We start from the raw sequence: 54,501 nt of genomic DNA, 5'->3' as shown, positions 1-54,501 counted from the left end.
TTGCTCGAGGTCCCGCTGAACGTGGCGACGGGGAGCACGCTGCTGCGGCACCTGCTGGAGCACTCGGGTGCGTCCGTCGTGGTGTGCGACGCGGAGTTCGAGGCGCTGGTGCGCGAGTGCGCGCCGGACGCCGTGCGCCACCTCGTCGTGCACGGGCCCGCGGAGGAGCCGCCGCGGGGCGGGCCCGCCCGCCACGACCTGGCCGACCTGCTGGGCGCGGCGACGGGGCCGCTGCCCGAGGTCGATCCGTGCGCGCCCGCCGTCGTGCTCTACACCTCCGGCACCACCGGCCCGCCGAAGGGCGCGCTCCTGTCGCACCGGGCGAACGTCAACCTCGCCCGCCACACCGTCTCGCTGCTCGGCTACACGCCCGACGACCGGCTCTACAGCGTGTTCCCGCTGTTCCACTCGAACGCCCGGTACTGCAGCGTGATGGCCGCGGCCGAGGCGGGCGCCGACCTGGTGCTCGACCGCGGGTTCTCGGCCAGCCGGTTCTGGGACACCTGCCGGGCGCACGGCATCACGGCGTTCAACTACCAGGGCGCGATGCTGTCGATCCTGCACAAGCGCCCGCCGCGGCCCGACGACGCGGACAACCCGGTGCGGCTGGCGTTCGGCGCGCCGTGCCCGCCGGAGATCTTCACGTCGTTCGAGCGGCGGTTCGGGCTGCAGCTCACCGAGATCTACGGCAGCACCGAGGTCTCGATCGTCACCGAGATGCCGCCCCATCGGCGCCGGATCGGCTCGGCGGGCACCGAGTCGCCCAACTACCACGTCGCCGTCGTCGACGAGCGGGACGAGCCGCTGTCGGCGGGGACGCCCGGCGAGATCGTCGCCCGGCCGAAGGCGCCGGGCTGGATGTTCGACGGCTACCACGGCGACCCGGCCGCGACCGTGCGCGCCTGGCGCGGCCTGTGGTTCCACACCGGCGACCGCGGCTACCTCGACGCCGACGGCTACCTGCACTTCCTGGACCGGATGAAGGACACGATCCGCCGCCGTGGCGAGAACGTCTCCTCGTGGGAGGTCGAGCGGGTGCTCGCCGAGCACCCCGCCGTCGCGCAGGTGGCGGCGTACGGGGTGCCGTCGGAGCTGTCGGAGGAGGAGGTGGCGGTGACCGTCGTCGCGGCGCCGGGCGCGCACGTCGACCCGGCGGAGCTGGTCGAGCACTGCCGCGGCGCCCTCACGGCATTCGCGGTGCCCCGCTACGTCCGCGTGGTCGCCGCGCTGCCGCTCACCCCGAGCCAGCGCGTGGAGAAGTACAGGCTGCGCGCCGAGGGCCTGACCCCGGACACGTGGGACCGGGACGCCCACCGGTGACCCGCTTCGCCCGCAGCGAGCCCGCCCCCGGCGTCGTGCAGCTCGCGATGTGCCGCCCGGAGAAGCTGAACGCGATGGACCGGGCGTTCTTCGCCGAGCTCACCGAGCTGATGTCCGGGTTCGGCGGGGACGATCGCGTGCGCGCCGTGGTGCTCACCGGCGCGGGCCGCGCGTTCTCCGCGGGCGGGGACATCGACATGTTCGCCGACCTGGACGGCGACGTCGCCCGCGTCCGCCCGCACCTGCGGGCCGTCTACGACGCCTTCCACGCCGTCGAGCGCTGCGCCGTGCCGGTGATCGCCGCGGTCAACGGGCTCGCCTTCGGCGGCGGCACCGAGCTCGCCCTCGCCTGCGACGTCGTGCTGGCCGCGGAGTCGGCCCGGTTCGCGTTCAAGGAGCCGACCGTGGGACTCGCCCCCGGCTACGGGGTCGTGCGCGGGCCCGAGGTGCTCGGCAGGCACTGGACCCGCTACCTCGCCCTGAGCGGCCGGGAGATCGACGCCGCGCGGGCCGAACGGGCCGGCCTGGTGCAGGAGGTGCACCCCGACGCCGACCTGCTCCCCGCCGCCGTCGCGCTGGCCGCGGAGATCGCCGCCCTCCCACCGCTCGCCGTCCAGGTCGGCAAGGCCTTCGTCAACCGCGACGCGGTGGGAGGGTTCAACGAGTCGGTCGAGGCCACGGCGCTGCTCTTCGCGACCGAGGAGCACCGCGCGGCCGTGGCGGCGTTCCGCGCGCGCCGCGGCCGGGACCGGGGTTAGACGACCGTCTCCGCCTCGTAGGTGACGATCGAGACGCCGGCCTGGGCGAAGTTCGCGAGGTCCGCGGTGCCCTCCTGACCGGCCGGGGAGGCGAGCGCGGCCTGCGCGTCCTCCTTGGACGGCCAGTCGAGGGTCGCGGTGAGGAAGAACTCGGGCTTGGAGCCGTCGAGGCTCTCGCAGCGGCCGTAGGTGTAGGACACGAGACCCGGCATGCGCTTGGCCAGCGGCGCGTGCACCGACCGGTAGTGCTCCATGAACGCGTCGGGGTCGGCGGGGTGGTGGTAGTTGACGACGAGCCGGTACATGCGGATCTCCTTCAGGGGTGGTAGGTATCCCAGGTCGGGGCGGTCTCGGGGTGGTCGGCGGGTTCGGGTGGCGTGCGCGGCCAGCGGATCCGGTCGGTGCCGAGGACGTCGGTGGCGAACCGGTCGGCGGGCACGGCGTAGGTGAATGTGATGGATCGCCGGGCGAAGCGCCAGCGCCCGTCCACGTGGCGGTAGTCGTCCTCGTACCGGTAGGCGGCGAGCACCAGGCTGCTGCGGGTGGCGAGCTCGGCGTGGCCGTGCGACCAGCCGCTCGCCGTGCCGTCGCCGTGCAGCAGCACGACGCCGGGGTGCGGGGTGTGCAGCATCGTGCGGTAGGTGTCGAAGCTCGCGACGTACGCCGCGCGCACCGCGTCGGCCCCGACCGCGGCCACGCCTCGCCGCTCGAACACCCCGTCGTCGGTGAACATGGCGACCAGGGCGTCGATGTCGTGGTCGTCGACGGCGCGCGCGTAGAGCGCACACAGGTCGTGGATGGCCTGCCGGTCGGCCTGGGCGCGCACGGCCGCCGCGAGCGCCGAGGGGTCGCCGTCGGGCAGCGCGGGCACGGTGGTGAGCGCGGCAGCCACGGCGGGCAGGTCGAGCCTCACGCCGCCACCCGCTCCGGCAGCGTGCCCAGGAGATCGCGCAGCCGCTGCGGGATCTCGGCCTTGCCGGTGCCGTCCGGGGTGCGGCAGACGAACGTCATGGCGCCGTGCGTGACGACCTCCTCGCCCCGCACGAAGTCGAAGCCGACGGTGTAGGAGCTCGTGCCGATGCGGTCGAGCACGAGCCGGATCGCGAGCTCGTCGAACACCCGCACCATGCGCCGGTAGGTGCACTCGGAGTGCACCCCGACGGTCAGGACGCCGAGCGAGTCGACCAGCTCGCCCGAGCGCAGCCCGTGCTCGTAGAGCCAGCTCGAGTACGCCCGTTCCATCCAGGGGTAGTAGATGGCGAAGTAGGCGATGCCGACCGCGTCGCAGTCGCCGTAGGACAGGCGGAACGACAGCTGCTCGCTCACGGCAGCACCACCGTCGCCGTCCCGGTGACGGCCGGTTCGCCGCCGTCGACCTCGAGCGCGACGTCGCAGTCCGCGAGCCGCACCCCGTCCTCCTCCCGCACCGCGGTGACCGTGCCGCGCACCCGGACGCGGTCGCCCGCGAACACCGGGCCGCGGAAGCGGACCCGCAGCCTGCGCAGCCGGTCCGGCCCGCCCGCCCAGGCGGTGACCGCGTTCATGACGTAGCCCATGTTCAGCGGGCCCTGGTTGACCGGGCGGTCGCCCATGCCGAGCGCGCGCACCGCGTCGACGTCGAAGTGGATCGGGGTCGGGTCGGCGAGCAGGGCGGCGGTCGTCTTCATCTTCTCCGCGCTGACCGACCCCACCTCCCACACCGGCAGCTCGGTGCCCACCTTCATGTGGTCCTCCGCGGGAAGACGATCGAGTTCCAACACCTCGCGACGTGGGTGCCGTCCGGGTCGAGGTGCAGGTCGAGCTCGTAGCCGACGACGTCGAACGGGCCGGTGCGCCGGCCCACCTTGCGCTCGGCCGAGACGACCCGCCCGCTGACCCGGTAGGTCGCCCCGATCCGCAGCGGCCGGTGCAGCGTGGTCTCGTGCTCGCCGAACACCGGCCCGTCCGCCGCGGTCGCGCCGAACCAGGAGAACAGCTCGTCCCAGCCGATGCCCATCGCGCCGGTCGCGGCGATCCAGGCGAAGAGCGGGTGGGCCACCTCGCCCGCGGCCTTCTGCACGGGTGGTGGCTCGGCCAGGACCGCGTCGGCGACGAGCCACGCGCGCCACGGCTCGATCGTGTAGGTGCCGCCGGGGAACCGGCGGCCCACCTGGGCCGCCAGCTCCTCCTCCGAGAACGCCATTCAGACGTTCCGCTCCGCGTCCGCCCAGTACGGCGCGCGCAGCTCCCGCTTGAGGATCTTCCCGGTGGGCGCCTTGGGCAGGGCGGCGACGAAGTCGACCGACCGCGGCTTCTGGTAGCTCGCGAGGTGCTTGCGCGCCTCGTCGATGATCTCCTGCTCGGTGGCGGTCCGGCCGGGCTTGAGCACGACCACGGCCTTCACCGACTCGCCCCACTCCGGGTCGGGGACCCCGATCACCGCGCACTCCAGCACGGCGGGGTGCTGGTTGATCGCCTCCTCGACCTGGACGCTGTAGATGTTCTCGCCGCCCGAGATGATCATGTCCTTGGCGCGGTCGACGATGAACACGTAGCGGTCCTCGTCCCAGGTGGCGATGTCACCGGTCCACATCCAGCCGTCGCGCAGCGTCTGCGCGGTGAGCTCGGGCTGGTTGAGGTAGCCGAGCATGTTCGCCTCGGAGCGCACGACGATCTCCCCGGGCGTGCGTCCGTCGCGCGGGACGTCGTGGCCGTCGGGGTCGACCACCCGCACGGTGGTCACGAAGCCCTCCCGGCCGCACGAGCGGAGCCGGTGCGCGTCGATGCCGCGGACGGCCTTCGCGTGGTCCTCCTGGGACAGGAAGGTCATCGTGGTGCCCTCGGTCTGCCCGTAGCCCTGGATGAGCGTGCACGGGAACGAGTCGAGCGCCGCCCGCACCACCGAGGAGGGCATGGGGCCGCCGCCGTACTGGATGTTGCGCAGGCTGGACAGGTCGTAGGAGGAGAAGTTCGGCACGGCCATCATCCAGTTGAGCATCGTGGTGATGCCGAGGAACGCCGAGACCTTCTCGGCCTCGATGATCTCCAGCGCCTGCTTCGCCTCGAAGTTGACCAGCACGAGCGGGCAGCCGTGCTTCATGTAGTTCATCGCCAGCACGATCGGGATGTGGTACATCTGCCCGGTCAGCATGTACACATCCGTCGGCACGATCCGCTCGGCCACGGTCTGGTTGAGCATCCCGGCAGCCGCGCTGCGGTGCGAGTGCACGGCGCCCTTCGACCGGCCCGTGGTCCCGCCGGTGTAGAGGATGAAGAACGGGTCGTCGTCGCGGACCCGCTGCGCCCACCCGGGTTCCTCGTCCGACGACGACTCGAGCAGCCGCTCGAGGCTGCCGTCGCCCTTCTCGCCGAACTGCAGCCAGTGCGGCACGTCGACCGCGCGCTGCAGCTGCTCGACCGTGTCCGCCCACTCGGCGCTGCTGATCACCACGCGGGGCGCGGCGTCGGTCACGATGGCGGCGAGCTCCGGCTCGGCGAGGCGCCAGTTGAGCGGCTGCAGCACCAGCCCGGCGCGGCCGGCGGCGAAGTAGAGCGCCTGGTACTCCACGCAGTTGCGCGACAGCACGGCGAGCCGGTCGCCCGACTCCAGTCCGAGGCCGCGCAGCCCGTTGGCCGCCCTGCGCACCATGGCGTCGAAGTCCGCCCAGTTCACCCGGCGGTCGTTCGGCACGTCGTACACCGCCTGGGCGCGCGGGGTGAGCGCGGCCCACTTGGCGGGGATGAGGCCCTGGTTCATGTCAGTAGGGCAGGTCCAGCTGGATGTGGCGCTTGGTGAACCGCCACTCGCCGTCGTCGCAGCGGCGCAGCTCGTCGTCGTAGCGCGCGGTGGACAGCAGCTTCGCCGCGCCGTTCTCCACCGAGATCAGCGTGAGGTAGGAGCTCACGCTCGCGGTCTTGTCGTCGGCGTGGCGCACCGCCAGGTTCGTGGTGACGTGCCTGCGCTGGTCGGTCTGCGACGCGTGCGAGTCGACCATCAGCTTCATGATCGCTTCCTTGCCCTCGAACGGGCCGATGAGGTCGCCGTCGGCGATCCGCATCGTGAACACGGCGTCGTCGGTGAACGTGTCGGCCATCTCGGCCATGTCGTTCTCGTCGTAGGCGATGGAGTAGCGGTTCAGGGTGTTCTCGATGGCGCCGCGATCGAAGACGGCCTGGTCGGGCATGGGGACTCCTGGGGGTTACTTGACGTGGGCGCCCGCGTCGACCGGGAAGGTCACCCCGGTGACGTAGCGCGCCTCGTCGCTGGCGAGGAACAGCACCGCGTTGCTGATGTCGCGCGGCTCGACCCACGGCACCGGGAGCGCGTTCAGGGACATGAACCCGGGCATGGCCTTCTCGACCGTGGGCTCCGGGTCGCCGGGGGAGAACATCCCCCACGTGCCCGGGTTCTGGATCATGATCGTGTCGACGTTGGTGGGGTGGATCGTGTTGACCCGGATCGAGTACGGCGCGAGCTCGTTGGCCAGCGTGCGCATCAACCCGACGATGCCGTGCTTGGCGGTCACGTAGTGGGCGACGTGCTGGACGCCCTTGAGCCCGCCGATCGAGCTCGTGAACAGGATCGAGCCGCCCCGGCCGGCGTCGATCATCGTGGGGATCGCGACCTTGGCCGTGTGGAACACCCCCGTGAGGTTCACGTCGATCATGTCGCGCCACTGCTCGGCGGTGAGCTCCCAGGCCCGGCCGTAGGTGGCGATGCCGGCGTTGGCGACCACCGTGTCGACCCGGCCCAGCTCGGCGACGCCTTCGTCGAAGGCGGCCTGCAGGGCGTCGAGGTCGCGCACGTCGGCGCGGCGGGCGACGATCCGCCGGTCGAGCGCCTCCACCGCGCGCACCGTCTCGGCCAGCTCCTCCGCGGTGGCGAGCCGGTAGTACGGGGTGACGGTGTCGATGTCGGCGCAGATGTCGACCGCGATGATGTCGGCGCCCTCCTCGGCCAGGCGGACCGCGTGGCTGCGGCCCTGGCCCCTGGCGGCGCCGGTGATGAAGGCGACCTTGCCTTCCATCCGTCCGGACACGGGTGTGCTCCCTTTCAGACGTGGGATGCCGCGGTCACGCCCTCGGGGACGGCACCGGGCGGGAGCCTGCGCTCACCGGGGGTGAACGTGGCGGGGATGCGCTGCCAGCCCTTGTTGACGCCCTGGCGGGGGTAGCGCACGAGCGCGTCCAGGTCGACGACGTAGTCGGGCATGCGCTCGAGCACCTGGCCGAGCATGGTCAGGGCCATCCGCTTGCCCAGGTGCGAGCCGGCGCAGCGGTGGATGCCCACGCCGAAGGCCAGGTGCCGGTTGGGCCAGCGGTGGATGTCGATCTCGTCGGGGTTCTCGAAGGCCTCCTCGTCGCGGTTGGCCGACGCCCAGGCGAGCAGCGCCCGGTCGCCCACCCTGAACGGGCAGCCGTGGAACTCGGTCTCCTTGAGCACGGTGCGCGCGAGCGCCTGCGTGGGGGAGAAGTAACGCAGGAACTCCTCGAGGGCGCGCGGCAGCAGCGACGGGTCGTCGATCAGCTCCCGGCGCACGTCGGGGTGCTCGTAGAGCCACACCAGCGTCTGGCTCACCAGCGACGCGGTGGTGCCCACCCCGCCCGCGATGAGCAGCTCGACGATCGAGAAGACCTCCTCCTGCGTGATCGGCCGCCCGTCCACCTCCTGCTGGACGAGGTAGCTGATCACGTCGTCGCGCGGCTCCTCGGCGCGGGCGGCGATCACCTCCCGCATCTGCCGGCTGCACCACGGCAGGTCGACCTGCACGGCCCGCTGGTAGGCCGGGCTGCCGATCTCCTCGGCGAGGGTGGCGTGGTGGGCGCTCGAGTAGCGGTGCCAGTCCTGGACCGGCAGGCCGAGCCAGTCGATGGTGACGATCGAGGGCACCCCGATCACCTGGGCGAGGTCGGCCTGCCCGGACTCGATGATCTCGTCGATGAACCAGGTGGTCCACAGCTCGATCCGGGGCGCGACCTTCTCGACGGCGGCGGGTGACGCGATCGGGTTGATGATCTTGCGGTAGCTGCGGAACCGCGGCGGGTCGAGCTCGATCGGGATGTGCTCGTGCATCGGCGTCTTCGGGATGACGACCGACAGCCCCGGACCGCCGTACTGGTCGAGCCGCCGGGAGGAGAAGACGTCGTCGTCCCGGGCCGCTTCGAACACCGACTCGTAGTCCGACAGCAGCCAGAAGCCGCCGTGCGCCTCCGTCCACGCGACGGGGTGCTTCTTGCGCACCGCCCGGTAAGCGGCGACGGTGTCCTCGGCGTGCGCTTGCGAGTGGTGGTCGAAGTGGACGACGGGGCAACGCTGCTCCGCGCTCATGCGGTCTCCTCGACTTTCTCCCGTGCGGCCTAGATGTGATAATGCTGATCCTGGTTTGTGTCTGTCAATGGTGCCCGGAGGGAGAACGATGCGCGTCAACGTCGACCTGGGGGCGTGTCAGGGCCACGGGGTCTGCCACATGAGCGCCCCTGACGTGTTCGACCTCGCCGAGGAAGACGGGCACTCGATCGTCCGGACCGACCCGGTGCCGCCGGAGCTGGAGGCCGACGCGCGGCTCGGGGCGGACAGCTGCCCGGAACGCGCGATCACGGTGTCCCGGTAGCTGACCCGTTGGCCGTGCGTTCGGCGCCTGCGCCCGGCTCGGGGAGCGGCTCGGAGAAGCCGCCCGCCAGCGCGCGCAGCGCGGCGTCGAGGTAGACCGAGAGGTCGGCGTCGGCGCGGGCGGCCCAGCGCTCGTAGGCCGCGCGGCACGCGGCGAGCGTGGCGCGGCCGACCGCGTGCGGGAACAGCGCGTCCGGGGGCTGTCCCACGCGCCTGCCGACGAACTCGCTGATCGCCCGCTCCCACGCGTCGTAGCGGACGGTCGCGCTCGCGGCGATCTCGGGCACCGTGGCGACCAGGTTCATCCGCATCCGCAGCTCGGGCACGTCCGCGGCGCGGTAGTGGTTGGCCGCGAGCACCGCGTGGCGCACCGCGTCCATCAGGGGGAGGTCGTCCGGCGCCGAGGCCAGCGCCGAGCGGATCGCCTCGACCTCGTTGTCGAACGTGTGCCACAGGACGCTCGCCTTGGCGTCGAAGTAGCGGAAGAACGTCCGGGTGCTCACGCCCGCCGCGGCGGCGATCTGCTCGATCGTCGTCTCGTGGAACCCCTGCTCGGTGAACAGTCGCAGCGCGATCAGCTCGAGCTCGCGCGTGCTCGTGCCGCGGGGGCGTCCGCGCCGGGCGGGTCTTGTTCGCGTCACGGCCGCGACGCTATCGTCCCCCTATATTTGTCACAGCATGCCGAAAAGGCTGTGGAGGGCTGATCATGGGCGGCGGCTGGTTCGAGACGGTGGCGGAGGCGCAACGGCGGGCGCGCAAGCGGCTGCCCAAGTCGGTGTACGGCGCGCTGGTGGCGGGCTCGGAGAAGGGGCTGACCCTCCGCGACAACCAGGCCGCCTTCGACGAGATCGGCTTCGCGCCGCGCACCGCGGGCCAGTCGGCCAAGCGCGAGCTCGGCACCACCGTCCTGGGTCAGCACATCGCGCTGCCGGTGATCATCTCGCCGACGGGCGTGCAGGCCGTCCACCCCGACGGTGAGGTGGCCGTCGCGCGGGCGGCCGCCAACCGCGGCACCGCGATGGGCCTGTCGTCGTTCGCCAGCAAGCCGGTGGAGGAGGTCGTCGCGGCCAACCCGAAGACCTTCTTCCAGATGTACTGGTGCGGCACCCGCGACGACATGCTGCGCCGGATCGAGCGGGTCCGCGCGGCCGGCGTGGTGGGGCTGATCCTCACCCTCGACTGGTCGTTCTCGCACGGCCGCGACTGGGGCAGCCCGCACATCCCGGAGCGGCTCACCCTGCGCGAGTTGGTCCGCTTCGCGCCGGAGGGCATCACCCGTCCCGCCTGGCTGCTGGACTGGGTCCGCACCCGGCGGCTGCCCGACCTCACCGTGCCCAACATGGCCGACCCGGGCTCGCCCGCCCCGACGTTCTTCGGCGCCTACGGGCAGTGGATGCAGACCCCGCCCCCGAGCTGGGAGGACGTGCGCTGGCTGCGCGAGCAGTGGGGCGGTCCGTTCCTGCTCAAGGGCGTGTTCCGGGTGGACGAGGCCAAGCGGGCCGTCGACGCGGGGGTCAGCGCGATCTCGGTGTCCAACCACGGCGGCAACAACCTCGACGGCACCCCCGCCTCGATCCGCGCCCTGCCGCTCATCGCCGACGCGGTCGGCGACCAGGTCGAGGTGCTGCTCGACGGCGGCATCCGGCGCGGCAGCGACGTCGTCAAGGCGCTCGCGCTCGGCGCCCGCGCCGTGCTGATCGGCCGCGCCTACCTGTGGGGCCTCGCCGCGAACGGGCAGGCGGGGGTGGAGAACGTCCTCGACATCCTGCGCGGCGGCATCGACTCGGCCCTGCTCGGGCTCGGCCGCAGCTCGGTCGAGGAGCTCTCGCGCGAGGACGTGCTCGTCCCGGAGGACTTCTCCGCTCGCGTCGCGCCGCGTTCCCGAGTTCGCGGCGGCTGAGCTCAGGCGGTGCTGAGCAGCAGCACGCCCGCCAGCACCACGGCGGCCGCCGCGGCGCGCCGGTGGCCGAGCGGCTCGTGCAGGAACAGCGCGCCGATGAGCGCGCCGAACACGATGCTGCTCTCGCGCAGCGCCGCGACGGGGGCGAGTGCGCCGGAGGTCTGGGCCCACAGCACGATCGAGTAGGCCGCGAGCGAGATCGCCCCGCCGGTGAGCCCGGGCAGGGCGTGGCGGCGCAGGGCCGGGGTGAGGTGGCGACCGCGGCGCAGCACCGCCAGCGCAGGGAGCGCGGGCCCCTGCAACAGGAACATCCAGCCGATGTAGGCGAGCAGCGGTCCCCGGGTCACACCGACGCCGTCGATCACCGTGTACAGGGCGATCAGCAGGCCGGTGGCGACCGCCGCGGCCACCGCGGGGAGCTCCTCGCGCCCGGGCAGGCCGCCGGCGAGGACCAGCGCCACGAGGCCCGCCGAGACGGCGAGGACGCCCGCGAGCTCGTGGGCGGTCAGCGGCTTGTGCAGGACCAACACGGACGCGGGTGCGACGACGAGCGGCGCGGTCCCGCGCGCGAGGGGATAGGCCTGGCTGAACTCGCCGAGCTGGTAGCTGGCGAGCAGCAGCAGGTTGTAGCCGATGTGCGCCACGGCGGAGCCCACGATGTACGGCCACGCGCCGGGCGCGGGCCACCCCGCGACGGCGACGAGCGCACCGCCGCCGACCACGTCGGCGACCCCGATCATCCCGAACCCGACGAGGCGGTCGCCGATGCCGTGGGCGATGGAGTTCCAGGCGGCGTGCAGCAGCGCGGCGGCGAGCACCGCGGCGATCACGAGGGGACCGAACGAGGGGGCAGGCGCCAGGGGGTTCAAATCGATCCAGCACGTTACCGGTCTTGTTCCGGGCCCGCCGGGCGGCGTAGCGTGCGTCGTCGAATCGATTCGACGGCTCCGCCGGGGGAGGTGCCGGATGCAGACCCGTCCGGTCGTCGAGGGCCTGCTGCTCTACGCCGCGATCGCGCTCGCCCCCACCGTGGTCGTCTGGTTGGTCGTGCGGCTCGTGCCCGCGGCCGTCACCTCGTGGTGGGAGCGCAGGCGCCGCCCCGCCCCCGTCACCCCCACCTGCGCGCCCTTCGAGGAGGTGGTCGCGAACCTGCGCAGGCTGCACCGGCAGGTGCGCGACTGCCGCCCGCCCACCCGCGTGCGCACGGTGGCGCTGCTCGCCGCCTACGACGACACGCTGCTCGAGGCCTGCGCGATGGTCGGCGTCGACGCCCCGCTGGCCACCGCCCGCGGCAGCGACCGCGCCTTCGCCCGGATGCTCACCGAGGCCGCGCTGGAGAACGCGGGCATCGCCCTCGACCCGTAGGCCCGGCTCAGCGCGCGAGCCACCCGCCGTCGACCGCGAGGACGTGCCCGTGCACGTACGACGCGGCGGGGGAGGCGAGGAAGACCACCACGTTGCCCACGTCCTCCGGTGTGCCCCAGCGCCCGGCCGGGATGCGCACCGAGATCTGCTCGCGCCGCACCGGGTCGGCGAGCAGCGCGGCGTTCAGGTCGGTGTCCATGTAGCCCGGCGCGACCGCGTTGACGTTGACCCCGCGGCCCGCCCACTCGTTGCAGAGCGCCTTGGTCAGCTGGGCCACCCCGCCCTTGCTGGCGGCGTAGGCGGGCACGGTGATCCCGCCCTGGAACGACAGCAGGGACGCGACGTTGACGATCGCGCCCGAGCCGCGCTCGAGCATGGGCGTGCCGAACAGCCTGCAGAGCTGGAAGACCGCGCGCAGGTTGACCTCGACGACGCGGTCCCACGCCTCGAGCGGGAACTCGGCGGCCGGGTGCCGCTCCTGCACGCCCGCGTTGTTGACCAGGATGTCGACCCGGTGGTCGGCGAGCACCGCCTCCGCGGTCGCGGTGATCGCGGCGCTGTCGGCGAGGTCGAGCGTGCGGGCCGACAGGTGCCGGCCCAGCGCGGCGGCGGCGTCGGTGAGGTCGGCGGGCAGCGGCGAGCGGCCGAGCGACACGACGTCGGCGCCCGCCTCGAGGAGCGCGAGCGTGATCCCGCGGCCGAGGCCGCGGCCCCCGCCGGTGACGACCGCCGTCTTCCCGCTGAGGTCGAACGGGTGGGTTCTCCGATCACCAGGCACGCGCCGAGTATGGCCCGGGGGCAGACTGTGCCCGACCGTGATCGAAGGAGAGGGATGCGCATGCGCCACGACGCCGTGCTCGCCGAGACGATCGGCATCAGGGGAGCGGACGACGACGAGATCGAGGCCTACACCGCGCGCCCGATGGACGGTGGGCACCGCGGCGGGGTGGTGGTGATCCACCACATGCCCGGCTACGACTGGGCCACCAAGGAGATCGTCCGCCGGTTCGCGGTCTGGGGCTACAACGCGATCTGCATGAACCTCTACAGCCGGGAGGCGCCCGGCGCGGACCCCGACGACGCCGCCGCCACCGCCAGGGCGCGCGGCGGGGTGCCCGACGCCCGCTTCGTCGGCGACGCCGCGGGCGCGGCGCGGTGGCTGCGGTCGCTGCCCACGTCGAACGGGAAGGTCGGCACGATCGGCTTCTGCTCCGGCGGGCGGCAGGCCTTCCTGTCCGCCGTCGAGCTCGACATCCAGGCCGCCGTCGACTGCTACGGCGCGTTCGTCGTCGGCAGCCCGCCCGAGGGGTTCCCCCTGCAGGTGCAGCCGCTCGCCGACCGCGTGCCCGAGCTGCGCGCCCCGCTGCTCGGGCTGTTCGGCAACGAGGACGCCCACCCCTCGCCGGCCCAGGTCGACGAGCTGGAGAAGCTGCTGCAGGAGCACGGCAAGACCTACGAGTTCCATCGCTACGACGACGCGGGCCACGCCTTCTTCGCCGTCGACCGCCCCTCCTACCGGGTGGCGGCCGCCCAGGACGGGTGGCAGAAGGTCAAGGCCTTCTTCGCCAAGCACCTGGACGGGGAGGCCTGAGCGGCATGTGCACCTACAGCACCGAGACGATCGAGGTGACGGCGAGCAGCGGCAAGGGTCCGCAGGGCTGGTTCCCGCTGCGCACGGCCACGGTCTACTACGACCACCCGGTGCACGCGCCGCACGACCACACCGTCAACATCGACTTCCTGAACCCCGAGCAGGGCCCCGGCGCCCGGGTCGCGGTCGAGCTGTCCCTCGACTCCGCCCGCGCGCTGCTGGCGGCGCTGCAGACGACCGTCGAACGCGCCGCCCACCACTGATCGGCCGTTCGCAGCGAGGAGGCATCGTGGAACGGAAACCGATCAACCCGTGGGACTGGTCGCTGCGCTTCGGCTTCAACCAGGCCGAGCTCGTCGAGGGCGGGCGCAGGCAGCTGATCTGCTCCGGCCAGACGTCCGTGGACGCCGAGGGGCGCCCGCAGCACGCGGGGGACATGCGCGCGCAGGTCGCCCTCGCCATGGACAACCTCGAGGCCGTGCTCGCGGCCGCGGGCATGACGCTTCGCGACGTGGTGCGGCTCAACGTCTACACCACCGACGTCGATGCGTACCTGAGCTGCTTCGACGTCGTCTCCGAGCGGTGCAGCGCGGCGCGCGTGCGCCCCGCGAGCACGCTGCTCGGCGTGACCCGCCTGGCCGCCCCCGAGCTCATGGTGGAGCTGGAGGCGACCGCGATCGCGTGAGCGGACGGGGGCTCAGCGCCCGTCCTCGGGGAGCACGACCCCGGCGGCCGCGGTGAGCCCCCCGTCCACCCGCATCTCGCTGCCCGTGACGAACGACGACCGCGGGCTGGCGAGGAACGCGCACATCTCCGCCACCTCCTCCGGCCGCGCCGTGCGGCCCATCGGGTGGGAGCGGCCCCACTCGGCGAGCAGCTCGGCCGGGTCGCGGTCGCCCGCGAACCGCTGCGCGCTCGCGCGCAGCATCGGCGTGTCCACCGAGCCGGGGCACACGGCGTTGCAGCGGATCTGCTCGTGGGCGTGGTCGACGGCGATCGCGCGGGTGAGCGCGTTGATCGCGCCCTTGCTCGCGGCGTAGGCCACCACGTCGGTCTGCGTCACGAACGCCTGCACCGACGAGACGTTGACGATCGACCCGCCGCCCGCCTGGCGCATGAGCGGGACGAGGTGCTTGGCGAACAGGAAGATGCTGGTGACGTTCACCGCGAGCACCTCGTTCCACGTCGCCTCGTCGGTGGTCTCCACGGTGCCGTAACGCTGGATGCCCGCCGCGTTCACGAGGATCTCCGCACCCCCGAACTCCTCGCGGGCGACCTGCGCCGCGCGCTCGGCCGTCGCGGCGCTGCTGACGTCGCCCACCACCTCGGCGACCCGGGCGCCGTCCGCGCGCAGCCGCTCGGCGTGCTCGGTCAGGGCGTCGGCGTCGACGTCGCAGGCGACGATCGCGGCGCCCGCGCCGGCCAACCGCGCGGCGACGGCGGCCCCGATGCCCTTCGCCGCCCCCGTGACCACTGCCGTCCGGCCCGCGAACTCCGGCGTGTTGTTCATGGGCACACGGTGCGCCGAGCTCGTCTGATGAGCAAGATCTGGCGCGATGACCGCACCGGGGCCGACCCGCCGGCCGCGGTGGGGTCAGGTCGCCCAGCCGGTGGGGATGTCCCGCAGTTTCCGAGCGACGTACGCGACGTAGTACAGGGGGTCACCCCGGACCGACAGCCGGTGTCGGTAGTGCTCCTCGGCGATGACGCTGATCACCTCTTCGGCGAGCATCCGCCGGATCAAGCTGCTGAAGCCGGTGGTGTCGTGGTCGGTGACGAAGTCCTCCTTGATCGTGAAGGCGATCAGCCCCGAGGCCTCGACGAGGTTGAACGCGGCGGTGAACGCCGCCGGCGGGATGTCGCCGAACCCGAGCGCCGCGACCGTCGTCATCGCGTTGAACCGGCGGGCGGCGAGCTCCTCCCGTTGGTCGGGGGTGAGCGCCGTGAGGTCGGCGACCAGGTAGCCGTCGTAGACACCGGGCCGGTCGCGCGCGGCCGCCCGCGCCGCCTCCTCGATGATGTCGACGCCGTAGACGGTGCCCGCGCCGAGGGTGCGGAGCTCCTCACCGACCATCCCGTTGCCGGCGCCGACGTCGAGCACGCGCAGCTCGGCCGGGTCGATGCCCTGCTCCGCCACCGCGCGGCCGAGCAGGCGGCGGACCACCCGCGGGGACGTGCACCGGAGCAGATCGTAGAAGAGCTGCTCGTACAGGCCGGGGTGCTCGTAGATGACGTGGTAGTCGTGGAAACGGATCCGGATGTGCTCCCCGTCGAGCCGGGCATCGCACCACTCCTCGTCCTGGTCGAGAACCAGGTCGGCGGGGAGGGAGATCTCCCAGCGCCGGGGTGCCCGCACCGTGACCCGACCCGCATCGCACGCAGTGATGGTCGCTCACCTCCGCATCGGCGCACGCGGCGCGGCGGTGCCGGCCGCAATGATCATTTCGAGGGTAGGTGCCGGTATTTCCGCGTGGTACTGCCCTTTCCTCGAGGTGGACCGCGAATTTCGGTGAATCGGGTCACACGTGTGCGTATTGCGAGATGAATTGCGTCAACCGGAACAAATGGCGGTCGGTGCTCCCCGCGCACCTCGCGCCGCGACCCGGCACGTCGCCGAGGGGCGCGTTGCGCCGCTCTCGTCCGACACTGGAAGATCTGGCGCGATGACTGAGACCCGATCCGCCGTCGCCGACCTCCTGACCCGCCTGGGCTACCCGGCCACGGACGCCGGTGAGCTGCCCGACTCGCCACTGCGGTTCCCGGACGGCGCGCAGTACCGCACCGAGATCCCCAGCGTCGAGGGCCCGGCCGCGCTGGAGGCCGTGTTCGACGAGGCCGACAAGCGCGGCGTGCGCGTGCACCGCGTCTCGTCCGGCAGCGGGATCATGCTCGCCACCGACGCCGAGATCACCGACATGGTGCGGGCGTGCGCGGCCCGCCGCGTGGAGCTGTCGCTGTTCGTCGGCCCGCGGGCGGCGTGGGACATCGGCGCCCAGGCCCGCACCCCGGCGGGCGGGGCGATCGGCTGCCGCCACGAGGGCGCCGACCAGCTGGCCTACGCGATGGAGGACCTCGTGCGCGCCAACGCCCTCGGCGTGCGCGGGGCGCTCGTCGCCGACGAGGGCCTGCTGCTGATGACCAAGCACATGAAGGAGGCCGGCCTGATCGCGCCGGACTTCGTCGTGAAGGTCTCGGTGCAGATGATGGCGTCGAACCCGGTGAGCGTGCGGCTCATGCAGGACCTCGGCGCCGACACCTACAACGTGCCGCCCGGCCTGTCCCTGCCGCGGCTGGCCTCCATCCGCGCCGCCACGCAGATCCCGATCGACATGTACGTCGAGTCGCCCGACACGCTCGGCGGCTTCGTCCGCCACCACGAGATCGCCGAGCTGGTGCGGGTGCTCGCCCCGATCTACGTCAAGTTCGGGCTGCGCAACCACCCCGACGTCTACCCGAGCGGCGCCCAGCACGAGGCGCTGAACGTCGCGCTGTCGCGGGAGCGGGTGCGCCGCGCCGAGATCGGACTGGAGTTCCTCCGCCGGGCCGCCCCCGACCTGGTGACCTCGGAGCTGGGCGCCGAGGGACTGGCCGTCCCCGTGGCCTGAGCCCCTCCCGACGAGGCATGGGTACCGCGCTGCGGGTGGCCGTCGCCGTCGTCGTGGTGGCGGCGGTGGTGGTCGCCCTGGCGTGGGTGTTCCAGCGGCGGCTGATCTACCTGCCCTTCGGCGCCCCGGGCGCGCCCGCGAGCGCGTACCTCTCGGGCGGCCGCGACGTGGTGCTGCGCACCGAGGACGGGCTCGAGCTCACCGCGTGGTGGGCGCCCGCCACCGGGCCGGCGCGGGACCGCACGGTGCTGGTCGCGCCCGGCAACGGCGGCTCGCGCGTGCTGCGGGTGCCGCTCGTGCGGGCCCTCGCCGCGGAGGGGTTCGACGTGCTGCTGGTCGACTACCGCGGCTACGGCGGCAACCCCGGCTCGCCCAGCGAGGAGGGCCTCGCCGCGGACGTCGCCGCGGCGTACCGCCACCTCGTCGAGGACCGCGGCGTGCCGCCCGAGCGGATCGTCCTGTTCGGCGAGAGCCTCGGCGGGGCGCCGCTGACCCGGCTCGCCACCGAGCGCCCGGTCGGCGCGCTCGTGCTGCGCAGCCCGTTCACCTCGCTCGCCGACGTCGGGGCGCGCGCCTACCCGTTCCTGCCGGTACGGGCCCTGCTGCGGGACCGGTTCCCGCTGCTGGAGCAGGTGCGATCGGTGCGGGCGCCGGTCGCGGTGGTGGCGGGCGGGGCCGACGAGATCGTGCCGGTCGAGCAGAGCCGGGCGGTCGCCGACGCCGCGGGCGCGGCGTACGTCGAGGTGTCGGGGGCGGGGCACAACGACGAGGAGCTGACCAGCGGGCCGGTGGTCGTCGACACGGTGGTGCGGGTGGTCGGTGGGTAGCGGTCCGGGGTCTGTGAGGTCGAGGTGGTCGGCGTCCGGTCCGCCGCTGAGCGGTCGGGCTCTACGGTGGGGGCGTGATCAGACTCGACCGGCACCCGTGGCGTGAGGTGCGGGCCGCGGGGGAGCGCGGCGCGATCGCCGTGCTCCCCGTCGGCTCGCAGGAGCAGCACTCCGAGCACCTGCCGATGGGCACGGACACGATGCTCGCCGAGGCGGTCGTCGACGCGGCCTCCGACCTGATCGGCGACGACGGGCCGGAGCTGGTCCGGCTGCCCGCGCTGCCGTACGGGCACAGCCCGCACCACCTGTTCGCGGCCGCGGTGTCGCTGTCGGCCACGACGCTGCTCGCCGTCCTCGACGACGCGCTCGACTCGCTGGTGCGCAGCGGGTTCCGCCGCGTGCTGCTGGTCAACGGGCACGGGGGCAACGACGAGGTGGTGCGCCTCGCGGTGAAGACCTACGCCGAGCGCGCGGACGTCGCGCTGGGCGCCTGCTCGTACTGGACGATCGCCGGCCCGGAGGACCCGCCGCAGGCGCCGGGCCACGCCGGCTGGTTCGAGACCTCACTGCTGCTCGCCGTCCACCCGGATCTGGTCCGCCCCGCCGGTCCGTGGCGGGAGCCGGAGGCCCCGCCGCTGTTCCACCGCCCGCCCGCCCCCGGGCTGACGGTGGCGCGGCACGGGGAGTGGGCGCGGGTCGGCGGGGTGACCGACGACGCCGGCACCGCGGACCCCGAGGCCGGTGAGCGCCTGCTCGCCGGGCGGGCGCGGGCGCTCGCCGCCGCGATCCGGGCGTTCGACTCCGCTACCGCGACGAGCCACGGTCACCAGCGGTAGTCGAGGAACTTCCCGTCGAAGGTCACGACCACCCGGTCCCCCTCCGGGTCGGGCCGGCGGGAGATGTCGACCCGGAAGTTGATCGCGCTCATGATCCCGTCGCCGAACTCCTCGTGGATCAGCTCCTTCAGCGCCGGGCCGTAGACCGACAGCGCCTCGGTGAAGCGGTAGATCGTCGGGTCGGCCATCACGGCGGGGTCGGTGCCGCGGGTGGGCTGCAGCTGCAGGCTCTCGGCCACGGCCTCGTCGAGCCCGAGCAGCTCGCACGCCTTCGCGGCCTGCTCGGCCGTCATCGGGTGCTGGCCGAGCAGGGCCGCGGTCGTCCACACCAGCGGGGTGCCGAGCTCCTCGGCGATCCGCGCCCAGGTGAGGCCCTTGCGTTTCCGGGCGGCGACGACGAGGTCGGCCGCTTCGGACTTGCTCATGATGGGGTTGATCGTCGGCTCCTTCGCGTCGGTCGGTGGGCGGCCCCAGGCTCGCGGGCGCGTATTGCACCCGCGTTACGGCCGTGTGACGCCCACCTGCTGCGGCGGTGCGAGCGGGTGTGAGCCGAGCGTGACGCGATGATCCTCGCGCCGTAACGGCACGGAAAAGCCCGCTCCGAAGACTCGGTTCGCCCCGTCGACAACCGAGGAGTCCCCGCATGTCCTATCTGAACCCGTCGGAGTTCGTCGGAAAGATGATCGACGCGGGCGAGGCGAAGGTCTTCATGTCCACCCGCGACACCGTGATCCGGGCCTACATGGCCGGAGCGATCCTCGCCCTCGCCGCCGCGTTCGCCGTCACGATCAGCGTGCAGACCGGGTCGGCTCTGGTCGGAGCGCTGTTGTTCCCGGTGGGCTTCTGCATGCTCTACCTGCTGGGCTTCGACCTGCTCACCGGGGTGTTCACGCTGGTGCCGCTGGCCTGGATCGACCGGCGGCCGGGTGTGACGATGAAGGGCGTCCTGCGCAACTGGGCGCTGGTGTTCGTCGGCAACTTCGCCGGCGCCCTCACCGTCGCGCTCATGATGGCGGTGATCCTCACGTTCGCGTTCACCGTCGAGCCGAACGACGTCGGGCAGCGGCTCGGCGAGATCGGCGCGGCGCGGACCGTCGGGTACGCCGAACACGGCGCGGCCGGGATGCTGACGCTGTTCCTGCGCGGCGTGCTGTGCAACTGGATGGTCTCCACCGGCGTCGTCGCCGCGATGATCTCGACCTCGGTGTCCGGGAAGGTCATCGGGATGTGGATGCCCATCCTGGTGTTCTTCTACATGGGCTTCGAGCACTCGATCGTCAACATGTTCCTGTTCCCGTCCGGCCTGATGCTCGGCGGCGACTTCTCGATCGCCGACTACCTGCTGTGGAACGAGTTCCCGACGGTGGTCGGCAACCTCGTCGGCGGGCTGACGTTCGTCGGGCTCACGCTCTACGCCACGCACGCCCGGACCGGGACGGGCCGCACGCGCCCGGTGCACGAGACCGTGCGGCCGGCCGAGGTGGTCGCGCGCTGATCGCGGCGCGCGGCTTCACCAGTCGTGCACGGTCCCGTCGATGAGCCGGTTCACCGGCAGGTAGGCCGGGCGGTACTCGAACCTCGCCGCCGCCTCCTTGTCGACCGTGACGCCGATCCCGGGGGCCTCGCCCGGGTGCAGGTGGCCGTCGGTGAAGGTGTACGAGCGCCGGAACACCTCGTAGGTCTCGGGGGTGTGCGGCGCGAACTCCTGGATCCCGAAGTTGTGGATCGCGAGGTCGAGGTGCAGCCCGGCCGCCATGCCGACGGGGGAGATGTCGGTGGGGCCGTGGATACCGGACTTCACCTGGTACAGGGCGGCGTAGTCGAACAGCTTGCGCATCGCCGTGACCCCGCCGGTGTGGGTGACGGCGGAGCGGACGTAGTCGATGAGCTGCTCGCGGATCAGCGTCTGGTAGTCGAAGACGGTGTTGAACACCTCACCGATGGCGAGCGGGGTGGTGGTGTGGCTGCGCACCAGCCGCAGGCCCTCCTGGTTCTCGGCGGGTGTGCAGTCCTCCAGCCAGAACAGCCGGTACGGCTCGAGGGCCTTGCCCAGCTGCGCCGCCTGGATCGGGGTGAGCCGGTGGTGCACGTCGTGCAGCAGCGGCAGCTCGGGGCCGAACTCGGCGCGCACCGCCTCGAACACCGTCGGCAGGTGCCGCAGGTAGGCGGCGGTGTCCCAGACCTCCTCGGCGGGCAGGCCGGTCCGCTCCAGGGGGTTGCCGATGCCGTAGATGGTGCCGAGGCCGGGTACGCCGGTCTGCACGCGGATCGCGCGGAACCCCTCCTCGCGGCGGGCGCGGATCGAGTCGAACAGCTCCGGCAGGTCGCGCCCGCTCGCGTGCCCGTAGGCCAGGATCCCGGTACGGCTCGCGCCACCGAGCAGCTGGTAGAGCGGCATGCCCGCGGCCTTGGCCTTGATGTCCCACAGCGCCACGTCGACGGCGGCGATCGCGGCCATCGTCACCGGCCCGCGCCGCCAGTAGGCGCCGCGGTACAGGTACTGCCAGGTGTCCTCGATCCGGTGGGCATCGCGGCCGACGAGCAGCGGGACGACGTGGTCGCGCAGGTAGCTCGCCACCGCGAGCTCACGCCCGTTCAAGGTGGCGTCGCCGTAGCCGACGAGGCCGTCGTCGGTGGTGATCTCCAGCGTGACGAAGTTGCGTCCCGGGCAGGTGACGATGACGTCGGCGCCGGTGATCAGCACGGAGGTCCTCCCCGTCGAGTGGGCAGTCGCGATCTTCGGACCCTACGGCAGGGCCCGGTTCACCCGGCCCAGCGGTAGCGGCGCTCGGGGCGGCCGGTCCCGCCGTAGCGCAGTCGCACGGTCGCCGCCCCGGTGGCGACGAAGTGCTCGAGGTAGCGGCGGGCGCTCACCCGCGACAGCTGCGTGAGCTCGGCGCACTCGGCGGCGGACAGGTCGCCGTCGTGGCCGCGCAGCACCTGCTCCACCAGCCGGGCGGTGGGCTCGGTGAGGCCCTTGGGCAGCCGGGTCGTGGCGCCGTGGCCGCCGCCGAAGACGCTGTCGATGTCGTCCTGCGCCGCCCGCTGCAGCCCGGCGAGCCGCCCGCGCACCCGCATCACCCGCTCCACGTGCTCGCGCAGGGCGGCCGCGTCGAACGGCTTCACGAGGTAGTGGGTGGCGCCGCCGTGCAGGGCGGCGGTGACGGTCCGGGGGTCGTCGGCCGCGGTGATCACGAGCACGAACGGGTCGTCGGCCGATCCGGTGCGCAGCTCGCGCAGCACCTCGATCCCGGACCGGTCGGGCAGGTAGACGTCCAGCAGCACGAGGTCGGGGCGCAGCTCGCGGGCCAGCCGCACGGCGTCGGCCCCGCTGTGGGCGACGCCGACCACCTCACAGCCGGGGATCCGCGCGACGTAGCCGCTGTGCACGCGGGCGACCATGAAGTCGTCGTCGACGACGAGCACTCGCATGCTCATCGAGCGGGCCCCCGGGCCGGGGCGAGCGGGAGGTGGGCGGTGAACACGGCGCCGCCGTCGTTGTGCAGGGTGATCGTGCCGCCCCGGCGCAGGCAGGTCTGGCGGGCCAGCGCGAGCCCGAGCCCGCGGCCACCGGTGTCGTTCTCGGCTGCCTTGGTGCTGAAGCCGTGCCGGAACACCTCTTCGACCAGCTCGGAGGCCACACCGGGCCCGGAGTCGCGCACGGTCACGCGCACCGCGTCCGGTTCCGTGGCGAGCCCGATCTCCACCCAGCCGCGGCCCGCGGCGTCGAGCGCGTTGTCGACGAGGTTGCCCAGCACCGTGACCAGGTCGGCCGAGAGGGCCGGGTCGCGCGCCGGGTCGACCGCCTCGAGCCGGCTGCCGGGGGCGAGTCGCAGCTCGGCGCCCCGCTCGGTCGCGAGGCTCGCCTTGGCCACCAGCAGCGCGGCCACGGCGGCGTCCCCGACGCTCGCGGTGACCTCGCGGCGCCACTGGTCGGACCCGGCGACGATCCCCGCCACGAATCGGCGCACCTCCTCGTACTCGCCCAGCTCGGTGAGCCCGGCGATCGTATGCAGGCGGTTGGTGAACTCGTGCGCCTGCGCCCGCAGCGTGTCGGTGACGTTGCGGGAGGCGTCGAGGCGGTCCTCGAGGGCAGCGAGCTCCGTGCGGTCCCGCAGCGTGACGACGGCGCCGATGGTGGCCCCGTCCACCACCACCGGCATCCGGTTGAGCACCAGGACGCGGGTGCCGTGCAGCACCACCTGGTCGGCGCCGACCGCGGCGCCGGTGAGGACGTCGCGCAGCCGGTCGTCCAGGTCGAGCTCGTCCACGCGGGCGCCGACGGCGTCGAGCGAGAGCAGCTCCTTCGCCGCGGCGTTGAGCAGCGTGATCCGGTTGGCTCGGTCGAGGCCGAGCACGCCCTCCTTGACGCCGAGCAGCATGGCCTCGCGCCGCTGCACCAGCTCCACGATCTCGGCCGGCTCCAGCCCGAGGGTCTGGCGGCGCACCCGGCGGGCGAGCAGCAGCGAGCCGGCCACCCCGAGCACGACCGCGACCCCCACCAGCGCCACGGCCGGGCCGGGGGCGGCGAGCAGCCCGGTGAGCAGCGGCGGCGCCTCCACGCGGGCGGCGACCAGCCCGACGGTGCGCCCGTCGTCGTCGAGCACCGGCACGTGCGCCACGACCGTGCGCCCGTCCGGGTTGCCCACCCACGCCCGCCCGGCGAGCGCGGTGCTCTCCCCGATCGGGAACGGCTCACCGACCTCCGCGGGATCGGCGGCGCTGCGCACCACGAGGTCGGCGTCGACGATCACGATCTCGTCCGCGCCGGACAGGTTGCGCGCGCTGGTCCCGAGCGCGGGCAGCGGCCCGAAGTTGCGGGTGGCGAGGCTCTCCCGCACGCCGGCGGTGGCCGCCACGTCCTCGGCGACCGACAGCATCCGCCGCCCCTGCGTCTCGCGGAACGCGGCGTCGGACTGCACCACCGCGAGCGCGGTGACGGCGACCAGCAGCAGGCCGACGATCCCCAGCTGCCACCCCAGGAACTGCCGAGCGAGGGTCCGCGCCACGCCGGGGAGCGTCTCACGACCACGGCGCCCCATGACCACAACGACCACAACGACCGATGTGGAAGCAAGGCAGACAGGCTCCGGCGGGCGGCCCACGATGTGCGCCACACGAACCTCGACGAAGAGGAGGACGATGCGGACCCGAAGCGTGGTCGCGGTGCTCGTGGCGCTGGCCGCGGTGCTGTTGGTACCGCCCGTGGTCGGCGGGCTCACCGGCGGCGGCGACGGCACGCAGCTGCGCGGCCTGCGGTTCCTGGTGCCCAACGCGCCCGGTGGCGGGTACGACATCACCGCCCGCACCGCGGCCAAGGCGATGGAGGACGCCGGCATCACCGGCGCCGTGGAGGTGTTCAACCTCCCCGGGGCGGGCGGCACGGTCGGCCTCGGCCGCACCGTCAACGAGAGCGGCAACGATCGGCTCGTCATGTCGATGGGGCTCGGCGTGGTCGGCTCGGTCTACACCAACGAGTCGCCGGCGACGCTCACCGACACCACGCCGATCGCGCGGCTCACCCAGGAGACCGAGATCGTCGTCGTCGGCAAGGACTCGCCGCTGCGGACGTTCGACGACCTCGCCGCGGCGTGGCGCGCCGAGCCCGCCGCGGTGCCGGTCGGCGGCGGGTCGAGCCCCGGCGGGCCGGACCACCTCGCGCCGATGCTCATGGCCGAGGGCATGGGGATCGACCCGCGGACGGTCAACTACGTCTCCTACGACGGCGGCGGCGAGCTGCTCGCCGCGGTGCTGGGCGGCAAGGTCGCGTTCGGCGTCTCGGGCCTGTCGGAGTACGCCGACCAGATCGAGGCCGGCGAGCTGCGCGTGCTCGCGGTGACCGCGGCGCAGCGGGTGCCCGGCGTCGACGCGCCGACGCTCCAGGAGGTGGGCGTGGACGTGGAGTTCACCAACTGGCGCGGCATCGTCGCTCCGCCGGGGCTCGACGAGGACGGCCGCGCCGAGCTGGTGGCGGCGTTCACCGCGCTGCGCGGGTCGCCGGAGTGGGCGGCCGCGCTCGAGCGCAACGGCTGGCAGGACGCGTTCCTGCCGGGGGAGGAGTTCGGCGCGTTCCTGCGGTCGGAGAACGAGCGCGTCGCGGGTGTCCTGCGCAACCTGGGGCTGGTCGCATGAGCACCTGGCTTCGCGAACGCTCCGAGCTGGGAGTGGCCGCCCTGCTGCTCGCCACCGGGCTGCTCGTGCTCGCCGACGTGGCGCTCGCGCCGCGCGCGGGCAACGCCGCCGACCCGCTCGGCCCGAACGCCGTGCCGGTCCTCTTGGGCCTGTTGCTCCTGCTGCTGGCCGCGCTGCTGGCCGTCGACGTGCTGCGCGGCGGCCACGGGGAGGCCGAGGCAGGTGAGGACGTCGACCTCGCCGTGCCCGCCGACAAGCGCACCGTGCTGCTGCTCGCGGGCGTGATCGTCGCGACCGCGGCGCTGATCCCGCTGCTCGGGTGGCCGATCGCGGGCACCGTCCTGTTCTGGGGCGCGACCTACGCCCTCGGCTCACGCGCGTTCCCACGCGACCTGCTCATCGCCGCGGGCGTGTCGCTCGCGACCTGGATCGTGTTCGACGCGCTGCTCGGTGTGGACCTGCCCGGTGGACCGCTGATGGGGCTGATCTGACGTGCTGGACAACCTCACCCTCCTGTTCGAGGGCTTCGCGGGCGCGCTGACGCCGGCCAACCTGCTGTTCTCCGCGATCGGGGTGCTGCTCGGCACCGCGATCGGCGTGCTGCCCGGGATCGGCCCTGCCATGGCGGTCGCCCTGCTGCTGCCCGTCACGTACGCGCTGGACCCGACCGGGGCGTTCATCCTGTTCGCCGGTATCTACTTCGGGGCGATGTTCGGCGGGTCGACCACGTCGATCCTGCTCAATACCCCCGGCGAGAGCGCCTCGGTCATGGCGGCGGTCGAAGGCAACCCGATGGCGCGCTCCGGCCGGGGCGCCCAGGCGCTCGCCGCCGCCGCGATCGGCCACTTCATCGGCGGCGTCGCGGGCGCGATCGGGCTCGTGCTGCTGGCCCCGCTCGTGGCCTCGGTCGCCGTCGACATCGGCGCCCCGGACTACTTCGCGATCATGGTGCTGGCGTTCGTCGCCGTCACCGGCGTGCTGGGCCGCTCCCGGGTGCGCGGCTTCGCCGCGCTCGCCATCGGCCTCGTGATCGGGCTCGTCGGGCTCGACCCGCTCTCCGGGCAGCCCCGCCTGACGTTCGGCGTCCCGCAGCTCGCGGACGGCATCGACGTCGTGATCGTTGCCGTTGGGCTCTTCGCCGTCGGCGAGGCGCTGTGGGTCGCGGCGCACCTGCGCCGGACCGTGCAGCGGCCGATCCCGGTCGGCAGGCCCTGGCTCTCGCGCGACGACCTGCGCCGCACGTGGAAGCCGTGGCTGCGCGGCCCGGTCATCGGGTTCACGTTCGGCTCCATCCCGGCGGGCGGGGCGGAGATGAGCACGTTCATGTCGTACGTGACCGAGCGGCGGCTCTCCCGGCGGCGTGACGAGTTCGGGACCGGCGCGATCGAGGGCGTCGCGGGCCCGGAGGCGGCGGCGAGCGCGTCGTCGGCGGGCACGCTCGCCACGATGCTGACGCTCGGCCTGCCGACCACCGCGATCGCGGCGGTGATGCTCGCGGCGTTCCAGCAGTTCGGCATCCAGCCCGGGCCGCTGCTGTTCGAGAACGAGCCGGACCTGGTCTGGACGCTCATCGCGAGCTTGTTCATCGGCCTGGTGCTGCTGCTGGTGCTGAACCTGCCGCTCGCGCCGGTGTGGGCGAAGCTGCTGCGGATCCCGCGGCCGTACCTGTACGCGGGCATCCTGTTCTTCGCCTGCGTCGGCGCGTACGCGGTGAGCGGCCAGCCCGTCGACCTGCTGGTGCTGCTCGCGATCGGCGCCGTCGGGTTCCTGATGCGGCGCTACGGCCTCCCGGTGCTGCCGGCGATCATCGGCGTGATCCTCGGGCCGGACGCGGAGCTGCAGCTGCGCCGCGCCCTGCAGCTCGCCAACGGCGACGTGACGACGCTGGTCTCCACACCCCTGTCGGTGGTGGTGTACCTGCTGATCGCGGCGCTGCTTGCGTTCCCGCTGGTCCGGCGGCTGCGGTCGGGCAGGAGACCCGCCCCGCCGACCCCGCCCGAGCCGCCGCGGGAGCGCGTGGGCGTCTGAGCCGCCCGGGCCGCAGCGCCCGAGTCGCGGCGCGGCCACCTCCACGCAATCCCCTTGCGTGGAGGTGGCCCCACCTGCCAGGACTGGTCCGGTGCTGATCACGTCCCGCTCGGCCGCGGAGTACCGGGCGATGTTCGACCTCACCCCCGAAGACCTGACCGGTTCGGTGCTCGACTGCTGCGCGGGCGGCTCCAGCTTCGCCGCCGAGACCGGCGGCCGTGTGGTCGCCGTCGACCCCGCGTACGCCCTCGGCCACGCCAGCTCGCCGCCCGCGCGCAGGAGGGCCTCGACGAGGGCGACCGGATGATCCACCGCAACGCCGGCCGGTTCGAGGGGGGGCTGGTACGGCAGCCCGGCCCGGCGCACGCGGATGCGCCGGGCCGCGGCCGGGCTGTTCCTCGCCGACCTGCGGCGGCGGCCGGGCCGCTACGTCGCGGGCGCCCTGCCCCGGCCGCCGCTGGCCACCGGGAGCGTCGACCTCGTGCTGTGCTCCCACCTGCTGTTCACGTGGGCCGACCAGCTCGGCGCGGACCGGCACCGCGCCGCCCTCGCCGAGCTGGTCCGCGTGGCCCGCCGCGAGGTGCGGGTCTTCCCGGTCGTCGTGCAGGGCACCGGGGAGCCGGTGGCGTTCCTCGACGACCTGCGCGCCGAGCTCGCCGCGCACGGCCACCGCGCCCGGCTCGCCGACGTGCCCTACCGGTTCCAGCGGGGCGGCACGCGGATGCTGCGGATCGGCGTGGGCGGCTGAGCTACCGGCGGTGGCCCTCGCCCCCGCCGAACGCGGCGTGGAACTGCGCGCGGAAGGTGTCCATCCGCCACACCGGGGCGTGCGGGCCCGGGCGCATGCCGTCCTGCCAGCGCCAGCCGGAGATCTTCTCGATCACACCCGGGTCCTTCGCGACGATCGTGATCGGCACGTCGCGGTTCTCCGTGGGCCCGGTGACGATCGGGGAGGGCTGGTGGTCGCCCAGCAGCACCAGCACCAGGTCGTCGTCGCCGTAGGTCTGCACGTAGGACACGAGGCTGGTGAGCGAGTACCGAACGGCCCGGGCGTAGTCCTCGCGCACCTGCTGCGGGTCGCGGGTCAGGATCGCCTCCGGCTGCTCGGTCTGCCCGTCGAGGTAGTCGTAGACCGAGCCGTCGCCGACCTGCGACCAGGGCAGGAACGGCGGGAGCGGGGTCCACGGGGCGTGGCTGGTGACGAGCGGGATCTCCGCCATCAGCGGGCCGCGGTCGGCGCGCGAGCGCTCCAGCTCCTCGAACGCCTTCAGCGTGTACTGGTCGGGCATGGTCGCGAAGCTCATCCGCGGGCCCTGGTAGCCGAGCTGGGAGAAGTCGTAGATCCGGTCGTAGCCGTACCAGGCGCCCTCCGGCCAGTCGAGGAACACCCCGGGCATCACGCCGACGGTGCGCCAGCCCGCGCGGTCGAAGTCGGTGATGAGGGTGTGCCGGTCGGTGTGCTCGAGGGCGTCGTGGCGGTGCTGGCTGTCCACCCACAGCCCGGACAGGAACGTGGCGTGGGCGAGCCAGCTGCCCGCGCCCGTGGTCGGCGAGGTCAGGTACGCGCTGCGGGCGGCGAACCCGGCGTCGCGCAGCGCCGCGGTGGCGTCGTCGAGCAGGGCACGGGTCGCCGGGCCCAGCTGCGGGTCCTCCAGCGCGACCCGCCCGTAGCTCTCGACGAACGCGAAGACCACGTCCTTGCCCCGCAGGTCGGCCAGCAGCTCGTCCGCCGGGGCGTCCCGGATCGGGTCGACCGGGACCTCCTCGGCGAACCGGCGCAGGTCGGCCACGTCGCGGCGGACCTCGAGCGCCCGGTAGAGGGCGAGGGTCGCGGTGCTGTCGGAGGCGAGCTCGACGTCGGGCACCAGCCGCGCGTCGGCGGTGAAGCACGCGGTCCACGCGACGGTGCCCACCGCGACGGTGGCGAGCGCCGTCTGCCGGTGCGGCACGACGACGTGGCGGACCAGCCGCCCGACGGCCCAGCCGGTGAGCGCGATGACGGCGATCGCGAGCCCGACCGCCGCGACGGCCGCGCCGATCGCGCCCGCCTCGCCCGCCGCCCGCTCGACGAAGACCGCGGCGTTGGCGAGGTTGCGCCAGTCCGACAGCGGGTCGAACGGCCGGTTGAGCGCGGCGAAGAAGCCCATGTCGAGGGCCTTCAGCACCGTCATCGCGCCGAGGCCCGCGCCGATCAGCCCGGTGAGCGCCGGGCGGACGCGGGCGGGCACCGCGAGCACGAGGGTGGCGGCGAGCAGCGCCTCGGCGGGGATGGCGAGGAACGCCCCCAGGTGGATCAGGTCGAGGTCGTTGGGCAGCAGCAGCGCGCCGAACACGATCGCGGCGGCGAGCGCGGTGCGCACCCGCCCGGCGGCGGGCTGCGGCGGTGCGCCGGCGACGAACGACAAGCGGGCCTCCCTGAGCGTCAGCGTGGGATCTGATCCCGGGAGGACACACGGGGACCGGCTGCGTGTGGTTCAGCGTCGCCGGGTCCAGCGCGCTCGGCCCGTCCGACCGTTCCCGCCGGCGCTTGCGGACGGGTGTGTCCCGGAGCACACTGGCGGATCTCCCACCACGGAGATGCCGATGGCCCGTCCCAACACCGGGGGCGAGCGGCGATCGGCGGCCGGACTCTTCGCACGACGCACGCCACCGGGGCGGGCGCTCGCGCAGGACGCCGGCCGGGTCGCCACCGCCTGCCACGCGATGGCGGTGCGCCTGCACCGCGGCGGCAAGGTGCTCGTGTTCGGCACGGGGGCCGCGGCCACGGACGCCCAGCACATCGCCGTGGAGTTCGTGCACCCGGTGATCGTCGGCAAGCGGGCGCTGCCTGCCACGTCGTTGACCAACGACGTCGCCACGGTGACCGGCCTCGCGACCGAACGCGGGGCCGACGAGGTGTTCGCCCACCAGATCCGCCACCTGGCGCGCCCGGACGACGTCGCGCTCGGCGTCTCCGACGACGACCGCTGCCCCGCGGTGCTGCGTGGGCTGCAGGAGGGCGCCGACCGCGGCCTGCTGACCGTCGCCCTGGTGGGTGGTTCCGCCGCGCTGGACGGGCCGATCGCGACGAGCCCGTTCGTCGACCACGTCGTGCCCGCGCGCAGCGACGACCCGCGGATCGTCAAGGAGCTGCAGGTCACGACCTACCACGTGCTGTGGGAGCTGGTGCACGTGTTCTTCGAGCAGCCCGGGGTGCTCGAGCCGGCGGTCGTGCGATGAGCGACTGCCACGACGAGGTCTGCATCACCTGCTCCGACCAGGCGGTGCCGGTGGTCGTGGTCGAGCTGCGCGACCACGCGCTCGCGCTCGTCGACACCGGGCGCGGCCTCGAGGAGGTCAGCGTCGCGCTCGTCGACGCGCGAGTGGGCGACACCGTGCTCGTGCACGCGGGAGAAGCGCTCGCGACGACGTGGTGAACCCGAACCGGGAGCGAGAGGAGGTAGCGGTGGACGAGCCAGGAGGCGTCGAGTCCCTGTACCCCTTCCTCTACTCCGGCGGTTCCGACGTCGAGGCCGTGCTGGAGCAGGTGCGCCGCTCCACCGAGGCCAAGGCCGAGGAGATCGTGCAGCTGCGCGAGCAGGTCGCCGCGCGCGACGGGGAGCGCCTCGAGGCATGCGCGCGGGCCGTGGCGGACTCGTTCACCGCGGGCGGGCAGCTGCTGGCGTTCGGCAACGGGGGCAGCAGCACCGACGCCCAGGACCTCGCCGGCACGTTCCTGCACCCCGGCGGCGGGGCCCGGTCGCTCCCCGCGCTGTCGCTGACGGCGGACATCGCCGTCGTCACCGCGCTCTCCAACGACATCGGCTTCGACGTCGTGTACGCGCGGCAGATCGCCGCGTTCGGCCGCCCCGGCGATGTCGCCGTCGGGCTGTCGACCAGCGGGAACTCGGCGAACCTGATCCGCGCCTTCGAGGAGGCGGCCCGGATCGGCATGGTGACCGTCGGGCTGGCCGGCTACGACGGCGGGCGGATGGCCGAGGTCGACACGATCGAGCACCTGTTCGTCGTGCCGTCGTCCTCGGTGCACCGCATCCAGGAGGCCCAGACCTCGATCTACCACGTGTTGTGGGAGCTCGTGCAGCACGAGCTGGGAGCACGGGGCAGAGCAGCGGGCGCGGGGCTGTAGCCCGCGCGACCCCGCCGCGCACCGGGAGGCGTCCGCCGCCTCGCCACCTCCTCCTCGTCTGCCGCCGATCCGCCCCGGGTCGGCTGGTCCCGACCCCACCGTGACGCCGAAAGCGGTCCCCCATGACGGCATCGGAAGCCCACGACGCGCAACCGGACGAGCCGGTCGTCCACATCCTCTGGATCAACGCGGGCCTGAGCTGCGACGGCGACTCCGTCGCGCTGACCGCGGCGACGCAGCCCAGCATCGAGGACATCGTGCTGGGCGCGTTGCCCGGCCTGCCGAAGATCGCGGTCCACTGGCCGTTGATCGACTTCGAGTGCGGCCCCGAGCAGGGCGCCGACACGTTCATCGAGTGGTTCCACAAGGCCGACCGCGGCGAGCTGGAGCCGTTCGTGCTGGTGGTGGAGGGCTCGATCCCGAACGAGGCGATCAAGCCGGAGGGCTACTGGTGCGGGTTCGGCAACAACCCCGCCACCGGCCAGCCGATGACCACCAGCGAGTGGCTCGACCGGCTGGCGCCCAAGGCCACGGCCGTGCTGGCGGTGGGCACCTGCGCCACCTACGGCGGCATCCACGCGATGGCGGGCAACCCGACCGGCGCCATGGGGGTGCGCGACTACCTCGGGTGGGACTGGACGTCCAAGGCCGGGCTGCCGATCGTCAACGTGCCCGGCTGCCCGATCACCCCGGACAACCTGTCGGAGACGATCCTCTACCTGCTCTACCAGGTGGCGGGCCAGGCCCCGATGATCCCGCTCGACGACGCCGGGCGCCCGGAGTGGCTGTTCGGCAAGACCGTGCACGAGGGCTGCGACCGCGCCGGCTACTACGAGCAGGGCGAGTTCGCCACCGAGTACGGCTCGCCGCTGTGCCTGGTGAAGCTGGGCTGCTGGGGCCCGGTCGTGAAGTGCAACGTGCCCAAGCGCGGCTGGATGAACGGGCTCGGCGGCTGCCCGAACGTGGGCGGCATCTGCATCGGCTGCACGATGCCCGGCTTCCCCGACAAGTTCATGCCCTTCATGGACGAGCCGCCCGGCGCGAAGTTCTCGACGACCGCGAGCGGGCTGTACGGCGGCGTCATCCGCACCCTGCGGCGCATCACCGTGAAGACGACCGACACCGAGCCGAAGTGGCGCAGGCCCGGCCGCGAGCTGACCACCGGCTACCGGCCCAGTTGGTGAGGGGATCCGACATGACCACGACCGCGAAGCCCGACAAGACGGGGCGCGACGGCGAGGCCGCCAACCTCACCGAGATGGCCTGGGACCCGATCACCCGGATCGTCGGGAGCCTCGGCATCTACACGAAGATCGACTTCTCGAACCGGCGCGTGGCCGAGTGCTACAGCACGTCGTCGATCTTCCGCGGCTACTCGATCTTCATGAAGGGCAAGGACCCCCGCGACGCGCACTTCATCACGAGCCGCATCTGCGGGATCTGCGGGGACAACCACGCGACCTGCTCGGTCTACAACCAGAACATGGCCTACGGCGTGCGGCCGCCGCACATCGCCGAATGGATGATCAACCTCGGTGAGGCCGCCGAGTACATGTTCGACCACAACATCTTCCAGGAGAACCTGGTCGGGGTCGACTACTGCGAGAAGATGGTCCGCGAGACCAACCCGGGCGTGCTCGAGCAGGCCAACCGCACCGAGGCCGCGCACGCGGCCGACCACGGGTACCGCACCATCGGCGACATCATGCGCTCGCTCAACCCGCTCGAGGGCGAGTTCTACCGCGAGGCGCTGCAGGTGAGCCGCTACACGCGGGAGATGTTCTGCCTCATGGAGGGGCGCCACGTGCACCCGTCCACGCTGTACCCGGGCGGGATCGGGGCGGTGGCCACCATCCAGCTCTTCACCGACTACCTGACGCGCCTGGTGAAGTACGTCGAGTTCATGAAGCGCGTCGTCCCGATGCACGACGACTTGTTCGACTTCTTCTACGAGGCGCTCCCGGGCTACGAGAAGGTCGGCTACCGCCGGACGCTGCTCGGCTGCTGGGGCAGCCTCAACGACCCCGAGCACTGCGACTTCAGCTACGAGCGCATGGCCGACTGGGGCCGCAAGATGTTCGTCACCCCCGGCGTGGTGGTCGACGGGAGGCTCATCACCACCGACCTCGTCGACATCAACCTGGGCATCCGGATCCTGCTCGGCTCCTCGTTCTACGAGGACTGGACCGACCAGGAGCGGTTCGTCACGCACGACCCGTTGGGCAACCCGGTCGACGCGCGGCACCCGTGGAACCAGCACACGATCCCGCGGCCGGCCAGGCGCGACTTCGACGACAAGTACAGCTGGGTGATGTCGCCGCGCTGGTTCGACGGCACCGACCACCTGGCGCTCGACACCGGTGGCGGCCCGCTCGCGCGGCTGTGGGCGACCGCGCTCGCCGGCCTCGTCGAGCACGACTACGTGCGCGCCACCGGCGGCAGCGTCGTGATCAACCTGCCGCGCACGGCGCTGAAGCCGGAGACGACGTTCGAGTGGCGCATCCCGCAGTGGTCCAACGCGATCGAGCGCAACCGGGCCCGGACCTACTTCCAGGCCTACGCCGCGGCCTCGGCGCTGCACTTCGTGGAGAAGGCGCTCGCCGAGCTGCGCGCGGGCAACACGAAGACCTGGGAGAGCTTCACGGTGCCCGACGAGGCCGTGAGCTGCGGCTTCACCGAGGCCGTCCGCGGCGTGCTGTCGCACCACATGGTGATCCGCGGCGGCAAGATCGCCAACTACCACCCGTACCCGCCGACGCCGTGGAACGGCAGCGTGCGCGACACGTACGGCACGCCCGGCCCGTACGAGGACGCCGTCCAGAACACCCCGATCTTCGAGGAGAACCCGCCCGAGAACTTCAAGGGGATCGACATCATGCGCGCGGTGCGCAGCTTCGACCCGTGCCTGCCGTGCGGCGTGCACATGTACGTCGGAGGAGGCAAGACGGTGAAGCGGATGCACTCGCCGATGGCCTTCGGCGGCGGGGTCTAGTCGGTGCTCGGCGCGGGAACCACCGAGGCCGGTGCGGCCCGGGAGACCGGGGCCCGCATCGAGCGGCTCCTCGACGAGCTCCGGTCCGCGGCGTCGCCCCGGGTCGCCGACACGGCCGAGGAGCTGGTGGCGCTGCTGGTGCAGCTGTACGGGGAGGGCCTGCAGCGCATCGCGGCCGTCCTCGCCGGACGGCCCGGCGGCGAGGCGCTGCTGCGCGAGCTCGCCGCCGACGACCTCGTCGCGAGCCTGCTCGTGCTGCACGACGTGCACCCCGACGACACCGAGACGCGGGTGCGCGCCGCCCTCGACCAGGTGCGCCCGTACCTGGGCTCGCACGCGGGCGGCGTCGAGTACCTCGGGCTCTCCGGCGGCGTGGTCCGGTTGCGGCTGCGGGGCAGCTGCGACGGCTGCCCGTCGTCGCTGGTGACGGTCCGGACCGCGATCGAGACGGCGATCGCCGAGGCGGCGCCGGAGGTCGAGGAGGTCGAGGTGGAGGGCGTCGCCCCGGCCGCCCGCGGTGGGGCGCAGCTGCTCGCCCTCGCGCCCCCACCCCCGCGTGCGGACGCCGAGTGGACCCCGCTGCCTCCGCTCGCCCTCGCCGAGGGCGCCTCGACCGGGATCGAGCTGGACGGCACCGCGGTCGCCGTGTGCCGGCTCGACGGGCGCCTGTACGCCTACCTCGACCGGTGTCCGCGCTGCGAGTCCCGCCTCGCAGGCGCGGGCGTGGTGGGCGGCCGCATCGGCTGCGCGGGCTGCGGCGCGCGCTACGACGTCCGGCTCGCCGGCCGGGGGAGCGAGGACGGGCTCCACCTGGACCCGCTCCCGCTGCTCGGTGACGCCGACGCGGACGGGACGAAGGTGCGGGTCGCCGTGCCCAGGACGGTGCCGTGACCAGCGGGCTGCGGCGCTTCGCCCGGTCGGCGGCGACCCGGCGGGAGGTCGCCGCCGAGCGGTGCGAGCTGTGCGGGCAGCCGTGCGGCCCGGAGGGCACCGTGGCCCGCCCGGGACACCCGCACGTCGCCGACGTCGAGGAGCGCACGATCCGCTGCGCCTGCCGCCCCTGCTGGCTGCTGTTCACCCGGCGCGGGCGCCTGGTCGCGGTGCCCGAGCGGTTCGCGCACGTGCCGCGGCCGCGGCTCACCCCGGCGCAGTGGGACGCGGTGCAGATCCCGGTGCGCATCGCGTTCCTGTTCCGCAGCGGCGAGACCCGGGAGTGGAGCGCGTTCTACCCGAGCCCGGCCGGGGCGACGCAGTCGCTGCTGGCGTTGGACGCCTGGGCGGAGGTCGTCGCCGCCAACCCGGTGTTCGACCAGGCGGAACCCGACGTCGAGGCGGTGCTCGTGCAGCGCACCGAGGCCGGGTCGGAGGTTGCGTTCGAGGCCGCGTTCGAGGCCGCGTTCGAGGCCTATGTCGTGCCGATCACCGCCTGCTACGAGCTGGTTGCGCGGGTGCGGATGACGTGGACGGGATTCGACGGTGGCGACGCGGCCCGCGCGGAGATCACGGGGTTCTTCGCCGCGCTGCGGGAACGGGCGGCGATCGGATGAGCGACCTCGCGATCACGTGCGTCGACGCCCGCGCCGACCGGTACGCGGCGGCGCCGACGCTGCTGTTCCGGCTGCGGATCACCGAGTCCACCGGGGTGCGCGTGCACGCGATCGCGCTGCGCTGCCAGATCCGGATCGAGCCCGCCCGCCGCCGCTACGCCGCCGGGGAGGCCGAGCGGCTGCTGGAGCTGTTCGGGGAGACCCCGCAGTGGGGCGAGAGCCTGAAGCCGATGCAGTTCGCGGCGGTCGGGGTGGTCGTGCCGAGCTTCACGGGGGCCACCGAGATCGACGTCCCGGTGCCGTGCACCTACGACTTCGAGGTCGGCGCGGCGAAGTACGTCCACGCCCTCTCGGGCGGCGAGATCCCGATGCTCGTGCTGTTCAGCGGCACGATCTTCCGGCGCACCGACGACGGCCGGTTCGAGGTGCAGCAGGTCCCGTGGAGCCTCGAGTCGCGCCTGCGCGTCCCGGTGGGCGTCTGGCGGGAGCTGATGGACCGGTTCTTCCCGGGCGAGGGCTGGATCCGGCTGCGCCGCGACACCCTCGACGCGGTGGCGCGGTTCAAGGCCCGCAGGGCGCTGCCGACGTGGGAGGACGCCTTCGCGGTGCTGCTCGAGCAGGCGGGGGAGGGGGACGCATGAGCCGGTTCGACCCTGCGCTGCGCGTCGCCGACGCCGTGCTGTTCGAGGGCTACGTGCTCTACCCGTACCGGGCGTCGGCGACGAAGAACCAGCTGCGCTGGCAGTTCGGGGTGCTCGTTCCCCCGAGTTTCACCGACGGCGGGGAGCCGACCGCGCACCAGGCGGAGGTGCTGCTCGAACCCCGCGACGGGGCCGTGCTGCACGTGCGCGTGCGGTTCCTGCACGTGCAGGCCCGCACCGTGCAGCGCGCCGACGGTGACGCGTTCGTCGACGTGCCCGAGCTGGTGGTCGACGGCGAGCGGCTCGTCGGCTGGGACGAGGCCGTGCCGGTCGAGGTCGACGCCACCGTCGACGCGGCCGACCTGCTCGCGGGCGAGCACGAGGTGCCCATCCGCGCCCCGGCCGAGCGCTACGAGGAACCGGTCCGCGACGCCGCAGGCGCGACCGTCGGGCGGATCGTGCGCGAGCGGTGGCCCCTGGAGGGGGTGCTGCGGCTGTCCGCGCAGGTCCTCGCCGGCCCGTACGTCGTGCGGGTGCGTGCCCGCGTCGAGAACACCGCCACGCCGCCCGTCGCGTCCCGGCAGGAGGCGCTGCGGCACGCGCTCGTGGCCGCGCACACCCTGCTCGCCGTGGCCGGCGGGTCGTTCCTCTCGCTGCTGGAGCCGCCGGAGTGGGCGCGGCCGATCGCGGCGGTCTGCGAGAACACCGGGGTGTGGCCGGTGCTCGTCGGCGGGGACGCGCTGGTGCTCGCCTCCCCGATCATCCTCTACGACCAGCCGGAGATCGCCCCGGAGAGCCCGGGCGACCTGCACGACGGCCTGGAGATCGACGAGATCCTCGCCCTGCGCACCATGGCGCTCACCGACGCCGAGAAGCGGGAGGCCAGGGCCACCGACCCGCGCGCAGCGGCGATCGTCGACCGGGTCGACGCCATGCCGCAGGAGGTCCTCGACCGGCTGCACGGCGCGATCCGCTACCTGCGCGGCGGCGCACCGGACGAGCCACGGCCGTGGTGGGACCCCGGCGCCGACCCCACGGTGTCACCGGAGACCGACGCGGTCACCGTCGACGGCGTCGCCGTCGCCCGCGGCAGCCGCGTGGTGCTGCGCCCCCGGCGGGACCGACACCGCTGTCGCACCGATGCGCAGGACCTGTTCCTCGCCGGCCGCACCGCAACGGTCGCCGCGGTGCTGCGCACCGTCGACGACGAGTGGCACCTCGCGGTCACCCCCGACGACGACCCGGAGGCCGCCGAGCTCATGGCCGCGCACGGCCGCTACCTGTACTTCGCGCCGGACGAGGTCGAGCCGCTGGAGGTGGCGCCGTGACCGGCATGCTCGTGGCGGGGCTGGGCAACGTCTTCCTCGGCGACGACGGGTTCGGCGTCGAGGTCGTGCGGCGGCTCGCCGCGGAACCGCAGCCGGAGGGCGTGCGGGTGGGCGACTTCGGCATCCGCGGCCTGCATCTCGCCTACGAGCTGCTCGACGGCTACGACACCGTCGTGCTCGTCGACGCGGGCTCCCGCGGCGGCGCCCCCGGCGAGCTGCACCTTCTCGAGGTCAGCCCGGACGACCTGCCGGACCTGGCAACCCCCGACGAGCTGGTGGGAGCGGGCGGCGTCCTCGACGCGCACGCGATGACCCCGGACGCGGTGCTGGCGCTGCTCGCCACCCTCGGCGGTAGCCCGGGGCGGGTGCTCGTGCTCGGCTGCGAACCGGCCGTCGTCGACGAGCGGATGGGGCTGTCCCCACCGGTCGAGGCCGCCGTGGACGTCGCGCTCGCCGAACTGCGCGCGCTGATCGCGGCCCGAGGGGAGGTGGACCGATGCGCAAGCTGATCGCGCTGGCCCTGGCAGGTGCCGTCGCGCTGGCGGTGGCCAAGTCCCTGCCGGACATCAAGCGCTACCGCCGGATGCGGCAGATGTGAGGTGAGCGGACATGTGCCTGGGCATCCCGGGTGAGGTGGTCGAGGTCGGCGTGGACCGGCCCGACCTGGCGATGGTGGACGTGAGCGGCGTCAAGCGGGCGATCAACATCGGCCTGCTCGACGAGGGCGAGGTCGGCCCCGGCGACTGGGTCCTGATCCACGTCGGGTTCGCCATGTCCAAGATCGACGAGGCCGAGGCGAAGGCGGCCATGGAGTTCCTCGAGGGGATCGGGCAGGCCTACGCCGACGAGATGGCGGCGCTGCTCGAGTCGCGGATCGAGTAGGAGGACCGGGCATGCGTTTCGTCGACGAGTTCCGCGACGCCGGAACCGCCCGCGCGCTCGCCTCGCGGATCGCCGAGCTGTGTCGATCGATACCGGGCGAACCCGGCCGCGAGTACAAGTTCATGGAGGTGTGCGGCGGCCACACCCACACGATCTACAAGCACGGCCTCGAGGACCACCTCCCCGACACCGTGACACTCGTGCACGGCCCGGGCTGCCCGGTGTGCGTGATCCCCATGGGCCGGGTGGACGACGCGATCGCCATCGCCGAGCAGCCGGACGTCATCATGACCACCTTCAGCGACATGATGCGGGTGCCGGGCTCGCGCGGCACCTTCCTCGAGTCGAACGCCGCGGGCGCCGACATCCGGATGGTGTACTCGCCGCTGGACTCGCTCAAGATCGCCCGGCAGAACCCGGACAAGCGGGTCGTGTTCATGGGGATCGGGTTCGAGACCACGGCCCCGTCGACCGCGATGACGCTGCTGCGCGCGGCCCGCGAGGGCATCGACAACTTCGCGGTCTTCTGCAACCACGTCACGATCATCCCGGCGATCAAGGCCATCCTCGACTCGCCCGACCTGCGCCTCGACGGGTTCGTCGGCCCCGGCCACGTCTCCACGGTGATCGGGTGCCGTCCGTACGAGTTCATCCCCCGCGACCACGGCAAACCGCTCGTGTGCTCCGGGTTCGAGCCGCTGGACATCCTGCAGTCGGTGCACATGCTGCTGCGCCAGCTCGCCGAGGGCCGCTGCGAGGTGGAGAACCAGTACAGCAGGGTCGTGCCCTGGGACGGCAACCCGCGGGCGCTGCGGGCGATCGCCGAGACCATGCAGCTGCGGCCCTACTTCGAGTGGCGCGGGCTGGGCTTCATCTCGCACTCGGCCCTCCAGCTGCGCGACGCCTACCGGGCCTTCGACGCCGAGCTGATCTTCGACGTGCCCGGGGTGCGCGTCGCGGACCCGAAGGCGTGCCAGTGCGGCGAGGTGCTCAAGGGGGTGCTCAAGCCCTGGGAGTGCAAGGTCTTCGGCACCGCCTGCACGCCGGAGACGCCGATCGGCACCTGCATGGTGTCGTCGGAGGGTGCGTGCGCCGCCTACTACAACTTCGGCCGGTTCAGCCGCGAACGCGTGCGGCACGCGACGGCGCTGCCGACCCCGTCGATCGGGCGGAGATGACCGAGATGACCACCGACGAACAGCAGGTGCTCGACCGCATCGACCGGGCGCGGCGGCGCAGGCCGCGCGTGCGGGAGGAGCGGATCACGATGGCGCACGGCGCGGGCGGCAAGGCGACGCACACCCTCGTCGAGGCGCTCTTCCTCGACGCCTTCCGCAACCCGCAGCTGGAGCGGCTGGAGGACCAGGCCGTGTTCCCCGCCGCGGGCGGGCGGTTCGCGTTCACCACCGACTCGTACGTGGTGTCGCCGCTGTTCTTCCCCGGGGGCGACATCGGCGAGCTCGCCGTGAACGGCACCGTGAACGACCTCGCGGTATCCGGGGCGAGTCCGCTACACCTGTCGGCCGGGTTCATCCTCGAGGAGGGCTTCCCGGTGGCCGACCTGCAGCGGATCGTCGCCTCGATGGCGGCCGCCGCCGCGGCCGCGAACGTCACGGTCGTCACCGGTGACACGAAGGTGGTGCAGCGCGGCAAGGCCGACGGCTGCTACATCACCACCGCCGGGGTCGGGGTGCTCGAGCGCGACGTCGAGCTCGGGGCCGACCGGGCCCGCCCGGGGGACGCCGTGCTGGTCTCCGGGCCGATCGGCGACCACGGCGTCACGATCATGCTGGCCAGGGGCGAGCTGGAGATCTCATCGGACATCGCCTCCGACACCGCCCCGCTCGCCGGCCTGGTCGACGCCCTGCTCGACGCCGTCCCGCGCGGCGTGCGGTGCCTGCGCGACGCCACCCGCGGCGGCGTGGCGACGATCCTCAACGAGGTGGCGGCCGCGTCCGATGTCGCGGTCGTGGTGGACGAGGCGGCCGTGCCGATGCGCGCCGAGGTGCGCGGCGCCTCGGAGATCCTCGGCATCGACCCGCTCTACGTGGCCTGCGAGGGCCGGATGGTCGTGGTGGTCGACGGGGCGCAGGCCCCCGCGGCGCTGGACGCGCTGCGCTCCCACCCGCTCGGCGCGGGCGCGTCGGTGGTCGGGACGGTCGCCGCGGACCCGCCGGCGCTGGTGCTGCTGCGCACCGAGTTCGGCGGCACCCGGATCGTCGACATGCTGATCGGCGACCCGCTGCCGCGCATCTGCTAGCCGAAAGGACGCGCCATGAGCACACCGGGCACGCCGCAGGAGGACCCGGTCAGCCGCTCGTCGGGCGGAGGCGACGCGGGCCCTCCCGGCCCCGGCCGGGAGGTCTCCGAGGAGGAGCGCGGCGGCGTCGGCGACACCGACACCGAACCCGAGCCCGCGCTGGGCGTCGGCGAGCACATCACCCGCGCCGGCGAGTCGCTCGCCGGGCAGGACACGGGCGAGGAGGGCCGCACGGGCCCGGCCCGACGCCCGCACGGCCGCCAACCCGACGAGAGCGGGATCTCCGAGCAGGAAGGCGGAACGGACAGCCCGGTCGCGGGCGAACCCGGCGACCAGGGCGGCTGAGGCGCTGACCCGCACCGACGAACGGCGCGTTCGTCGAACCTCCGACGAACGCGCCGTTCGTCGGATCCGGTGGGGCCGCTTCACCGCATCCGGGCGGCCGCCACGGCCGCCTGGCCCAGGCTGATGCCGCCGTCGTTGGTGGGCACCCGCGAGTGCGTCAGCACCCGGAACCCGGCGCCCTCCAGGCCGGCCACCGCGGTGGCTAGCAGCAGCACGTTCTGCCACACCCCACCGGAGAGCGCGACGGTCGTCTCGCCCGTGGCCGCACGCGCCCGCTCGCAGCCGGCCACCACGGTCGCGGCGAGCCCGCGGTGGAACCGCGCGGCCACCGCCGGGACGGGCACGCCCGCGAGCGCGTCGGCGACGACGGCGCGGACGAGGTCGGCGCCCTGCACCCGGAACGGCGCCCCGTCGCTGATCCGCACCGGGTAGCTGCCGGTGTGCGCCGGGTCCGCGCGCTGCTCCAGCTCGATCGCCGCCTGTCCCTCGTAGGTGGTGATGTCCCGCACCCCGAGCAGCGCGGCGACCGCGTCGAACAGCCGGCCCGCGCTGGAGGTGAGCGGCGCGTTGAGGCCGGTGCGGGCCATGGCGGTGACAGCGTCCCAGCGGTCGGCGTGCCTGCCGACGACGTCGAGCCCGCCCGGCGGGCCGTCGGGGAACGCCGCCGCGAGGTGGGCGGCCGCCATCCGCCAGGGCTCGCGGACCGCGGCCGCGCCGCCCGGCATCCGCACCGGTTCCAGGTGGCCGAGGCGGCGATGGTCGGTGAGGTCGGCGAGCAGGAACTCCCCGCCCCACAGCGTGGTGTCGGTGCCGAAGCCGAGCCCGTCGAGCGCCACGCCGATCACCGGCCCGGTCTCGCCGTTGTCGGCGAGGCAGGACGCGACGTGCGCGTGGTGGTGCTGCACGCCCACGTGCTCCACCCCCTCCAGCGCGAGCGCGTACTTCGTGGACAGGTACTCCGGGTGCAGGTCGTGCGCCACGACCTCGGGGGTGATGTCGAACAGCCGCCGGAAGTGGGCGATGCCCTCGGTGAAGCTGCGGTGGGTGTCGTGGTTCTCCAGGTCGCCGATGTGGTGCGAGACGAACGCGTGCCGGTCGCGGGCGAGGCAGAACGTGTTCTTCAGCTCCGCCCCGCAGGCGAGCACCGGGCGGCGCGCCGCGACGGGCAGCGGCACCGGGTGCGGCACGTAGCCGCGGGAGCGGCGGATCGGGTACTCCCGGTCCCGGAACAACCGCACCACCGAGTCGTCGGTACGGGTGTGGATCGGGCGGTCGTGGGTGAGGGTCGCGTCCACGATCCCGGCGAGCCGGGTGGCTGCGTCGTCGTCGCGGTAGGCGATCGGCTCGTCGGAGGTGTTCCCGCTGGTCAGCACGAACGGGCGCCCGACCGCCCCGGCGAGCAGGGTGTGCAGCGGCGTGTAGGGCAGCACCAGCCCCAGCGACGCGTTGCCGGGGGCGACGGCGTGCGCGACCCCGGCGTCCGCCCGGCGCGGCAGCAGCACGATCGGCCGCCGCGGGCCGGTCAGCACCGCTTCCGCGGCGGCGTCGACGACGCAGAGCCGCCGCGCCCACCCCAGGTCGGGCACGAGCACCGCGAACGGCTTGTCCTCCCGGTGCTTGCGCGACCGCAGGGTGGCGACGGCGTGCTCGTCGGCCGCGTCGGCGGCGACGTGGTAGCCACCGAGCCCTTTGACCGCCAGCACCGCGCCGGCGTCGAGCAGCGCGGCCGCCCCGGCGATCGGGTCGCCGTCGACGGGCGTGCCGGTGGCGTCGAGCAGCCGCAGCCGCGGGCCGCACGCGGGGCAGCAGATGGGCTGGGCGTGGTAGCGCCGGTCGGCGGGGTCGGTGTACTCGCGCCGGCAGTCGTCGCACATCTCGAAGCCGGCCATCGTGGTGGACTGCCGGTCGTAGGGGACGTCGGTGACGATCGTGAACCGCGGGCCGCAGTGCGTGCAACTGGCGAACGGGTGCCGATGCCGCCGGTCGCCCGGGTCGGCGATCTCGGCGAGGCAGGCCGCGCAGGTGGCGGTGTCGGGGGAGACCAGGGTGCGGGTGGACCCCGGCCGGCTCGCGACGATGCGGAACACCCGCTCGCCGATCGGGGCGAGGGGCTCGGCCGTGACCCGCTCGATCACCGCGAGCGGCGGGGCCTGCCGGGCGAGCGCGTCCTGGAACGCGCCGACCGCCGCGGGGTCGCCCTCCACCTCGACGAACACCCCGGCCGCATCGTTGCCGACCAGCCCGCCGAGCGCCAACCGGGTGGCGAGCGCGTGCGCGAACGGGCGGAACCCGACGCCCTGCACCACGCCCTCGACGCGGAGCCGGGCGCGGACGGTCGTCACGGCCGTCGGGTGCGCAGCCAGGCGTACCAGGCCGCGAGGCCCTGGCCGCGGGTCGCCGAGACGGGCAGGACGTCGAGACCCGGGTTCACGTGCGTGGCCAGCGCGGTGCAGCGCCCCGCGTCGAAGTCGACGTGGGGGAGCAGGTCGACCTTGGTGAGCAGCATCAGGTCGGCCGCGCGGAACATCTGCGGGTACTTGAGCGGCTTGTCGGCACCCTCGGTCACCGACATGATCACCACCTTCGCTCGCTCGCCCAGGTCGAACAGCGCGGGGCAGACGAGGTTGCCGACGTTCTCGATCATCACGACGGAGCCGTCCGGTGGCCCCAGCTCGCGGATCCCGCGGGCGACCATGTCGGCGTCGAGGTGGCAGCCGCTGCCGGTGTTGATCTGCACGGCGGCGCAGCCGGTGGCCCGGATCCGCTCGGCGTCGAGGCCGCTCGCCTGGTCGCCCTCGACGACCGACACCGCGAGCTCGCCGCCGACGTCGCGGATGGTGCGTTCCAGCAGCGTGGTCTTGCCCGCGCCCGGCGAGCTCATCAGGTTGAGCGCCACGATCCCGTGCTCGGCGAAGAAGCGCCGGTTCGACGCGGCGAGCTGGTCGTTCTTGGCGAGCACGTCCAGCTCGAGCGTGATCACCCGCGTGTGGCCGTGCCCGTGTTCGTGGGGCGCGGTGGTGCCGGAGCAGCCGCAGGTGGCGCACATGTCAGTCTCCGATCTCCAGCTGCCGGATCTTCAGTTGCTGCCCGCCGGTGATCTCGAGGTTCGCGCTCCCGCACGGGCAGAGCGGGATCTGGTCCGGCAGCTCGACGTCGGCGGCGCAGTCGCGGCAGCGGGCCCGACCGGGGGTGTCGACGATCACCAGCTGCGCTCCTTCGCACGGCGTGCCGGCGGCGCACAGCTCGAAGCAGAACCGCACGGCGTCGGGCAGGACGCCGGACAGGCGGCCGATCTCCAGGGTGAGCGAGCGCACGGCGGAGCCGCCCGCGTGCTCGGTCACGGCGTCGACCACGCTCCGGGTGATGGACAACTCGTGCATCGGCCCTGCACCGCCCTGTGCTCCCCGTCACATCCACCCACCGGCGGGGATCGGTGTCAACTCGAGCCCGAGGTCAACTCGGGCGTGGCGCACCCGGCGGCGGCGCGGTGGTGCCGCGGACGACGAGCTCGGTGGCGAGCTCGACGTGGTGGGAGTCGAGCGTCTCACCCGCCGCCATCTGCAGCACGGTCTTGACCGCGACGCGGCCCATCTCGCGCAGCGGCTGGCGGATCACGGTGAGCGGGGGAGAGGCGAAACGGGCGAGCTCGGTGTCGTCGAAGCCGGTGACGGACAGGTCCTGCGGGACCCGCAACCCGCGCAGGCGGGCGGCCTCGATGACCCCCAGCGCGATGGTGTCGCTCCCGCCGACCACGGCCGTGGGCCGCTCGCGGAGGTTGAGCAGGTGCGCGCCCGCGCGCAGCCCCACCTCGTAGTGGAAGTGCTCGTTGTGCACCAGGTCGGGGTCGGCGGCGATCCCGGCGGCCTCCAGCGCGGCGCGGTAGCCGTGCAGGCGGGCCTGGTTGCAGCCGGCGCCGGGCGGCCCGCCGATGTAGCCGATCCGCCGGTGCCCGAGGCCGAGCAGGTGCTGGGTGGCGGCGAGGCCGCCCGCGAAGTTCGTGGACCCGACGCTGGTGACCTCGACGCGCGGGAGGCTCATCGGGTCGAGCACGACCAGCGGCAGGCCCGTGGCCGCCAGCGCGTCGATGTAGGCGCTGATGAGCGAGCCGGTCAGGACGACGACCCCGGCCCGCCCGCTGGTCGCGACCCGCCGCGCCCACTCCTGCGGGGACGCGCCCTCGTCGTCGATCCGGTCGATCACGATCGAGGCGCCCATCTCCGTGCCCGCGTGCACGACGCCGGAGAGCACCTCCGTGGCGTAGGCGCCGAACTCGCCGTGGACGACCAGCTCGACGGTCGCATCCGCGCCGGCGGACTTGCGCGCCGACGGTGGCACGTACGCGTGCTGTCGCAGGAGCTCCTCCACGAGGGCGCGCGTCTCCGCCGCGACGTCCTGACGGCCGTTGACGACCTTGGACACCGTGGCGACCGAGACGCCGGCCGACGCGGCGATCTGCGCGAGCGTGGTTCGTCCGGTCTGCCGCCCGCCGGCAGACACATGCGATCCGGTCAGGGGGCCTCCTCCGGCCGCGGTGCGGGATGTTCGCACGGTAACCGCCGAAGCGCCGTTTGGGGAACCGATATCGAAAATTTTCGGTGGAGAACCTGCGGCACCGCGCGCTTGACGGCGTCCCGCGGGGCTCATTATGGTGCGGTTCACGCGAGGTATTTCGAAAGTTTTCGGAGCCGTCGTCGACGGCCCCGATCCGGATCGAGCGGCCGCACGGATGCGGCCCGGCGCAACGGAGATCGACGTGGATCAGAACCGGTTTTCCCGACGGTCGTTCCTGGCCATGGCCATGGCCGCACCGATCGGTGCGAGTGCGCTCGCGGCCTGCGGCACCACGGGGCCCGGCCAGGCGCGCAGCGGTGAGGCCACCATCTGGTACCTCACCGGCCAGCCGCAGGAGGGCCTGCGCAAGGCGTCGGTCGACGCCTTCAACGAAGCGCACCCGGACGGCCAGCTCGTGGCCACGTTCTTCGAGAACGACGCCTACAAGACGCGCATCCGGACCGCCGTCGGGGCGAACCAGGCTCCCACGATCATCTGGACCTGGGGTGGCGGCGGCCTGCGCGACTACGTCAACAACGGCCAGGTCGACGACCTCACCGACTGGTTCGCGCAGAACCCCGAGGTGAAGGAGAAGCGGTTCGACACCGCCTTCCCGGCGGCCACGATCGACGGGCGGATCTACGCCGTGCCGTGCGAGCAGGTCTCGCCGATCGTCATGTTCTACAACAAGGAGCTGTTCGAGCAGGTCGGCGCGCAGCCGCCCACCACGTGGGACGAGCTGATGGCGCTCGTGCCGGTCTTCAACAACGCCGGGATCGCCCCGATCTCGCTGGCCGGCCAGTCGCGCTGGACCAACATGATGTGGCTCGAGTTCCTGTTCGACCGCCAGGGCGGGCCGGAGGTCTTCGACGCCATCGCGGCGGGCGAGTCGAACGCCTGGTCGCACCCGGCCGCGCTCGAGGGCCTGAAGAAGGCGCAGGACCTCGTGCGGGCGGGCGGTTTCGTCAACGGTTTCCAGTCCATCGCCGCCGACGCCAACGCCGACCAGGCGCTGCTGCACCAGGGCCGCGCGGCCATGATGCTGCACGGCGCGTGGACCTACGGCTCCATGAAGGAGGAGGGCGGCGACTTCGTCCCCAGCGGCAAGCTGGGTTGGTTCCCGTTCCCCGCGATCGAGGGCGGCGCCGGCGACCCGAGCACGGGCGTCGGGAACCCGGCGTCGTTCCTCGCGCTCTCGTCGCAGGCGAGCGAGGAGCAGAAGGCGATCGCGCTGGAGTACTTCAAGTCCGGGCTCCTGACCGAAGCCGACATCGACGGGTGGGTCGCGAGCGGCGCCGTGCCGATCGTCAAGGGCGTCGACAGCAAGTTCACCGGCCCGGACGCGCCCTTCCAGCAGTTCGTCTACGACACCGCGACGCAGGCCAAGACCTGGGTGCACTCGTGGGACCAGGCGCTGCTGCCCGCGACGGCCGAGGTGCTGCTCAACAACATCGAGCAGCTGTTCTCGCTGTCGATCACCCCTGAGCAGTTCGCCAGCAACATGAACGCGGCCCCGACGTCGTGAGCAGTGCGACCGTTGGCGCTCGGCAGAACGGGTCGCTGTCGTGGCTCGTTCTGCCGGCGCTGGTGTTCTTCACCGCCTTCGGGATCATCCCGCTGATCGGTGTGCTCCTCTTGAGCTTCACCAGCTGGAACGGCATCGGCGAGATCGTCCCGATCGGGTTCGAGAACTGGGTGTCGGTGCTGTCCGACCCCGGCCTGTACCACTCGCTGGGCGTCACGTTCCTGATCATGGGGCTGTCCTGGCTCGTGCAGACCCCGATGAGCATCCTGGTCGGGGTGTTCACCGCGGGCCAGCAGCGCTACCGCGGCGTGCTCGCGGTGCTGTACTTCACGCCGCTGCTGCTCAGCTCGGCGGCGATCGCGATCACCTACAAGGCGCTGCTGGACCCCAACTTCGGGCTCGGCGCCTCGCTGGGGATCCCGCTGCTGGTGCAGAACTGGCTGGGTGACCCCGTGCTCGCGATCGCGACGGTGGTCTTCGTCGTGTCCTGGCAGTACATCCCGTTCCACGCCCTGATCTACCAGGGCGCGGTGCGCCAGATCCCGGCGTCGCTGTACGAGGCGGCGCGGATCGACGGCGCCGGGCGGGTGCGGCAGTTCTTCTCGATCACGCTGCCGCAGCTGAAGTACACGATGATCACGTCGTCGACGATGATCGTCGCCGGGTCGATGACGCTGTTCGACCTGATCTTCGTCCTCACCCTCGGTGGCCCGAGCGACGCCACCCGCGTGCTGGCGCTGGACATGTACCTGCGGGGGTTCCGGGGCAACATGATGGGGCCCGCGAGCGTGATCGCGCTGATCATCGTCGTGGTCGCGGTGCTGCTCGCGATGGGCATCCAGCGCCTGGGTGGCAAGGACGCCAATGCGAGCCAGCTGGAAGGAGCCTGACGTGGCCGCACCGACCAGCGCCGCCGCCGGCGCCCCTTCGGCGGTCTCCGTCACGCCCCCCGGGCGCACCCCGTCGCAGCGGCGGCGGCGCCCGACGACGAGCGACCGGCCGAACTACCTGGGCGGGTTCGCCGGGTTCGTGTGGCTCTTCATCACGATCATCCCCGTCTACTGGGTGGTGATCACCAGCTTCAAGCCGCAGTCGGCCTACTACTCGAGCAACCCGCTGCTCCCCGCGGAGCCGACCCTGGACAACTACCTGGACGTGCTCGAGGCCGACTTCCTGAGGTACTTCCTGAACTCGGTGATCGTGACCGTCTCGGCGACCGCACCCGCGGTGCTGTTCTCGTTCATGGCGGCGTTCGCGATCGTCCGGGGCGGCGGCAGCCGGTTCCTGCGGTTCAGCAACACGCTCTTCCTGATGGGGCTGGCCCTCCCGCTGCAGGCCGTGATCATCCCGGTCTACCTGATCATCATCCGGCTGAGCCTCTACGACAGCCTGCTCGCGCTGATCCTGCCCTCGATCGCGTTCGCGATCCCGCTCTCGGTGCTGATCCTGGCCAACTTCATCCGGGACGTGCCCAACGAGCTGTTCGAGTCGATGCGGATGGACGGGGCGAGCGAGTGGGGCACCATGTGGCGGCTGGCGTTCCCGCTCACCCGCCCCGCGCTGGTCACGGTGTCGATCTACCAGGGGCTGCAGGTGTGGAACGCGTTCCTGCTGCCGCTGGTGCTCACCCAGAGCCCGGAGCTGCGGGTGCTGCCGCTGGCGCTGTGGGCGTTCCAGGGCGAGTACGGGATCAACGTGCCGGCCGTGCTCGCCTCCGTGGTGCTCGCGACGCTGCCGATCCTCGCGCTGTACGTGCTCGGACGCAGGCAGCTGGTCGCCGGGATGATCGCAGGCTTCTCCAAGTGAGCTGGCTCCACCGAGTGGAAGGACAACCGTGACGGAACGGCATGCGTTGGTCGTGCGCGGAGGCTGGGAGGGCCACCAGCCCGTCGAGGCCACCGACTACTTCCTCCCGCACCTCGAGGCCAACGGGTTCACCGTCCGGGTCGAGGACTCCCCGAAGGTCTACGCCGAGACCGACTACATGGACGGCGTCGACCTGATCGTGCAGTGCATGACGATGAGCACGATCGAGAAGGACGAGCTCGCCGGGCTGTGCCGCGCCGTCGAGAACGGCACCGGGCTCGCCGGCTGGCACGGCGGCATCGCCGACTCCTACCGCAACTCCAGCGACTACCTGCAGCTCGTCGGCGGGCAGTTCGCCTGCCACCCGCCCAAGGCGCCCGAGGAGCGCACGGGGGAGCAGTCGGACTACTTCATCCCGTACCGGGTGGAGATCACCGTCCCCGACCACCCGATCACGGAGGGGATCGCGGACTTCGACCTCGTCACCGAGCAGTACTGGGTGCTCTCCGACGAGTACAACACCGTCCTCGCCACCACCACGCTCGCCAAGAACGAGTGGGAGCCGTGGCACCGGCCGGTCACGTCGCCCGCCATCTGGACCCGGGACTGGGGCAAGGGCCGGGTGTTCGTCTGCACGCCGGGCCACGACATGGACGTGGTCCGCAACCCGAACGTCACCACGATCATCCAGCGGGGGATGCTGTGGGCGGCCCGCTGAGGGTCGGGGTCGTCGGCGCCGGCAACATCTCCGGGCAGTACTCCGCGAGCCTGGCCCGGCTGCCCCAGGTGCGGGTGAGCGCCGTGTGCGACCTGCGGCCGGACCGGGCCGCCGCGCTCGCCGCGGAGCACGACGGCGCCCGCGTGCTCGACCTGCCCGACCTGCTCGCCGCCGACGACGTCGACGCGGTGCTCGTGCTGACCCTGCCCGCCACCCACGCCGAGGTGGCGCTCGCCGCCCTCGCCGCGGGCAAGCACGTCTACGTGGAGAAGCCGCTCGCCACGTCGGTGGCGGAGGGCCGCGAGGTCGTCAAGGCGGCCGCCGCGGCGGGTCTGCGGGTGGGGTGCGCGCCCGACACCGTGCTCGGCACCGGCGTGCAGACGGCCCGCGCCGCGATCGACGCGGGCCGGATCGGCACGCCGCACTCGGCCACGGCGTTCATGACCACGCCCGGCCACGAGCGCTGGCACCCGGATCCGGAGTTCTACTACCAGCCCGGCGGCGGCCCGCTGCTCGACATGGGCCCGTACTACCTGACGTCGCTGGTGCACCTGCTGGGCCCGGTCACCCGGGTCGTCGGCGCGTCCACCCGGCCGTCGGCCACCCGGACGATCGGGTCCGGCCCGAAGGCGGGCACGTCGTTCGACGTCGCGGTCGACACGACGATCACCGGGATCCTCGAGCACGCCTCCGGCGCGCTGTCCACGCTCATCATGAGCTTCGACACCTGGGCCGCCCGGCTGCCCCGGATCGAGGTGTACGGCACGCGCGGCTCGCTGTCGGTGCCCGACCCCAACCACTTCGCCGGCCCCGTGGAGCTGTATTCGGCGTCCGCGGTCGACGACGGGTGGGTCGACATCGGCGCCACCGCCGGCTACACCGACTCCGGCCGCGGCTACGGGCTCGCGGACATGGCGCTCGCCATCGCCGAGGACCGCCCGCACCGGGCCGGCGACGAGCTCGGCCTGCACGTGCTGGAGATCATGGAGGCCGTGCAGCAGGCCGCCGACACCCACGACGCGGTGAAGATCACGACCACCTGCGAGCGCCCGGCCGCGGTGACCGGGACGGTGGATCTGGCCTGCGCCTGACGCCGATCGCCGGTCCGCCCGCCGACCCCACCACCTCGGCGGCGCGCCCCGCGGCCCCGCTTCGATTTGTGCCGCGGGCGCCGGCGTGCCAGAGTGCCGCGGGCACTGTGCTGGAGGGCCGCCGTGCTGGAGGGCACCGCGCCGGCCAGAGCGCTGCGACGAGCCGGAGGGCCGCGACGAGTCGATCGGGAGGTGGTCGTGAGGAGCACGTTTCGCGTCGGGATTAGGGACGTGACGTGAACTTCCTCGACTACCTGGCCACGAGGTGGGACAACCTCCTCGAGCTGGCGGTCGAGCACGCGGTCGTCACGATCGTGGCCGTCCTGATCGCCACCGTGGTGGGTGTCGCGCTGGGGATCGCCACCTACGACCGCCCTCGGTCGCGGCAGCTGGTGATCGCCACCACCTCCGTGTTCCTCACGATCCCGTCGCTGGCGCTGTTCGGCCTGTTCATCAACGTGTTCGGGATCGGCACGACGTCGGTGGTCGTCGCGCTGGTCATGTACTCGCTTCTGCCCATCGTCGCCAACACGGTGGTGGGGCTGCGCGAGGTGGACCCGGCCGTCGTCGAGTCGGCCAGGGGCATGGGCATGAGCCGCGCCCAGCGGCTGGTGCGCATCGAGCTGCCGCTCGCCTGGCCGGTGATCCTCACCGGAATGCGGGTGTCCACCCTCATCACGCTCGGGATCACCGCGATCGGCGCCTACATCCAGGGCCCCGGCCTCGGCAACGACATCTTCGCCGGGGTGTCGCGCCTGTCCAGCCCGAACGCGCTCAACCTGGTGCTCGGCGGCACGCTCGGCGTGGTCGTGCTCGCCGTGCTGTTCGACCTGTTCTACGTCCTGCTGAACCGCCTCACCACGTCGAGGGGGATCCGATGACCCGGACCAAGATCCGCCTCGAGCACCTCACGAAGCGCTTCCCCGGGCAGGCGACGCCCGCGGTCGACGATCTCTCCCTCGAGATCCCCGAGGGCGAGATCGTGATCTTCGTGGGCCCGTCGGGCTGCGGCAAGACCACCACGATGAAGCTGATCAACCGGCTGATCGAGCCCACCTCGGGCCGGATCTTCCTCGACGACGAGGACGTCACCCGCGTCGACCCGGACCGGCTGCGCAGGCGCATCGGCTACGTCATCCAGCAGATCGGGCTCTTCCCGCACCAGACGATCGCGGAGAACATCGCGACGGTCCCGCGCCTGCTGAGGTGGGACAAGGCGCGGATCGCCGCGCGCGTGGACGAGCTGCTCGAGCTGGTCGGCATGGACCCGGCCGCCTACCGCGACCGCTACCCGAAGCAGCTGTCCGGCGGGCAGCGCCAGCGCATCGGCGTCGCCCGCGCCCTGGCCGCCGACCCCGACGTGATGCTCATGGACGAGCCGTTCGGCGCGATCGACCCCATCACGCGGGACCGGCTGCAGAACGAGTTCCTGCGCATCCAGGCGGAGATGAAGAAGACGATCGTCTTCGTCACCCACGACATCGACGAGGCGATCAAGATGGGGGACCGGATCGCGATCCTGCGGGAGGGCTCGCGCGTCGCCCAGTACGACACCCCGGAGAGCATCCTCGTCGAGCCGGCCGACGAGTTCGTCGCCGACTTCATCGGCCGCGGCGCCTCGCTCAAGCGCCTGTCGCTGTCGCGGGTGCGCGACATCGAGCTGGGGGAGTGGCCGACCGTGGCCGAGGACGCCGACCGCGCCGACGCGCGCCGCACCCTGCTCGCGAGCGACAAGGCCAGCCTGCTCGTGCTCGACGGAGAACGCCGCCCCCGCAGCTGGGTGAGCAGCGACCACCTGGCCGCGGCCAACGGGCGCAAGCTCTCCGAGGTCGGGCTGCCGATCGCGGTGGTCACGCCGCAGGCGACCCTGTCGGACACGCTCGACGAGATGCTCACCGCCCGCTACAGCACCGCGGTCGTGGTCGACGACGCGGGCCGCTACGCGGGTGTCGTCGACATCGACACGATCAACGAGGCCATCCGCGGCATGCGGGCGCGGGAACGCAGCGCGGCGCGTGACCGGCTCGAGACCACGGCGCAACCGGACCCGGCGCCATGACCGTCGCGATCGCCGAGGAGGTCGAGCGGCCGCATCGCCGGTCGCTCGCCGGGTACGCCGTCACGCCGGCGGTGCTGCTGCTGGTGGTGGCCGGGCTCGCGCTCTACGTGAGCAACCGGGAGCTGGACAGCATCGAGGAGCGCCGCCTCACCCTCGAGTTCATCATCCCGGCGACGCTGCAGCACATCACGCTCACGTTCGTCTCCACCGCGATCGTGCTGGTGCTCGCCGTCCCCGTCGGGATCCTGCTGACGCGCCCGTTCGCCAGAGGCGTGGTGGCCCCGGCCGTCGCCGTGTTCAACGTCGGCCAGGCCGTGCCGTCGATCGGCGTGCTGGTGCTGCTCGCGATCGTGTGGGGCATCGGGTTCTGGCCCGCGGTCGTCGCGCTGGTCGCCTACTCGGCGCTGCCGGTGCTGCGCAACACCGTCGTCGGCCTGCAGCAGGTGGATCCGTCCGTCATCGAGGCCGGGCGCGGGATGGGTATGAGCCGCTCGGGCGTGCTCGCCCGCATCGAGCTGCCGCTCGCCGTCCCGGTGGTCCTCACCGGCCTGCGCACGGCCCTCGTCATCAACGTCGGCACGGCGGCGCTGGCCGCCCTGACCAACGCGGGCGGGCTCGGCACGATCATCATCACCGGGCTGGTGCAGAACCGGCCGATCGTCACCGTCGTCGGCAGCGTGCTCACCGCGGTGCTCGCCCTCTTCATCGACTACGTCGGTCGCGTCGCCGAGGACGTGCTCCGGCCGAAGGGTTTGTAAGGGAAGGAGTGGCCATGCACATCCGACTGGTGGGCGTGCTCGCCGCCGCGGTACTGGCGGTCACGGCGTGCGGCGGTGGCGGTGACGGCGGCGGATCGGGCGGTGGTGGCGGCGAGGGCTCGCTGTCGGCGATCGACCTGTCCAGCGCGTCGTTCCGCGTGGGGTCGAAGGAGTTCACCGAGCAGATCGTGCTCGGGCACATCGCCGCGCAGGCCCTGGAGGCCACGGGCGCGTCGGTCGGCGACCCGATCGCGATCACCGGCAGCACCAACGTGCGCACCGCGCTCACGGCCGGCGAGATCGACATGTACTGGGAGTACACCGGCACCGCCTGGACCACGCACATGCGCCACGAGCCCCAGTCCGCCCCGAAGGGCGAGCAGGAGCTCTACGAGGCCGTCGTCGCCGAGGACAAGCAGAACGGCATCGCCTGGCTCGCCCCGGCACCCGTCGACAACACCTACGCCATCGCCACCGCGCGCGGCCGCGACGACGAGCTGGGCGTCCGCACGCTCAGCGAGTACGCGGCCCTGGTGAACCGCGACCCGTCGCAGGCCCGCATGTGCGCCGCCGCCGAGTTCCTCACCCGCGACGACGGCTGGCCCGGCCTCGAGCAGGCCTACGGCTTCGACCTGCCCGACGACCACATCGCCGAGCTCGAGCTGTCCCTGGTCCCCCAGGAGATCGCCTCGGGCCAGAACTGCAACTTCGGCGAGGTGACCGCCACCGACGGCGCCGTCGCGGCCAACGACCTCGTGCTCCTCGAGGACGACCAGCAGTTCTTCGTGCCCTACAACGCGGCCATGACCGTCCGCCAGGAGGTGCTCGACCAGCACCCGCAGCTCGCCGACGTGTTCAACCCCATCGCCGAGAAGCTCACCACCGAGCTGATGCGCGAGCTCAACGAGCGCGTCGACGTGG

Annotated in this window: 64 protein-coding genes (1 of these 64 only partly in view); 41 read left to right on the top strand and 23 right to left on the bottom strand. The window is 72.9% G+C overall.

Going from position 1 to position 54,501, the window contains the following annotated elements:
* Both VKZ81_RS20185 and VKZ81_RS20180 read left to right on the top strand, forming a co-directional pair.
* On the top strand, positions 1 to 1,320 hold the 3' portion of the coding sequence (locus VKZ81_RS20185; protein WP_324243171.1) for an AMP-binding protein. It extends 234 nt beyond the left edge of the window; 1,320 of the gene's 1,554 nt are visible here — the last part of the coding sequence; its start codon lies off the left edge, out of view; the stop codon is at positions 1,318 to 1,320.
* A complete protein-coding gene (locus VKZ81_RS20180) occupies positions 1,317 to 2,078 on the top strand; it encodes an enoyl-CoA hydratase/isomerase family protein (protein WP_324243170.1) in 762 nt (253 codons plus the stop codon). Before VKZ81_RS20185 ends, VKZ81_RS20180 begins: the two co-directional genes overlap by 4 nt.
* On the opposite strand, the gene VKZ81_RS20175 is transcribed toward VKZ81_RS20180, so the two are convergent.
* From VKZ81_RS20175 to VKZ81_RS20135, 9 genes are read right to left on the bottom strand one after another with little or no spacing between them, the layout of a single operon-like run.
* Entirely contained in the window at positions 2,075 to 2,383 is a 309-nt protein-coding gene (locus VKZ81_RS20175) for an EthD family reductase (protein ID WP_324243169.1), read from the bottom strand. The two genes, VKZ81_RS20180 and VKZ81_RS20175, sit on opposite strands and share 4 nt — an antisense overlap.
* Positions 2,384 to 2,394: 11 nt before the next feature.
* Entirely contained in the window at positions 2,395 to 2,991 is a 597-nt protein-coding gene (locus VKZ81_RS20170; RefSeq protein WP_324243168.1) for a nuclear transport factor 2 family protein, read from the bottom strand.
* Positions 2,988 to 3,404, bottom strand: a complete 417-nt coding sequence (locus VKZ81_RS20165; RefSeq protein ID WP_324243167.1) for an acyl-CoA thioesterase — start codon at positions 3,402 to 3,404, stop codon at positions 2,988 to 2,990. Before VKZ81_RS20165 ends, VKZ81_RS20170 begins: the two co-directional genes overlap by 4 nt.
* Positions 3,401 to 3,802 (bottom strand): MaoC family dehydratase, encoded by a 402-nt coding sequence (locus tag VKZ81_RS20160; RefSeq protein WP_324243166.1) that lies wholly within the window; start codon positions 3,800 to 3,802, stop codon positions 3,401 to 3,403. The genes VKZ81_RS20165 and VKZ81_RS20160 overlap by 4 nt, the downstream gene beginning before the upstream one ends.
* Complete coding sequence (locus tag VKZ81_RS20155) at positions 3,799 to 4,260, bottom strand: hotdog family protein (RefSeq protein ID WP_324243165.1); 462 nt, start codon at positions 4,258 to 4,260, stop codon at positions 3,799 to 3,801. Before VKZ81_RS20155 ends, VKZ81_RS20160 begins: the two co-directional genes overlap by 4 nt.
* The gene (locus tag VKZ81_RS20150; protein ID WP_324243164.1) at positions 4,261 to 5,814 is read right to left on the bottom strand and encodes an AMP-binding protein; all 1,554 of its coding nucleotides are present in this window, start codon (positions 5,812 to 5,814) and stop codon (positions 4,261 to 4,263) included.
* Between the two features lies 1 nt (position 5,815).
* Positions 5,816 to 6,241, bottom strand: a complete 426-nt coding sequence (locus VKZ81_RS20145) for a nuclear transport factor 2 family protein (RefSeq protein WP_324243163.1) — start codon at positions 6,239 to 6,241, stop codon at positions 5,816 to 5,818.
* Between the two features lie 15 nt (positions 6,242 to 6,256).
* A complete protein-coding gene (locus tag VKZ81_RS20140; protein ID WP_324243162.1) occupies positions 6,257 to 7,096 on the bottom strand; it encodes a mycofactocin-coupled SDR family oxidoreductase in 840 nt (279 codons plus the stop codon).
* A 14-nt stretch (positions 7,097 to 7,110) separates the two neighbouring features.
* The gene (locus tag VKZ81_RS20135; protein WP_324243161.1) at positions 7,111 to 8,385 is read right to left on the bottom strand and encodes a cytochrome P450; all 1,275 of its coding nucleotides are present in this window, start codon (positions 8,383 to 8,385) and stop codon (positions 7,111 to 7,113) included.
* Between the two features lie 139 nt (positions 8,386 to 8,524).
* Between VKZ81_RS20135 and VKZ81_RS20130 the strand changes: the two genes are divergently transcribed.
* The gene (locus VKZ81_RS20130) at positions 8,525 to 8,668 is read left to right on the top strand and encodes a ferredoxin (protein WP_324243160.1); all 144 of its coding nucleotides are present in this window, start codon (positions 8,525 to 8,527) and stop codon (positions 8,666 to 8,668) included.
* Here the strand turns inward: VKZ81_RS20130 and mftR are convergent.
* Positions 8,652 to 9,308 (bottom strand): mycofactocin system transcriptional regulator MftR, encoded by a 657-nt coding sequence (mftR, locus tag VKZ81_RS20125; protein ID WP_324243159.1) that lies wholly within the window; start codon positions 9,306 to 9,308, stop codon positions 8,652 to 8,654. The two genes, VKZ81_RS20130 and mftR, sit on opposite strands and share 17 nt — an antisense overlap.
* A gap of 65 nt (positions 9,309 to 9,373) precedes the next feature.
* Here mftR and mftD point away from each other — a divergent pair, with 65 nt between their 5' ends.
* Positions 9,374 to 10,567 carry a pre-mycofactocin synthase MftD gene (mftD, locus tag VKZ81_RS20120; protein ID WP_324243158.1) on the top strand — a complete coding sequence of 398 codons (1,194 nt, stop codon included), beginning with the start codon at positions 9,374 to 9,376 and terminating at the stop codon, positions 10,565 to 10,567.
* Between the two features lie 2 nt (positions 10,568 to 10,569).
* Here the strand turns inward: mftD and VKZ81_RS20115 are convergent, their stop codons facing one another.
* Entirely contained in the window at positions 10,570 to 11,397 is an 828-nt protein-coding gene (locus tag VKZ81_RS20115) for a DMT family transporter (RefSeq protein ID WP_324243157.1), read from the bottom strand.
* Between the two features lie 136 nt (positions 11,398 to 11,533).
* On the opposite strand from VKZ81_RS20115, the gene VKZ81_RS20110 reads away from it, so the two are divergent.
* Positions 11,534 to 11,932 carry a hypothetical protein gene (locus tag VKZ81_RS20110; RefSeq protein ID WP_324243156.1) on the top strand — a complete coding sequence of 133 codons (399 nt, stop codon included), beginning with the start codon at positions 11,534 to 11,536 and terminating at the stop codon, positions 11,930 to 11,932.
* 7 nt (positions 11,933 to 11,939) lie between these two features.
* Here VKZ81_RS20110 and VKZ81_RS20105 read toward each other — a convergent pair whose 3' ends face one another.
* Positions 11,940 to 12,710, bottom strand: a complete 771-nt coding sequence (locus tag VKZ81_RS20105) for an SDR family oxidoreductase (RefSeq protein ID WP_324243155.1) — start codon at positions 12,708 to 12,710, stop codon at positions 11,940 to 11,942.
* 60 nt (positions 12,711 to 12,770) lie between these two features.
* Here VKZ81_RS20105 and VKZ81_RS20100 point away from each other — a divergent pair, with 60 nt between their 5' ends.
* Genes VKZ81_RS20100 through VKZ81_RS20090 form a run of 3 tightly spaced genes read left to right on the top strand, consistent with a single transcriptional unit; the run spans position 12,771 to position 14,208 of the window.
* Complete coding sequence (locus VKZ81_RS20100) at positions 12,771 to 13,523, top strand: dienelactone hydrolase family protein (RefSeq protein WP_324243177.1); 753 nt, start codon at positions 12,771 to 12,773, stop codon at positions 13,521 to 13,523.
* A 5-nt stretch (positions 13,524 to 13,528) separates the two neighbouring features.
* Positions 13,529 to 13,786, top strand: a complete 258-nt coding sequence (locus tag VKZ81_RS20095; RefSeq protein ID WP_324243154.1) for a DUF6295 family protein — start codon at positions 13,529 to 13,531, stop codon at positions 13,784 to 13,786.
* A gap of 26 nt (positions 13,787 to 13,812) precedes the next feature.
* Positions 13,813 to 14,208 (top strand): RidA family protein, encoded by a 396-nt coding sequence (locus tag VKZ81_RS20090; protein WP_324243153.1) that lies wholly within the window; start codon positions 13,813 to 13,815, stop codon positions 14,206 to 14,208.
* A 12-nt stretch (positions 14,209 to 14,220) separates the two neighbouring features.
* Here VKZ81_RS20090 and VKZ81_RS20085 read toward each other — a convergent pair whose 3' ends face one another.
* Both VKZ81_RS20085 and VKZ81_RS20080 read right to left on the bottom strand, forming a co-directional pair.
* Positions 14,221 to 15,033 (bottom strand): SDR family NAD(P)-dependent oxidoreductase, encoded by an 813-nt coding sequence (locus tag VKZ81_RS20085; protein ID WP_324243152.1) that lies wholly within the window; start codon positions 15,031 to 15,033, stop codon positions 14,221 to 14,223.
* 84 nt (positions 15,034 to 15,117) lie between these two features.
* On the bottom strand, positions 15,118 to 15,879 hold the full coding sequence (locus VKZ81_RS20080; protein WP_324243151.1) for a methyltransferase domain-containing protein: 762 nt from the start codon (positions 15,877 to 15,879) through the stop codon (positions 15,118 to 15,120).
* A 307-nt stretch (positions 15,880 to 16,186) separates the two neighbouring features.
* Here VKZ81_RS20080 and VKZ81_RS20075 point away from each other — a divergent pair, with 307 nt between their 5' ends.
* The 3 genes from VKZ81_RS20075 (at position 16,187) to VKZ81_RS20065 (ending at position 18,791) form a co-directional block, all read left to right on the top strand.
* Entirely contained in the window at positions 16,187 to 17,128 is a 942-nt protein-coding gene (locus VKZ81_RS20075; RefSeq protein WP_324243150.1) for a U32 family peptidase, read from the top strand.
* Between the two features lie 17 nt (positions 17,129 to 17,145).
* Entirely contained in the window at positions 17,146 to 17,955 is an 810-nt protein-coding gene (locus tag VKZ81_RS20070; protein WP_324243149.1) for an alpha/beta hydrolase, read from the top strand.
* Between the two features lie 74 nt (positions 17,956 to 18,029).
* Positions 18,030 to 18,791: a creatininase family protein gene (locus VKZ81_RS20065; protein ID WP_324243148.1), complete on the top strand. Its 762-nt coding sequence runs from the start codon at positions 18,030 to 18,032 to the stop codon at positions 18,789 to 18,791.
* On the opposite strand, the gene cynS is transcribed toward VKZ81_RS20065, so the two are convergent.
* Complete coding sequence (cynS, locus tag VKZ81_RS20060; protein ID WP_491723617.1) at positions 18,779 to 19,228, bottom strand: cyanase; 450 nt, start codon at positions 19,226 to 19,228, stop codon at positions 18,779 to 18,781. The genes VKZ81_RS20065 and cynS overlap by 13 nt on opposite strands.
* 206 nt (positions 19,229 to 19,434) lie before the next feature.
* On the opposite strand from cynS, the gene VKZ81_RS20055 reads away from it, so the two are divergent.
* Entirely contained in the window at positions 19,435 to 20,286 is an 852-nt protein-coding gene (locus tag VKZ81_RS20055; RefSeq protein ID WP_324243146.1) for a formate/nitrite transporter family protein, read from the top strand.
* A 15-nt stretch (positions 20,287 to 20,301) separates the two neighbouring features.
* On the opposite strand, the gene manD is transcribed toward VKZ81_RS20055, so the two are convergent.
* The 3 genes from manD to VKZ81_RS20040 are packed head-to-tail and all read right to left on the bottom strand — an operon-like array spanning position 20,302 to position 23,833.
* Positions 20,302 to 21,495, bottom strand: coding sequence for a D-mannonate dehydratase ManD (manD, locus tag VKZ81_RS20050; protein WP_324243145.1), 1,194 nt, complete (start codon positions 21,493 to 21,495; stop codon positions 20,302 to 20,304).
* 59 nt (positions 21,496 to 21,554) lie between these two features.
* On the bottom strand, positions 21,555 to 22,223 hold the full coding sequence (locus VKZ81_RS20045; RefSeq protein WP_324243176.1) for a response regulator: 669 nt from the start codon (positions 22,221 to 22,223) through the stop codon (positions 21,555 to 21,557).
* 2 nt (positions 22,224 to 22,225) lie between these two features.
* Positions 22,226 to 23,833, bottom strand: a complete 1,608-nt coding sequence (locus tag VKZ81_RS20040) for a sensor histidine kinase (protein WP_324243144.1) — start codon at positions 23,831 to 23,833, stop codon at positions 22,226 to 22,228.
* A 100-nt stretch (positions 23,834 to 23,933) separates the two neighbouring features.
* On the opposite strand from VKZ81_RS20040, the gene VKZ81_RS20035 reads away from it, so the two are divergent.
* The 5 genes from VKZ81_RS20035 (at position 23,934) to VKZ81_RS20015 (ending at position 27,699) form a co-directional block, all read left to right on the top strand.
* Complete coding sequence (locus VKZ81_RS20035; RefSeq protein WP_324243143.1) at positions 23,934 to 24,923, top strand: Bug family tripartite tricarboxylate transporter substrate binding protein; 990 nt, start codon at positions 23,934 to 23,936, stop codon at positions 24,921 to 24,923.
* On the top strand, positions 24,920 to 25,414 hold the full coding sequence (locus VKZ81_RS20030) for a tripartite tricarboxylate transporter TctB family protein (protein WP_324243142.1): 495 nt from the start codon (positions 24,920 to 24,922) through the stop codon (positions 25,412 to 25,414). Before VKZ81_RS20035 ends, VKZ81_RS20030 begins: the two co-directional genes overlap by 4 nt.
* A gap of 4 nt (positions 25,415 to 25,418) precedes the next feature.
* On the top strand, positions 25,419 to 26,951 hold the full coding sequence (locus tag VKZ81_RS20025) for a tripartite tricarboxylate transporter permease (RefSeq protein WP_324243175.1): 1,533 nt from the start codon (positions 25,419 to 25,421) through the stop codon (positions 26,949 to 26,951).
* Between the two features lie 91 nt (positions 26,952 to 27,042).
* Entirely contained in the window at positions 27,043 to 27,258 is a 216-nt protein-coding gene (locus tag VKZ81_RS20020; RefSeq protein ID WP_324243141.1) for a hypothetical protein, read from the top strand.
* Positions 27,259 to 27,321: 63 nt separating this feature from the next.
* Positions 27,322 to 27,699 (top strand): methyltransferase domain-containing protein, encoded by a 378-nt coding sequence (locus VKZ81_RS20015; protein ID WP_324243140.1) that lies wholly within the window; start codon positions 27,322 to 27,324, stop codon positions 27,697 to 27,699.
* Between the two features lies 1 nt (position 27,700).
* Here the strand turns inward: VKZ81_RS20015 and VKZ81_RS20010 are convergent, their stop codons facing one another.
* Positions 27,701 to 29,356 carry an alkaline phosphatase family protein gene (locus tag VKZ81_RS20010; RefSeq protein WP_324243139.1) on the bottom strand — a complete coding sequence of 552 codons (1,656 nt, stop codon included), beginning with the start codon at positions 29,354 to 29,356 and terminating at the stop codon, positions 27,701 to 27,703.
* 178 nt (positions 29,357 to 29,534) lie between these two features.
* On the opposite strand from VKZ81_RS20010, the gene VKZ81_RS20005 reads away from it, so the two are divergent.
* The 15 genes from VKZ81_RS20005 (at position 29,535) to VKZ81_RS19940 (ending at position 41,072) form a co-directional block, all read left to right on the top strand.
* Positions 29,535 to 30,170: a D-sedoheptulose-7-phosphate isomerase gene (locus VKZ81_RS20005; protein WP_324243138.1), complete on the top strand. Its 636-nt coding sequence runs from the start codon at positions 29,535 to 29,537 to the stop codon at positions 30,168 to 30,170.
* Positions 30,167 to 30,367 carry a HypC/HybG/HupF family hydrogenase formation chaperone gene (locus VKZ81_RS20000; protein ID WP_324243137.1) on the top strand — a complete coding sequence of 67 codons (201 nt, stop codon included), beginning with the start codon at positions 30,167 to 30,169 and terminating at the stop codon, positions 30,365 to 30,367. Before VKZ81_RS20005 ends, VKZ81_RS20000 begins: the two co-directional genes overlap by 4 nt.
* Positions 30,368 to 30,396: 29 nt before the next feature.
* Positions 30,397 to 31,077, top strand: coding sequence for a D-sedoheptulose-7-phosphate isomerase (locus VKZ81_RS19995; RefSeq protein WP_324243136.1), 681 nt, complete (start codon positions 30,397 to 30,399; stop codon positions 31,075 to 31,077).
* 122 nt (positions 31,078 to 31,199) lie between these two features.
* Entirely contained in the window at positions 31,200 to 32,261 is a 1,062-nt protein-coding gene (locus VKZ81_RS19990) for an NADH-quinone oxidoreductase subunit B family protein (RefSeq protein WP_324243135.1), read from the top strand.
* Positions 32,262 to 32,272: 11 nt separating this feature from the next.
* The gene (locus VKZ81_RS19985; protein WP_324243134.1) at positions 32,273 to 34,069 is read left to right on the top strand and encodes a nickel-dependent hydrogenase large subunit; all 1,797 of its coding nucleotides are present in this window, start codon (positions 32,273 to 32,275) and stop codon (positions 34,067 to 34,069) included.
* 3 nt (positions 34,070 to 34,072) lie between these two features.
* Entirely contained in the window at positions 34,073 to 34,960 is an 888-nt protein-coding gene (locus VKZ81_RS19980) for a NifU family protein (protein ID WP_324243133.1), read from the top strand.
* Positions 34,957 to 35,616: a DUF5947 family protein gene (locus VKZ81_RS19975; protein ID WP_324243132.1), complete on the top strand. Its 660-nt coding sequence runs from the start codon at positions 34,957 to 34,959 to the stop codon at positions 35,614 to 35,616. The genes VKZ81_RS19980 and VKZ81_RS19975 overlap by 4 nt, the downstream gene beginning before the upstream one ends.
* The gene (locus tag VKZ81_RS19970; protein WP_324243131.1) at positions 35,613 to 36,257 is read left to right on the top strand and encodes a DUF6084 family protein; all 645 of its coding nucleotides are present in this window, start codon (positions 35,613 to 35,615) and stop codon (positions 36,255 to 36,257) included. The genes VKZ81_RS19975 and VKZ81_RS19970 overlap by 4 nt, the downstream gene beginning before the upstream one ends.
* Positions 36,254 to 37,585 carry a hypothetical protein gene (locus tag VKZ81_RS19965; protein ID WP_324243130.1) on the top strand — a complete coding sequence of 444 codons (1,332 nt, stop codon included), beginning with the start codon at positions 36,254 to 36,256 and terminating at the stop codon, positions 37,583 to 37,585. Before VKZ81_RS19970 ends, VKZ81_RS19965 begins: the two co-directional genes overlap by 4 nt.
* A gap of 5 nt (positions 37,586 to 37,590) precedes the next feature.
* Positions 37,591 to 38,094, top strand: a complete 504-nt coding sequence (locus tag VKZ81_RS19960; RefSeq protein WP_324243174.1) for a hydrogenase maturation protease — start codon at positions 37,591 to 37,593, stop codon at positions 38,092 to 38,094.
* A complete protein-coding gene (locus VKZ81_RS35170; RefSeq protein WP_414709424.1) occupies positions 38,082 to 38,183 on the top strand; it encodes a DUF6893 family small protein in 102 nt (33 codons plus the stop codon). The genes VKZ81_RS19960 and VKZ81_RS35170 overlap by 13 nt, the downstream gene beginning before the upstream one ends.
* Positions 38,184 to 38,194: 11 nt before the next feature.
* Complete coding sequence (locus tag VKZ81_RS19955) at positions 38,195 to 38,467, top strand: HypC/HybG/HupF family hydrogenase formation chaperone (protein ID WP_324243129.1); 273 nt, start codon at positions 38,195 to 38,197, stop codon at positions 38,465 to 38,467.
* An 11-nt stretch (positions 38,468 to 38,478) separates the two neighbouring features.
* The gene (gene hypD / locus VKZ81_RS19950; RefSeq protein ID WP_324243128.1) at positions 38,479 to 39,645 is read left to right on the top strand and encodes a hydrogenase formation protein HypD; all 1,167 of its coding nucleotides are present in this window, start codon (positions 38,479 to 38,481) and stop codon (positions 39,643 to 39,645) included.
* 5 nt (positions 39,646 to 39,650) lie between these two features.
* Positions 39,651 to 40,727 carry a hydrogenase expression/formation protein HypE gene (hypE, locus tag VKZ81_RS19945; RefSeq protein WP_324243127.1) on the top strand — a complete coding sequence of 359 codons (1,077 nt, stop codon included), beginning with the start codon at positions 39,651 to 39,653 and terminating at the stop codon, positions 40,725 to 40,727.
* A gap of 15 nt (positions 40,728 to 40,742) precedes the next feature.
* Positions 40,743 to 41,072 (top strand): hypothetical protein, encoded by a 330-nt coding sequence (locus VKZ81_RS19940; RefSeq protein ID WP_324243126.1) that lies wholly within the window; start codon positions 40,743 to 40,745, stop codon positions 41,070 to 41,072.
* An 80-nt stretch (positions 41,073 to 41,152) separates the two neighbouring features.
* Here the strand turns inward: VKZ81_RS19940 and hypF are convergent, their stop codons facing one another.
* The 4 genes from hypF to VKZ81_RS19920 form a co-directional block, all read right to left on the bottom strand.
* Entirely contained in the window at positions 41,153 to 43,414 is a 2,262-nt protein-coding gene (gene hypF, locus VKZ81_RS19935) for a carbamoyltransferase HypF (protein ID WP_324243125.1), read from the bottom strand.
* On the bottom strand, positions 43,411 to 44,118 hold the full coding sequence (gene hypB / locus VKZ81_RS19930; RefSeq protein ID WP_324243124.1) for a hydrogenase nickel incorporation protein HypB: 708 nt from the start codon (positions 44,116 to 44,118) through the stop codon (positions 43,411 to 43,413). Before hypB ends, hypF begins: the two co-directional genes overlap by 4 nt.
* A gap of 1 nt (position 44,119) precedes the next feature.
* Positions 44,120 to 44,452, bottom strand: a complete 333-nt coding sequence (locus VKZ81_RS19925; protein ID WP_324243123.1) for a hydrogenase maturation nickel metallochaperone HypA/HybF — start codon at positions 44,450 to 44,452, stop codon at positions 44,120 to 44,122.
* Positions 44,453 to 44,525: 73 nt separating this feature from the next.
* Positions 44,526 to 45,569 (bottom strand): LacI family DNA-binding transcriptional regulator, encoded by a 1,044-nt coding sequence (locus VKZ81_RS19920; RefSeq protein WP_324243122.1) that lies wholly within the window; start codon positions 45,567 to 45,569, stop codon positions 44,526 to 44,528.
* Positions 45,570 to 45,825: 256 nt separating this feature from the next.
* Between VKZ81_RS19920 and VKZ81_RS19915 the strand changes: the two genes are divergently transcribed.
* The 9 genes from VKZ81_RS19915 to VKZ81_RS19875 form a co-directional block, all read left to right on the top strand.
* Complete coding sequence (locus VKZ81_RS19915; protein WP_324243121.1) at positions 45,826 to 47,148, top strand: extracellular solute-binding protein; 1,323 nt, start codon at positions 45,826 to 45,828, stop codon at positions 47,146 to 47,148.
* Entirely contained in the window at positions 47,145 to 48,038 is an 894-nt protein-coding gene (locus VKZ81_RS19910) for a carbohydrate ABC transporter permease (protein WP_324243120.1), read from the top strand. The genes VKZ81_RS19915 and VKZ81_RS19910 overlap by 4 nt, the downstream gene beginning before the upstream one ends.
* A 118-nt stretch (positions 48,039 to 48,156) precedes the next feature.
* Positions 48,157 to 48,954, top strand: a complete 798-nt coding sequence (locus tag VKZ81_RS19905; RefSeq protein ID WP_324243173.1) for a carbohydrate ABC transporter permease — start codon at positions 48,157 to 48,159, stop codon at positions 48,952 to 48,954.
* Positions 48,955 to 48,982: 28 nt separating this feature from the next.
* Entirely contained in the window at positions 48,983 to 49,672 is a 690-nt protein-coding gene (locus VKZ81_RS19900) for a ThuA domain-containing protein (protein ID WP_324243119.1), read from the top strand.
* Positions 49,657 to 50,763 carry a Gfo/Idh/MocA family protein gene (locus tag VKZ81_RS19895; RefSeq protein WP_324243118.1) on the top strand — a complete coding sequence of 369 codons (1,107 nt, stop codon included), beginning with the start codon at positions 49,657 to 49,659 and terminating at the stop codon, positions 50,761 to 50,763. Before VKZ81_RS19900 ends, VKZ81_RS19895 begins: the two co-directional genes overlap by 16 nt.
* A gap of 236 nt (positions 50,764 to 50,999) precedes the next feature.
* Entirely contained in the window at positions 51,000 to 51,644 is a 645-nt protein-coding gene (locus tag VKZ81_RS19890) for an ABC transporter permease (RefSeq protein ID WP_324243117.1), read from the top strand.
* A complete protein-coding gene (locus VKZ81_RS19885; protein WP_324243116.1) occupies positions 51,641 to 52,822 on the top strand; it encodes an ABC transporter ATP-binding protein in 1,182 nt (393 codons plus the stop codon). Before VKZ81_RS19890 ends, VKZ81_RS19885 begins: the two co-directional genes overlap by 4 nt.
* The gene (locus tag VKZ81_RS19880; protein WP_324243115.1) at positions 52,819 to 53,580 is read left to right on the top strand and encodes an ABC transporter permease; all 762 of its coding nucleotides are present in this window, start codon (positions 52,819 to 52,821) and stop codon (positions 53,578 to 53,580) included. Before VKZ81_RS19885 ends, VKZ81_RS19880 begins: the two co-directional genes overlap by 4 nt.
* A 14-nt stretch (positions 53,581 to 53,594) precedes the next feature.
* A partial coding sequence (locus tag VKZ81_RS19875; RefSeq protein ID WP_324243114.1) for a glycine betaine ABC transporter substrate-binding protein occupies positions 53,595 to 54,501 on the top strand: 907 nt, incomplete at its 3' end.

Origin of the sequence: Pseudonocardia sp., from assembly GCF_035305885.1 — a bacterium.
In the GTDB taxonomy this organism is placed as follows: Bacteria; Actinomycetota; Actinomycetes; order Mycobacteriales; family Pseudonocardiaceae; genus Pseudonocardia.
The sequence above is the reverse complement of the archived record's forward strand: the minus strand, read 5'-3'. Positions and strand labels throughout refer to the sequence as shown.

Coding starts and splice junctions, on each gene's coding strand:
- VKZ81_RS20000 (WP_324243137.1), top strand. CDS start 30,167: ATGAGCGACTGCCACGACGAGGTCTGCATCACCTGCTCCGACCAGGCG.
- VKZ81_RS20030 (WP_324243142.1), top strand. CDS start 24,920: ATGAGCACCTGGCTTCGCGAACGCTCCGAGCTGGGAGTGGCCGCCCTG.
- VKZ81_RS20035 (WP_324243143.1), top strand. CDS start 23,934: ATGCGGACCCGAAGCGTGGTCGCGGTGCTCGTGGCGCTGGCCGCGGTG.
- VKZ81_RS20095 (WP_324243154.1), top strand. CDS start 13,529: ATGTGCACCTACAGCACCGAGACGATCGAGGTGACGGCGAGCAGCGGC.
- VKZ81_RS20005 (WP_324243138.1), top strand. CDS start 29,535: ATGGCCCGTCCCAACACCGGGGGCGAGCGGCGATCGGCGGCCGGACTC.
- VKZ81_RS19940 (WP_324243126.1), top strand. CDS start 40,743: ATGAGCACACCGGGCACGCCGCAGGAGGACCCGGTCAGCCGCTCGTCG.
- VKZ81_RS19955 (WP_324243129.1), top strand. CDS start 38,195: ATGTGCCTGGGCATCCCGGGTGAGGTGGTCGAGGTCGGCGTGGACCGG.
- hypD (WP_324243128.1), top strand. CDS start 38,479: ATGCGTTTCGTCGACGAGTTCCGCGACGCCGGAACCGCCCGCGCGCTC.
- VKZ81_RS20055 (WP_324243146.1), top strand. CDS start 19,435: ATGTCCTATCTGAACCCGTCGGAGTTCGTCGGAAAGATGATCGACGCG.
- VKZ81_RS20175 (WP_324243169.1), bottom strand. CDS start 2,383: ATGTACCGGCTCGTCGTCAACTACCACCACCCCGCCGACCCCGACGCG.
- VKZ81_RS20135 (WP_324243161.1), bottom strand. CDS start 8,385: ATGAGCGCGGAGCAGCGTTGCCCCGTCGTCCACTTCGACCACCACTCG.
- VKZ81_RS19925 (WP_324243123.1), bottom strand. CDS start 44,452: ATGCACGAGTTGTCCATCACCCGGAGCGTGGTCGACGCCGTGACCGAG.
- VKZ81_RS20110 (WP_324243156.1), top strand. CDS start 11,534: ATGCAGACCCGTCCGGTCGTCGAGGGCCTGCTGCTCTACGCCGCGATC.
- VKZ81_RS19965 (WP_324243130.1), top strand. CDS start 36,254: ATGAGCCGGTTCGACCCTGCGCTGCGCGTCGCCGACGCCGTGCTGTTC.
- VKZ81_RS20015 (WP_324243140.1), top strand. CDS start 27,322: ATGCGCCGGGCCGCGGCCGGGCTGTTCCTCGCCGACCTGCGGCGGCGG.
- hypE (WP_324243127.1), top strand. CDS start 39,651: ATGACCACCGACGAACAGCAGGTGCTCGACCGCATCGACCGGGCGCGG.
- VKZ81_RS20040 (WP_324243144.1), bottom strand. CDS start 23,833: ATGGGGCGCCGTGGTCGTGAGACGCTCCCCGGCGTGGCGCGGACCCTC.
- VKZ81_RS20145 (WP_324243163.1), bottom strand. CDS start 6,241: ATGCCCGACCAGGCCGTCTTCGATCGCGGCGCCATCGAGAACACCCTG.
- VKZ81_RS20130 (WP_324243160.1), top strand. CDS start 8,525: ATGAGCGCCCCTGACGTGTTCGACCTCGCCGAGGAAGACGGGCACTCG.
- VKZ81_RS19990 (WP_324243135.1), top strand. CDS start 31,200: ATGACGGCATCGGAAGCCCACGACGCGCAACCGGACGAGCCGGTCGTC.
- VKZ81_RS19880 (WP_324243115.1), top strand. CDS start 52,819: ATGACCGTCGCGATCGCCGAGGAGGTCGAGCGGCCGCATCGCCGGTCG.
- VKZ81_RS19970 (WP_324243131.1), top strand. CDS start 35,613: ATGAGCGACCTCGCGATCACGTGCGTCGACGCCCGCGCCGACCGGTAC.
- VKZ81_RS20045 (WP_324243176.1), bottom strand. CDS start 22,223: ATGCGAGTGCTCGTCGTCGACGACGACTTCATGGTCGCCCGCGTGCAC.
- VKZ81_RS35170 (WP_414709424.1), top strand. CDS start 38,082: ATGCGCAAGCTGATCGCGCTGGCCCTGGCAGGTGCCGTCGCGCTGGCG.
- VKZ81_RS20075 (WP_324243150.1), top strand. CDS start 16,187: ATGACTGAGACCCGATCCGCCGTCGCCGACCTCCTGACCCGCCTGGGC.
- VKZ81_RS19985 (WP_324243134.1), top strand. CDS start 32,273: ATGACCACGACCGCGAAGCCCGACAAGACGGGGCGCGACGGCGAGGCC.
- VKZ81_RS20150 (WP_324243164.1), bottom strand. CDS start 5,814: ATGAACCAGGGCCTCATCCCCGCCAAGTGGGCCGCGCTCACCCCGCGC.
- VKZ81_RS20100 (WP_324243177.1), top strand. CDS start 12,771: ATGCGCCACGACGCCGTGCTCGCCGAGACGATCGGCATCAGGGGAGCG.
- VKZ81_RS19885 (WP_324243116.1), top strand. CDS start 51,641: ATGACCCGGACCAAGATCCGCCTCGAGCACCTCACGAAGCGCTTCCCC.
- VKZ81_RS19960 (WP_324243174.1), top strand. CDS start 37,591: ATGCTCGTGGCGGGGCTGGGCAACGTCTTCCTCGGCGACGACGGGTTC.
- hypB (WP_324243124.1), bottom strand. CDS start 44,118: ATGTGCGCCACCTGCGGCTGCTCCGGCACCACCGCGCCCCACGAACAC.
- VKZ81_RS20085 (WP_324243152.1), bottom strand. CDS start 15,033: ATGAACAACACGCCGGAGTTCGCGGGCCGGACGGCAGTGGTCACGGGG.
- VKZ81_RS20155 (WP_324243165.1), bottom strand. CDS start 4,260: ATGGCGTTCTCGGAGGAGGAGCTGGCGGCCCAGGTGGGCCGCCGGTTC.
- VKZ81_RS20070 (WP_324243149.1), top strand. CDS start 17,146: ATGGGTACCGCGCTGCGGGTGGCCGTCGCCGTCGTCGTGGTGGCGGCG.
- VKZ81_RS20160 (WP_324243166.1), bottom strand. CDS start 3,802: ATGAAGGTGGGCACCGAGCTGCCGGTGTGGGAGGTGGGGTCGGTCAGC.
- mftD (WP_324243158.1), top strand. CDS start 9,374: ATGGGCGGCGGCTGGTTCGAGACGGTGGCGGAGGCGCAACGGCGGGCG.